Genomic DNA, 57671 nt, shown 5'->3' on the forward strand with positions numbered 1-57671 from the left:
CGACCCGGTGGCGGTCGCCACCGCGGTCGGCGTTGCGCCGGTGCTCCCCGCCGGGGTGACGGTGGGCTACAACGACGGGTCGCGCCAGAGCGGGATCGCGGTCACCTGGGCCACCATCGATCCGGCGAAATATTCCGCCGCGGGCACGTTCGACGTGGCCGGAACCGTTGCCGGCACGGACAAGCCGGCCACCGCGACCGTCACGGTCGGGGCCGGCGGGCCCTCGGACAGCTCGCCACCGGTCGCCGCGGTGACTCTGGATCCCGATCCGGCCAGTGGCTGGGCCCGCACCGACGTGAAGGTTTCGGTCAGCGCCACCGACAACCGCGACGACAGCCCGAAGCTGGAGGTTTCCGTCGGCACCGGGGACTGGCAGAACTACACCGCGCCGGTCACCGTGACGACGGAAGGTTCCACCACGGTCAAGGGGCGGGCCACCGATGACGCCGGCAACGTCTCGGCGGTCACCGACCGTACCGTCAGAATTGATCGGACCGCGCCCACCGCGAACGCCGCGCTGAACGCCGCGACCCGGACCGTCACCATCACCGGGACCGACGCGCTCTCCGGCATCGGCGCCGCCCAGTACCGGCTGACCGTCGGCGGCGTCGTCACCCAGGACTGGACCGCCGCGAGCGGCGGCGTGCCGATCGGCTCGGCGGCGACCACGGTCGGCTACCGGACGGTCGACCTGGCCGGCAACGTCTCCACCGAGGGCAGTCTGGACGTGGCGGCCGGGCAGGCGCCGGTGAACGTGGCCCGGACCGGCACGGCGTCCGCGTCCTACACGCCGGGCTGGCTCACCGCCGACAACCTCGCCGACGGCGTCCAGCCGACCGGCGCGACCGGGCCGAACACCGACGTCTGGAACACCTGGCCGCAGGTCGGTGAGCAGTGGATCCAGCTCGACTGGGGGTCGCCGGTGACCGTCGACCACAGCCGGATCTGGTTCACCCAGGACCTCGACGACTCGGGCGCCGGGGTCGCGCCACCCCAGTCGTGGAAGCTGCAGTACTGGGCGGCCGACGGCACCTGGCAGGACGTGGCGGAACCTTCCGCCTACGGCACGTCGGCCACGGCGTGGAACACGGTGAATTTTTCCGCCGTCACCACGACCAAGCTGCGGGCGCTGCTGACGGCCAGCGGGACCGAGGAGGGCAAGGGCGCTCCGGGGGTGCAGGAGTGGGAGGTCTACGACGTCCCGGGCATGCCGCAGCCGCAGTTCAAGGTGAACGTCGAGGCGAAGACGCAGTGCCTGGCCGGTAAGGCGTATGTCGCGGTCAACGCCGTGAACGCGGACGACAAGTCGCTGGAGATAGGCCTGAGCACGTCCTACGGCTCGCGGAAGGCGGCGGCGATCGCCCCGGGCAAGGCCGCCTACCAGTCGTTCAACAGCCGCACGGCCGTCATCCAGGCGGGCGCGGCGACGGTGACGGTCACGAGCGGCTCGACCACGGAGACACTGACGGCCCCATACGGCGCCATCAGCTGTTCCTGATCAGGTGGCGGCGTCCTCGACCCCCTCGGGGCGCCGCCACCGCTCACCTCCCCGTCCGCGTTCACCACCAGCTGCGATGCGGTTGCCGACAACCGTTTGTTGCCGAGCGTCAGTCGCCCAGCGGGACCGCCCGGTGGCAGCGCTGACCTGCAGTTACTCGTGACCGACCCTTGCCGACCAGCGATCCGGCCGCGCCGTCGGCCACCGACTGCTCGCACCGCTCATCGCCGGGCGACCCAGCCACTGCCATCGCCTTCTGACCCCGTCCGGCTGCGTCCGGTGCCGCGCACGTCGCGTCGCCCGGCGCGCTTCGTGCCAGCCCCATCCGAACTCGTTCCTACGGCTGTCCGTCGCGTCCCACCCCGCTGGGCGCCGCTTCTGTCCCCGAGGAGATCAGCACGATGAGAGCCATTCGCAGCGCGGTTGTCGCCGTGCTGGTCGCGGCGGGAATTTTCGCCGTGCCGGCCGGGGCGGCGCTTGCTGCTGATTCCATCACCTTCACGCACCAGGGCAATCCGATCCTGGCCGACGGCAGCTACTACTCGGCCGACCCGGCGCCGCTCGTGGCCGGGAGCCAGCTGTACATCTACACCGGGCACGACGAGGCCGGACCCGCGGTCAACGACTTCGTCATGAACGAGTGGGGCGCGTTCCGTACCGGAAATGTCGCCGCAGGCGAATGGTCGCATTTTCCTTCGCTCATGCGTCCGGAGAATGTCTTCGCCTGGGCCTCGACCGGGCGCGCCTACGCCGGCCAGGTCGTCCAAGGACCTGACGGAAAGTTCTACTGGTACGTCCCGGTCAGCGAGAAGGAAAGCACCGCCGCCGACAAGTTCGCCATCGGCGTCGCCGTCTCGAGCACCCCGACCGGGCCGTGGACCGACTACCTCGGCGGCCCGCTGATCTCGCAGCGGGTGCCGACCGCCAACACGATCCAGAACATCGACCCGACGATCCTGGTCGAGGGTCAGCGGGTCTTCCTCTACTGGGGGACATTCGGGCAGCTCAGATACCTGGAACTGCAGGCCGACATGAGGACCCCGGTCGGCACCCAGACGTCGATCACCGGCTTGCCCGGCTACTTCGAGGCGCCGTGGATCTTCAAGCGGGGGAGCACGTACTACCTGGCCTACGCCGGTAACAACGCCGGACCGGCCTCGGCGTGCACGCCGGCGAACTACCACGCCTGCATCGCCTACGCGACCGCCCCGGCGCCGCAGGGCCCGTGGACCTACCGCGGCACCGTGCTCACGCCGGTCTCGTCGACCACCAGCCATCCGGGAATCGTCGAGTTCGACGGGCAGTGGTACCTCACCTACCACACCGCGGACGCCGTCGGCGGTGGACATTTCCGCCGCTCGGTCGCGATCGACAAGGTCGAGTGGGACGACACCCAGTCGCCGCCGCGGATGAAACAGGTCGTGCAGACACCGGTCAAGCAGCGCGATCGCACCCCGCGGCCCAACATCGCCCAGGAGGCGGCGGTAACGGTTTCCAACGACCCGGTGCCGACGCAGTACTGGGTGAAAGCGCTCAACGACGAGATCGTGCGCGCCAACCCGCTGCCGCCGGACATGTGGGGGACCTGGACCGGCAGCAACCCGGCGCAGCAGTGGGTCCAGTACACCTGGGACCAGCCGATGCGGATCGGCGGCTCGCAGATCGACTTCTGGAACGATCAGCCGCAGGGCAGCGGGGTAGGTGTGGCCGCGCCGACGAAGTGGCGCATCCAGTACTGGGACCCCACCGCCGCGAAGTGGGCGGACGTCGCCAACGCGTCCGGCTATCCGACCGGCACCCAGGGCCTGCAGAGCACCACCTTCGATCCGGTGACGACCACGCAGGTCCGGGCGGTCTTCGACGCGTCGACCAACGGGAGTACGTACTCGGCGGTCGCGGTCGAGGAATGGAAGGTTCTTTCCGCCCAACCGTCGTCGATCAGCTCGCCGGCGGTCACCGTCGAGGTCGGGGAGACGGAGCTGCCCGCCACGGTGGCGGTTTCCTACGACGGCGACATTCTTCAGGTGCCGGTCTACTGGGACCCGGTCACCGCCGCCGATGTGGCCGCACCCGGGCACCTCACCGTCCGGGGCACTGTGCTCGGCTACGCCGCCGCCCAGATCTCCGCGCAGGTCACGGTCATCTCGCCGGAGGACACCGAGGGCGACAGCACCGCGCCGGCACTGACCCTCACGCCCAGCGGCAGCGCCGGCACCGCCGGTTGGTTCCGCTCCGCGGTGAAGGTCCGGGCGGCTGCCACCGACGACCGCGGCGGCCGGATGAAACTTTCCACCAAGGTGGACGGCGGCGAGCCGGTCGTCGCGAACCCGGTCCGCTACACGGACGTGACCGTCTCCGGGGACGGCAGGCACACCGTCACCGCTACCGCGACCGACCGCGCCGGCAACGTCTCGACAGCCGCGAACCTGCCGGTCGACATCGACACCACCGCGCCGACCACCAGCGCCGCCGTCGGTGACGACCGCGCGGTGACGGTCACCGGGACCGATGCGACCTCCGGGCTGTCCGGGATCGAGTACGCCATCGACACCGGCGCCTGGCAGACCTACGCCGGCCCGGTCACGGCACCGGATGCGGCCAGGCACACGGTGTCCTACCGGGCCACCGACCGGGCCGGCAACGTCGCCACCAGTAAGAGCGTCACTGTCCCGGCTGACCTGTCCGCGCCGCTGACCGGCAACGTCGGGCCGATCGGGACGGCCACCGCGTCGTACACCGCGGGCTGGAACAGCGTGGCCGCGCTCAACGACGACGCCGACCCGGCGAACCCGGCGCAGGCGCAGATCTGGGGCACCTGGTCCGGCACGCGCCCGGCCACGCAGTGGATCCAGTACGACTGGGCGCGTCCGATCAGGATCACCAGCGCCGAGCTCAAGTTCTGGCGCGACTCGGACCGGGGCACCGGCGACGGGGTCGCCGAGCCGGACGGCTGGAAGCTGCAGTACTGGGACGGCACGGCGTGGCAGGACGTCAGCGGCGCCTCCGCGTACGGCACCAGCAGCACCGCCTTCAACCAGGTCACGTTCGACCCGGTCACGACGTCCCGGCTGCGGGCGACGATCAGCGCCAACGGGAACGGGAGCACCTACTCCGCGGTCGCTGTCACCGAATGGCGGGTTCTCGCCGACGAGGCATCGGCCCCGGTGACCGTCACCGCCCAGGCCAGGTGCATCGCCGGGAAGGCGTATGTCGCGGTCCAGGCCGGCAACGAGGGGAGCTCGGCGCTCGACGTCACGTTGCTGACGCCGTACGGAAGCAGAAATTTTCCTTCGGTTGCCCCCGGCGCGAATGCTTACCAGTCCTTTCCGGTCCGCGCCGGGTCGGTCCCGGCCGGCACCGCCACCGCACGGTCCGGATCCAGTTCCGTGACCGCCGCCTATCCCGCCCTCACCTGCTAGGAGCTGATATGAGACCCCGCATCCAACCTCGCATCGACCGGCCGGGCGGTGGAATGTTCCGCCCCGCGGCCGTGGCGCTGACCGCGACCGTGGCCGTCGCGGTGGGCCTGCCGGCCGCGGCGCTCGCCGATCCCGGTGACACCGCCGGCGTCCAGGTGACCGTGGACATCACCGAGATCAAGGAGCCCGGCGTGCTCGCACTGACCGTCGCCGGCAACGCCGTCAGTCTGAAGGAGAACGGCTCCGACCTGCTGGTCCGGCAGTTCACCGGCACGCTGCCGACGGTGACCGTCACCGACACCCGGACCGCGGCGGAAATTCCCGCCGGCTCGAGCTGGGCGGTGCTCGGCAGCTCCAGCGACTTCACCGGCGACGCCGGCCAGGCACCGATCTCGGCCGGCAACCTCGGCTGGAAACCGCGCCTGATCAACGGCGGCAGCACCGGTGAGGTGACCGAGGGGGAGGAGGTCGTGACCGTTCTTGACGATCCGACCCAGCCCGGGAACAACGTCGGCCTCACCGACCAGGAGTTGCTGGTCTCCACATACGACTCCGCGACGGTGACCGGCGGCGCCTACTCGGTCGACGCGAACCTGTTCCTGCGGGCTCCGGCCGCTGTCGCCGCCGGTTCCTACCATTCCACCCTGACCCTCTCGCTGTTCGAATGAAACGGCTGCTCCTCGCGGTTGTCGTCGCGGCGCTCGGCATCGGTGCCGAGCCCACGGCGGCGACCGCCGCACCCGCTTCCCTCACCAGGGCGGTCGAGCCGGCCGTCGCCGCTGCACCTGCCCCGTATGCCTGGGCGGCCGAGCCGGTTACTGCTGCCACACCTGCCACGCGTGCCCGAGCCGTCGCTGCCGTGGCCGCCTCGCGTGCCCGGGCCGTCGCTTCCGTCGCCGCCTTCCCTGCCTGGCGGGTCGAGTCGACCGTGGCTGCCGCGCCTGCCTCCCTCACCTGGACCGTGCAGCCGGCCACTGCTGCCGGCCCGGACGGGCGTCGCTGGATCGAGCGCACCCTCGACCCGGGCCAGCAGGTCACCGAGTACCTGGCCGTGCGGAACTTCAGCGACGTCGCCGGGACGTTCGCGCTGAAGGCTGCCGACGGCTACCTGACCGAAAATGGTCGCTTCAACATGCTTCCGTCGAGCACTCCGTCGAAGGACGGCGGAACCTGGATCAAGGTGCCGGCGAAAATTTCCGTCGCCGCGAAGGCGACAGCGTTGGTGCCTTTCACCATCACCGTGCCCCAGGGCGCTGCGCCGGGTGATCACCCGGCCGGGATCGCCGCCACGGTTCTCAGTAACAGCGGCACGGTCCAGGTCGAGAGCCGCGTCGGCTTCCGGGTACTCCTACGAGCCAGCGGCGCCGTTCGAAGGGAACTTTCCGCCACTTCCGTCAGCGTGCACTACAAGCGCTCCTGGAATCCGCTGCGCCCTGGCCGGATGGAGATTTCCTACACAACGATCAACAGCGGAAACATCCAAGTGGACGGCCAAGCCCGGGTGAAAGTTTCCACCCCGTTCGGCAGCACGGCCACCGAAACGAACCTCGGCCCGATGTTGCCTGGCAACACCCGCACCATCCAGGCCGAGATCACCAAGGTTTGGGCAGTCGGTCGTGTCCGCACAACGCTGAGCCTCGTCCCGGCCACTGCGGCCGCAGCCACCACTACAGCCGATGGCGCAGCCACCGCTGCATCCGCTGACGCAGCCAACACCACAGCTGCTGACGCAACCGCGCTCGCCGGCGCAGCCGCGACCGTCACGACCTGGGTCATGCCGTGGCCGCAGTTGCTGCTGTTGGGAGCAGCGATCGGCCTGCTCCTGCTGCTGCGCCGGGTTATCCGTCAACGTCGAGCGCGCCTTCACCGCCTGCTCGAACAGGCCCGGCTCGAAGGGCGCCGCTCAGCCACTGACCCCGCCTGAGACGCCGACGGATCGATCGGCCTACCGCGAACGACCGCGCCGATGGTATTCGCGGGCTGGGTCGGTCGATGGGCTGAAGGCTGAACGGATTGATCCTGCGGCGAGGGGGATCGAAGGATGAAACGGGGAGGGCCGAGGCGAGGCGGGGCGAGGCGGGGCGAGGCGGGGCGAGGCGGGGCGAGGCGGGGCGAGGCGGGGCGAGGCGGGGCGAGGCGAGGGCTGGGGTGAGGCGGGTCCACGGGCGTGGCGGTGTGAGGTGTGGCGGTGTGAGGCGAGGCGGTACGAGGTGTGGGCCGGTTGGTAGGACAAATCGGTAGGGCTGCCGGAGGTGGGCCGAAACGGCGGCCGGGCTCAGCCCGGGGACGGATCTTCCGATAGGGCGACCGGAGTCCCGAAAACGGAAGGAGCTCAGCGATGGCATCGTTGCCTGCTGCCGAGCCGCGTCGTCCCGGCGTTCTGAGCTTCTTCAGCGACCTCCGGGTCGGGGTGAAGATAACTTTCGCCGTTGCCGTGGCGCTGCTCGCCGGGGTCGCGGTGGCGGTCGCCGGGCTGGTCGGGCTGAGCGCCGCGGACCACCATGCCCGGGCGATCTACGAGGAGAACCTGCAGCCGTCGCAGACGCTCGCCGCCGCCCAGGGTGCGTTCGACGATGAGCTGCTCGACCTGGCCCGGATGAACATCGCGGTCGCCGACGCCGATACCGAGCGGTTCCGGCAGGCGGCCCTCGCGGCGCACGACCTCGCCGCGCAGGGTGTCCAGTCGTACGCCGGGCTCGGCCTGGCCGACGCGCAGCAGAGCGCCGTCGGCCAGATCACCGACGGGCTCACGCAACTTGTCGACGTCCGGGACAAGCAGCTGGTCGCCGCCGCGCGGGCGAGCAACAACGCGGTGTACGCGGCGGCCTACAACACGAGCGCCGAGCCGATCGTCGGCCGGATCAACGCCGGGTTCGACGCGTTGAGCGACTACGAGGCGACCAGTGCCGGCGCGGCCGCCCGGGCCAACACGGACTCCTACCATCACAGCCGTACCCTCATGTTTCTGATCTTGATCGTGGGTTTTCTGATCGCGGCGCTGCTCGGGTGGGCTACGGTGCGCCGGATCACCCGCCCGCTCGCCGCGGTCAACGACACCCTCGCCCAGGTCGCCGGCGGGGATCTGACCGGGATCGTCGTGGTCCGGTCGCGGGACGAGGTCGGCGCCATGGGCAGTGCGCTGAACCGGGCCACCGCCAACATGCGCGGCACCGTCGAGGCGCTCGGCACCGCCTCGCAGTCGCTGGCCGCCGCGGCCGAGCAGCTCTCGGTCACCAGCGGCCAGATCGCCGAGAACGCCGGGCAGGCGAACGCGCAGGCCGGCACGGTCGCCTCCGCTGCCGAGGACGTGCGCCGCAACGTCGACACCGTCTCGGCGGGCTCGGAGGAGATGGGCGCCTCGATCCGGGAGATCTCGCAGAACGCCAACCAGGCCGCGGCGGTGGCGGGCGAGGCCGTGTCGATGGCGGAAAGCACCAACCGGACCGTCACACAGCTCGGTGTCTCCTCCGCCGAGATCGGCGACGTGATCAAGTTGATCACCAGCATCGCCGAGCAGACCAACCTGCTGGCGCTGAACGCCACCATCGAAGCGGCACGCGCCGGCGACCTGGGGAAAGGTTTCGCCGTCGTCGCCAGCGAGGTGAAAGATCTCGCCCAGGAGACCGCGAAGGCGACCGAGGACATCGGCTCCCGGGTCGCCGCGATCCAGGCCGACACCGGCACGGCGATCACCGCGATCGGGGAGATCGGCGAGATCATCGCGCGGATCAGCGACTACCAGACCACGATCGCGGCCGCGGTCGAGGAGCAGACGGCGACCACCGGCGAGATGAACCGCGGCGTCAGCGAGGCCGCCGGCGGGGTCCGCGAGATCGCCGACGGGATCGAGGCCCTGGCCACGGCCACCCGCCTCACCAACGAGAACGTCGCCGACGCCCAGCGCGCGGCGGCCGAGCTGGCGCAGATGTCCGGCGACCTGCGCACCCTGGTCGGCACTTTCCGCGTCTGACGCCGGCCAGCCGGAGCGAACGCCGGCCCGCCGGAGCGACCGTCGAACGGCCGCCCGCCGGAGCGACCGTCTGACGGCGGCCGGCCGGAGCGAGGGTCCGGCGGCAGTCCGCCAGAGCGCCGATTTGACGGTGGCAGGCCAGAGCGACCGCCGGGCGGCGGCCTGCCTGGACGGCGGAAATTTCCTTCAAGGCCGCTGATCGCCGATTCGGCTTTCGAGAGGACGAGCGGGACCGCGACGAGCAGGAGTGCTCTCGCCCCGCCAGCGCAGGATCTCCAGAGCCGCCGCCACGGCCAGCAGGTTCTCGGCGAGAGGCCGGGGGAGCAGCCGGTCGGCGCGAGCCAGGCGGCGGACCACGGTGTTGCGATGCGTGAAGAGCCGCTCCGCCGTACGCAGGGTGTTGCACTGCTCGCCGACATAGACCGCCACCGTCTCGCGAGTCTCCGCGTCCGCGTGCAGCAGCTCGCCAAGGGTCTCGGCAAGGAACTCCTCGCTCTGCGCCGGGTCGGCGGTGAGCAGCGCGGCCAACTGGATGTCCCGGTAGTGGGCGATCCGCTGCGCCGACGTGAGCCGGGTCAGCATGCGTTGAGTGGCCAGCGCGTCCAGGTGGCTGCCGCGGAAACCGGCGATGTCGCTGCCCGGCCGGCCGATCGCGACCCGTACCTCCGGATCGATCCCGTCGGCGGCGGGCGTCCTGGTGAGAGTGGCGGGCAACCAGAGCCACAATGCGGTCGGGCCGGCGAGAACCGTCAGGCGACGGGTGGCGCCGGCGATCCGCGTCAGGGTCTCGGCGGCGGCTTCCAGGGGCGCGGACGCGGACGTCGTCCAGACGATCGCCGCGGTGTGCGGGCCGGTCAGCCGGTAACCCAGCTGCGCCTCCGCCCGTGCCCGGCTGATCGGCGCGCCCTCCAGCAACAAGGTCACCGCCGCTCGCCGCTCCGCGTGGGCGCCACGGGTCAGCTCGGCGTGCTCGACCTCCATCCGCGCGGACACCGCCGCGATGGTGTCCTCGATGAACGCCGAGATCGACAGCAACGAGACGTCGAGCAGTGCCCGCAGTTCGCCCGGCGTCGCGCCGAGGTCGAAACAAATCTCCATCCAGCGCCGCCAGGCGACGGTCTGCCCGGTCCGGTACGAGTCGAGCGCCCGCTGATCGAGCCCGCGCCGCACCATGTCGCGCGCGGTTTCGAGAACTTCCGGCCCGAGGTTCGCCGGCACCCGCCGGCCCGGATGCCGGACGTTGGCCTCGGCCCATTGCCGCAGGTTGGCCAGGTTGCTGCGGCGGACCGCCGCGGCCAGCACCGGGTCGTCGGCGACCGGGCGCATCCGTTCGCCGCTGAGCGACGCCGCGTGCAGGCCCTCGATCCAGTCGGCCGGCGGGTCGAGCGCGGCCCGCGCGCCGAGCCGGAAGAGTTCCGCGATCCGCGGCGGGACGGCCGGCCAGGCGGCGACATTCTGCACCATGAATCCGATGATGATGGTGCGTTTCGCGCTAGCGCAACCGGACCCGGGGACGGATCCTTGACGGCGTGGAGCACATGGACGTCCTGATCGTCGGTGCCGGGATCTCCGGCATCGGCGCCGCGCGGTACTTGAAGACCGAGCTTCCGGCGAAAACTTTCGCCATCCTGGAGGCCCGGGCCGCCTCCGGCGGCACCTGGGACCTGTTCCGCTATCCGGGCATCCGCTCCGACTCCGACCTGCACACCTTCGGGTACGAGTTCAAGCCCTGGCGCGACGAGCAGTCGATCGCCGACGCGCCGCGCATCCTGGAGTACCTGCGCGAGACCGTGACCGAGAATGATCTGGATCGGCACATCCGTTTCCACCACCGGGTGCTCGCCGCGTCGTGGTCGAGCGGCGACGCCCGCTGGACCGTCGAGGTGCAGCGGGCCGACACCGGCGAGCGGATCACGCTGACCTGCGGCTGGATCTTCTGTGCCAGTGGCTACTACCGCTACGACGAGGGCTTCACGCCGGAGTTCCCCGGTCGTGAGCTGTTCGGCGGCACGATTGTGCATCCGCAGCACTGGCCGGACGATCTCGATCACCGCGGCAAGCGGGTCGTGGTGATCGGCAGCGGCGCGACCGCGGTCACCATCGTCCCGGCGATGGCCGGCGACGCGGCGCACGTGACGATGCTGCAGCGCACCCCGACCTACATCATGCCGGTCGGCCGGAAGGACCCGGTCGCGAACGCGCTCAAGAAGTACCTCGGCCCGGAGCGCGGCTACGCCTGGACCCGGCGCAAGAACATCGCCCAGCAGAAGGCGGTCTGGACGTTCTGCCGGCGCTGGCCGTCGGCCGCGCGAAAGATCATCCGGTGGGTCAATGCCCGGCAGCTACCCGCCGGCTTCCCGGTGGACGAGCACTTCCATCCCCCGTACGACCCGTGGGACCAGCGGTTGTGTGCCGTCCCCGACGGCGACCTGTTCAAGGCGATTCGTCGCGGCCAGGCGTCGGTGGTTACCGCCAGGATCGCCGGCTTCACCGAAAAAGGAATCCAACTGGAGTCCGGCGAGCATCTCGACGCGGACATCATCGTCACCGCCACCGGCCTGAACGTGCAGGCGTTCGGCGGTGTGCCGGTCACCGTCGACGGTGCCGAGGTCAAGCTGCCCGAGACGGTCTCCTACAAGGGCATGATGCTCTCCGGCGTGCCGAACTTCGCCTACGCCATCGGATACACCAACTCGTCCTGGACGTTGAAGATCGGCCTGCTCTGCGAGCACTTCTGCCGACTGCTCAAACACATGCAGGACCAGGGGTACGACATCTGCCGTCCCGAGGTGGCCGATCCGTCGATGCCGACCCGGCCGTTCCTGGACTTCGGCGCCGGCTACATCCGGCGGGCCGTCGGCCAACTGCCCCGCCAGGGCGACCGCATGCCGTGGCTGACCTCGATGAACTACCAGTCGGACGTGAAGCTGCTGCGCGCCGACGACGTGACCGATCCGGAACTGCACTTCGCATGATCTCTATGTGATGAAATAAGGCGATATGCCCGCGCGGCTCGCGGCCGCTGCTCCTCGAAGTTTCGACACTTGACCTGTTCAGGCAGGGTCGACGAGGAGAGTGCATGCGAGAACGACCAGGCGAGACGATCTCGTGGTGGCAGGCCGTCCGCGCCCCGGTGGGTCTGATGGGGCTGGCCTGCGCGATGGCCTTCGGCGGCTACCTGCTGACCGGTCCGGCCCAGGTGCGGGCGGAGCCGGCCGCGGCCGGCATCGCCGAGGCGGAGCAGATCGGCCGGGCGCTGACCGCGACCCGCCCGCCGCTGCCGGCCGGGATGCCGACCGGGCGCCCGGCACGGCTCGGCAAGCCGTTCGACGCGCTGACGGCCGGCGAGATCGGCTACGCCCGGTGGCTCGCGGTGCGGCACCAGCGGAACCCGGGCCGGCGGGTGGACGGCTCGCCCGGCTACGAGTTCCTGTCCGCCACGCTCCCCGCCGACCAGGCCGGGCGCCGGGTCGCCGTCACCTCCTACGACTACGCCGCGAACGCCCAGGTCCTGCAGGTCGTCGACCTCGCCGCCGGCACGGTCACCGAGCGCAGCGCCCGCGGCGTGCAGGCGCCACCGTCGGAGACCGAGAAGATCCACGCGCTGCACCTGCTGATCGGCTCGCCGGCCGCGGCGCCGATCCGCGGCGCCTACCGCACGGCGACCGGACGTGAGCTGACCAGCCCGGCGCAGCTCGACGTGAACGCGGGCGCCCTGCTCAACCCGCCGGCGACCGGGGACGGCGCGGCGTGCGCGATCGACCGGTGCGTCACGTTCCAGGGCCGGGCCCGCGACGGCGTCTGGCTCTACTTCGGAAACCTCGCCGTGGACCTGACCGCCAGGACCGTCCGGACGTTGTCGTGAGGCGGAAACTTGCCGCCGTGGCCGCTGCGCTGCTGGTCACGCTGGGCCCGGCCGGGCGGCCGGCGTCCGCCGAGGCGGTCTCCACCTACTGCTCCGGTGATTCCCTGGTCAGCAGGAAACTTTCCGCCGGCACCACGTGGCAGTTGTGCTGGCACATCGACGACTTCAAGGGCCTGGTCCTGGACAAAATTTCCTTCCAGGGTACGAAGGACGCGGTGCCCGTGCCGGTGCTCAACTCGATCGCCCCGGTGCAGATGCAGGTCCCCTACGACATCGGCACCGCCGAGTTCGAGGACCTGATCGGGTTCGGCTTCGGCCGGCACGCCAGCGACATGACCAAGGCGGAGTGCCCCGGCGGCCGGATCGTGAGCACCCACCGCGCGTACACCGACATGGAGGGGCGCTGGGTGGAGAAGGACCAGCCGGTGCTGTGCGTGCGGGAGATGAGCAAGGGCCTGGCCTACCGCTCGATGTGGCACACCGGCGAAGGCCGGCCGCTGGTCACCGCGCAGGGCACGGTCCTGGCGGTCAGCTTCATCGCGGCGGTCGGCAACTACGAGTACGAGACGAACTACCAGTTCGCCGACAACGGGCAGATCGACGTGGCGATGGGCGCGACCGGCGAGGTCAACCCGAGCATGTGGGCCGACGGCGGGACGGACGCGCAGGCGCGCGACTACGGCTGGCCGATCGGCGAGGGCGACCGGGACTACTCCGCCTCGCACTACCACAGCGCGGTGTGGCGGGTGGATTTCGGCATCGGCGGCCGGTCCGACCTCAAGGTCGAGCAGAGCGACACCGCCTGGACCGGCAAGCGCGGCGGCCAGTCCGCGGTGCTGGTGACCAAACGCCGGACGATCGGCACCGAGTCACTGGTGAACATCGCCGACCGGCGCGAGTGGCGGGTCTACAGCCCGTCCAGCCGCAACAGCGACGGGCATCCGCGCGGCTACGACATCGTCTTCGGCAAGAACGACGTGTATCCGGCGCATCCGAGCCTGCGCAACGCGCTCGCCTTCACCCGGCGCAAGCCCTGTGAGCAGCTGCCGATGTACAACAACGACGTCTCGTGCGCCAACGAGACGGTGATGGACTACGCCGACGGGGAGAAACTTGTCGACCCGATCGCGTGGGTCAACGTCGGTTTCCACCACATCGTCCGCGACGAGGACCAGAGCCCGATGCCGGTGCACTGGCAGGGCTTCACGCTGTACCCGCACGACTTCTCCGCGCAGTCACCGATCACGCCGCCGAACCGGGCCACCCGCAACGGCTTCGTCGCCGCCGAGAACGAGCAGGCGCGCGGCGTCACCCGCAGCCAGGGCTCGACGACCACGCTGCGGCTGGCCGAGTCCGCGGTCGTCGCCGGCCGGCGGGCGACGATCACGGTCCGGGTGACGCCGAAGGATCCCGGGCAGATCGCCGCCGGGGTGCTGACCGTCCGGGACGGGCGCCGGACGCTGGTCGTCTCCGACATCCGCAAGACCGACCACGGGAGCAGGGCGATCACGTTGCCCGCGCTGCCGGCCGGGCAGCACGCGCTGACTGTGGCCTACGGCGGATCGGCGCAGGTCGACACCAGCACGTCGGCGGCGGCGATCCTGACGGTCGGCAAGCCGTGACCGCGGCCGGTGCGCTGCGGGCGGTCATCGGCGTGGTGACGGTGCTGGCGCTGGCGGCGTGCGACCCGCCTGCGCCGCCGGCCGGCACGCCGATGACCAGGCCGCCGGTTTCCGTGCCGATCGCCCCGGACGCCGATGAGCTCGCCTACCTGGCTCACATGATCGAACATCATCGACAGGCACTGCGGATGGCGGCGATGCTTTGCGGAGACGGCCAGGTGCCGTACCGGATAAAAAATATCGCCGACCACATGGCGGCGACGCAGGCCGCCGAGATCACGGACATGACGGAGTTCCTGAATGCGTGGGCCAAGCCGGTGCGCGTGCACCCGGGCGGCATGCTGACCGAGGCGCAGCTGAGTTCGTTGAAAGTTTCCTCCGGTCCGGCCGCCGGCCGGCGCTTCCTCGAACTCATGATCATTCACCATGAGGACGCCGCCGAGATGTCCGTGGCGATGCTGCCGCAAGCGCGCAACCCGTGGGTGATCAGCCTGGCCCGGCACGTCATCGCCGATCAGCGGCCCGAGATCGCCACCATGCGCCGAGTCCTGACCGCCGGCGGCGGCGCGGCTCCCGCTCCGGGAAAGGTGGTCCGACCAGGTGTCGCGTGAGGCCCAGGGCCATTGCCAGCTGCTTCATAGGGCGAATGTAGAAATTCGCTGGTCCATCGATATAGTCCAGTTGTATGCCGGATCAATGGGCCAGTAGCGGTCTGGATCTTCATCTCGTCGTCGATCGGGCGCACGGTCTTCGGGCCGGCCTGGAGCGGGCCCTTCGCGAGGCGATCCGCGAGGGCCGGCTCACGCCCGGCGACGCGCTGCCCTCCTCCCGCGCGCTGGCGCACCAGCTCGGCGTGGCCCGCGGCACGGTCACCCAGGTGTTCGAGCAGCTCACCGCGGAGGGTCACCTGGTGTCGCGGCCGCGTTCCGGGGTACGGGTCGCGCCGCGGACCCCGGCTGCGGCGGCGCCGGTCCTGGCGCCGGCGCCGGCGTTCCGGCCGGCGACGGACGGCTTCGACCTTCGTCCCGGCCTGCCGGACCTGTCGATGTTTCCGCGCCGCCAGTGGCTTGCGGCCACCCGCCACGTCCTGCAGAAAATTCCCAACACCGCTTTGGCGTACGGGGATCCGACCGGCGACCTGGCGCTGCGCACCGCACTGGCCGACTACCTCGGCCGGTCCCGCGGCGTGATCACCACCCCGGAGCACCTCGTCGTCTGCGCCGGATACACCCACGCCCTGCGCATCATCTGCCAGGCGCTGCAGGGCACGATCGCGTTCGAGGACCCGACCCTGCAGGACTATCCGGCGCTCGCCGCGCGGCTGGGCCTGCGGGTCAGCCGGATCCCGGTCGACGGCGACGGCCTGGTCGCCGGCCAGCTCACCGACGAGGCGGCCGCCGTGATCACCCCGGCCCACCAGTTCCCGATGGGCGTCACGCTCAGCCCGCAGCGGCGCCGTGAGCTGCTGGACTGGGCGCGGCGCACCGGCGCGGTGGTCATCGAGGACGACTACGACGGCGAGTTCCGCTACGACCGCCAGCCGGTCGGCGTGCTGCAGGGACTGGGACCCGAGCAGGTCGTCTACACCGGGACGGTCAGCAAGACGATCGCCCCGGCGCTGCGGATCGCGTGGATCGCCGCGCCCACCCGGCTCGTCCCGATGCTGCGCTCGGCGCTGGCCTTCGACGAGGCCTACGTCAACGTCATCGACCAGTTGGTGCTCGCCCACCTGATCCGCCACGGCGAGCTCGACCGGCACCTGCGCCGCTGCCGGAGCCGGTACCGGCAGCGGCGCGACCGGCTCGGCCGGGCCGTGGCCGAGCATCTGCCGGGCGCCCGGCTCTCCGGCATCGCGGCGGGCCTGCACGCGGTGCTGCACGTCCCCGGCGCCACCGAGGCGGACCTGCTCGGCCGGCTGGCCGCGCGCGGCGTGGCGGTGGACGGTCTCAGCCGCTTCTATCAGGATCCGCGGGCGGCGCCGCCCGGTGTCGTCGTCGGTTACGCCACGCCGGCGCAGCACGCCTTCGACGGCGCGATCGGCGAACTGGTCGCCGCGCTGGTCTGACCTGCGCTTACTCGGCCGTCTGCGGGGTGTTGGAAAGTTTCTGCCGCGACGCCGGGTGCGCCTGCTCTCGGCGGCGGAAGGTTTCTGTCGCGACGACGGCGGGCCTGCTCTGCACGGCGGAAAGTTTCTGCTCTGCGCGGCGGAATGTTTCTGCCGCACCGCACTCCGTCCGGGACGGCTGACCGTTACACCTGGCGGGCGGCTTTGCGGGCGCGGTACTCCCGGGCCTTGACCCGGTTGCCGCACTCGGCCATGCCGCACCAGGACCGGGTGCCGGCCCGGGAACGATCGACGAAGACGCGGGTGCACTCGGGGCGTTCACATTCCCGTACCCGAAGCGGGGTTGGTTTTCGCATTTCGTCGAGGAAGGAAATTGCCGACCGGGCCACTTCGGCGGTCACCGCGTCCAGGGTGCCGGCGCGGTGGGCGCCGTGCGCGGTCAGGGTCAGCGCGGGCAGCGGCCGGTTCGCCGCGGCGTTGAGTATGCCCAGGTCAGAACCAGGACCATCGGCTCCGGTCCGGGCCGCTTCGACCAGACGATAAATCGCTTCCCGTACGGCGATGAGCCGCGCGAAATCGTCCGCGTCCCCGGGCGGCGCCTGACTGAGCAGGCCGGCGTCGACCGCCCACCGCCCCGCCTCGGCCGGTGTGAGCAGGCCTTCCTCGGGGCGGGTGCGGCGCCACTTGAGGGTGCCGAGCAGGTCCAGGGCGAGGTTGCCGCTGACGAAGACGAACTCCACGTCACCACCTTGACAGGTGACGGGGTGATTCGGCAAGGTCCACCACGTCACCTGCTGAGGGGGTGACGGAATGGAGGATGTGGACGTGATCGCCAAGGACGACTACCTGTACTTCGCGCAGCGGGCGCTCGACGAGATGGCCGGCATCGTGGCCGGGCTCGGCGACGAGCTGGCCAACACGCGGCCCGCACTGCCCGGGGCGAACTCGCCGTTCGCGCTGCTCACCCACTGTGTGGGCGTGATCGACTACTGGTCCGGCACGCTTGTCGCCGGGCGGCGGAGCGACCGGGACCGGGCGGCCGAGTTCGTCGCGGCCGGGCCGATCGCGCCGCTGCTGGACGAGGTGGCGGCGGTCCGCGCGCGGCTCGCGGACGACGTGCGCGAGGCGTCCGGCGACGCGCCGCTGCGGGCCGAGCCGGACCGGTCGTTTCAAGGGCCGGGCCGTGGTCTGACCTGCGGCGGGGCGCTGCTGCACGTCTACGAGGAACTGGCCCAGCACCACGGTCAGATGCAGATCCTGCGCGACGTGATCCGGGCCGGGTCCACCAAAGTTCGGGCCGAGCCCGGGGCGGCGTCGTGACCGCGGCTTTCGACTCGCGGGTCGATATCGGGCGGTTGCGCTCCGGGCACGGCGTGAAGTGGGGCGCGCTGCCGCCCGGCACGCTCGGCGCCTGGGTGGCCGACATGGACTTCCCGGTCGCGCCGGCGATCCTGGCCCGGCTGCGAGCGGTGACCGATTTCGGGTATCCGCACTGGCCGGGCGGCGATCCGGTGGTGGCCGCGTTCGAGGAGCGGATGGCGCACCGGCACGGCTGGTCGCCGGAACCCGGGCGGACCAGGGTGTTCACCGATCTGATCCAGGTGTTGCAGGTGATGATCGAGACGGCCACCGCGCCCGGCGACGGCATCGCCGTGCACGTGCCGAACTATCCGCCGTTTCTGGCCAGCATCGTCCGGGCCGGGCGCCGGATCGTGCCGCTGGACCCGGACGCCTTCGACCCGGGTGCGCTGCGTGACTGCACGATGCTGGTGCTGGTCAATCCGCACAACCCGACCGGCCGGGTGTTCCGCCCGGAGGAACTTTCCGCCATGGCCGAGGCCGCGCGCGAGCACGACGTGACGGTGCTTTCCGACGAGATCCACGCCGACCTGGTCTACGCCGGGCACCGGCACATCCCGTTCGCCTCGCTCGGCCCGGACGCGGCGGCGCGCACCGTCACCACCACGTCGGCGACGAAAAGTTTCAACATCGCCGGGCTGCGCTGCGCGGTGGCGCACATCGGCCCGGATCGGATCCGGGCGGCGCTGGACCGGCAGCCGCTGGACATCTTCGGCCAGCCGGGCACGCCGGGCCGGGTCGCCACGGTCGCCGCCTGGCGCGAGGCCGACGACTGGCTCGACGGACTGCTCGGCACCCTGGCCGCGAACCGCGACCGGGTGACGCGGTGGGTGGCCACGCTGCCCTGGGACAGCGGGTTCCGCGCGCCGGAGGGCACCTATCTGGCCTGGCTGGACTGCGCGGGCGGGCCGTTCGGCCCGGATCCGGCCGCATTCCTGGAGAAGGCCGCCGGCGTACGGCTCGGGCGCGGCGCCGAGTTCGCCGAGCACACCGCGTCGTACGTCCGGATCAACTTCGCCACCAGCCCGCAGGTGCTCACCGAGATCCTGGAGCGAATCACCGGTGCATTGACATGATTCTCTGCCTGGCCGGATAGTGGGAGCGCTCCCACTATCCCCGTCCTCGTGGAGACCCCCATGTATGTCTCGCTCACCCGGCGAGCCGTCGCGAGCACCGTCCTGCTCGCGCTGGTCACCGCCGTCGCCGGCACCCCACCGGCCGCCCAGGCGGCCGCGGCCGCCACCGATGTCCGCGTCGACGTCGACGCCCGCGCCGGCCTGGCCACCGTCGGGTCCACCGCCCTCGGTGTCAACCACGCCATCTGGGACTCCCAGCTGGGCACCCCCGCCGTCACCGGCCTGCTGAAGGACGCCGGGGTGCAGATGGTCCGCTACCCCGGCGGCTCCTACGCCGACATCTACCACTGGAAGGACCACACCGCGCCCGGCGGCTACGTCGCGCCCAACACCGACTTCGACACGTTCATGGCCGGCGCCCAGCGGACGGGGGCGTCGCCGATGATCATCGCGAACTACGGCACCGGGACCGCGCAGGAAGCCGCCGACTGGGTGCGCTACGCCAACGTCACCAAGGGCTACGGCGCCAAGTACTGGACCATCGGCAACGAGAACTACGGCAACGGGCACTACGGCTCCGCATGGGAGGCCGACGACCACGCGGACAAGAGCCCGAAGGAATATTCCGACAACGTGATCGCCTACGCCAAGGCGATGAAGGCCGTGGACCCGAGCGTCAAGATCGGCGCGGTGCTGACCATGCCCGGGAACTGGCCGGACGGCATCGTCGCGGCCGGCGACTCCGGCACCTGGAACCAGGAGGTGCTCACCCGGGCCGGGTCGGCCATCGACTTCGTCGATGTTCACTGGTACCCCGGCGGCGCCGGCCCGGCCGAGACCCTCGGCAAGACCGCGCAGCTGCAGGATGCGGCCTACTTGCTGCGGCGGCAGATTTCGACGTACGGCGGGGACAGCGCCGGCCGGATCGGCATCAGCATGACCGAGACGAACGTCGACGCCGGACGCAACACCCAGCCGGGCGCGCTGTTCCTCGCCGACGCCTACAGCGGCCTGCTCGCCCAGGGCGTGTTCACCGTGCAGTGGTGGAACGTGCACAACGGGCCGGACAAGGCGAGCACCGTGGCCGGGCAGACCGACTACAACGACTTCGGGCTGCTCTCGAGCGGGACCTGCACCGCCGACGGCAGCGCCTGCGAGCCGCCGTTGAACACGCCGTTCGCGCCGTACCACGCGTTGTCGCTGATGGGCGACTTCGCGCGGACCGGGGATCAGTTCGTCGGGACCGGCAGTGACAACGCGCTGGTCGGCGCGCACGCCGTGCGCCGGGCCGACGGCGACCTGGCGGTCCTGCTGATCAACAAGGACCCGGACGCGGCGCACACGGTCGCGCTCAACTACCAGGGCTTCACGGCGGGAACGGCGGTTCCGGTCGTCGAGACGTTCACCAACGGGGCTGCCGGGCTGGTCACGGCGCCGGGCGGGACCGCGGCGGCGCAGACGCTCGCGCCGTACTCGATCGCGCTGGTCACGCTGCATCCCGACCATGTCGTGGCGGGCGCGCCGAAAGCGCCCGGTCAGCCCACCGCGACGGTGACCGACCGGACGGCGAAGATCTCCTGGCCGTCCGCCGGGGCCGGGCTCAAGTACGAGGTGTACCGGCAGAACGGCGGGATCAGCGAGCAGCTCGGCGAGACCACCGGTACCTCGCTGACCGTCGGAAACCTTCTGCCGGGGCAGCGGTACACGGTCAATGTGCTCGCGCGCGACGGCGCCGGGCGGGTCTCCAGCGCGTCGCCGCCGTTGACGTTCACCACCGGGACGCCGGCGAGCTCATCGTGCACGGTCACGTTGCGGGACACCAACGACTGGGGCAGCGGGTACGTCGGGTCGATCGACATCACCAACAACGGTGCCGGGGCGATCGGCGGATGGACGCTGGCCTTCACCTGGCCGACCGGGTGGCAGAGCCTGGGCAGCGGGTGGGGCGCCACCTGGGAGCAGAGCGGGCGCACGGTTCGGGTCACCAGTGACACCGCGCTGGCCGCCGGGGCGTCGACGAACGTCGGGTTCGTCGGCAACTACAGCGGGCCCAACGTGCTGCCGGCGGTGTTCACGCTGAACGGCACGGTCTGCACGAGCGCGTAGCCGGGCTCGCGTCGCGGCCGCCTGCTCGGCCGGCGTCAGCCCGCCGAGACGTCGGCCGGGGCGGGACAAGCGGCCTGGTAGCGCCCACCGCGCGGTTCGTGCGGTGGGCGCCCCGCGCCGGGCCCGGACTTTGTCGCGCCCGGCCTTGGATCTGTCGGGCCGGCCTCGGGTCTTTTGGGGTAACCGTGCCCACCCGCGGACATCGCCCTTGTGGGATTCGCGTTCTGGGCGCCCCGGCGCCCTTGCGAAGCCCGCAAGGGTCCCCGCGGGAGCGGCGGTCTGTACCCCGGCGGACGTCGGACATCGATTTCTGGAATTTGATGTTGATCTTCCGGATTCGCCCGTTCGGTGCCGATGTGCGGCATCGCGGGGGATGGCGGCGTCGATGGCCGGCTCGTAGTCTGCGCGGCGTGCGGGGATTCGGGGCGGTGCTGGCGGTAACTTTCCTGCTGGTGGCGGGATGTGGTGCCGGGCCGCGGGCGCACGCCGCCGCGGTGGGGGGTGGACCGCGGGTGCTCAGCCGCGTCGTGCAGTTGGCGCGAGCGAAGGACCGTCCGATTCCGACCACGGTCTGGTTTCTCAGTGGGCCGGCCGGCACCGGCATGGCGGCCGGGCGGCACCCGATCGTGCTGTTCAGCCATGGGCTCGGCGGGCTGCCCGAGCAGTTCACGCCGCTGGCGACCGGCTGGGCGGAGGCGGGCTACGTCGTCGCGGCGCCCACCTATCCGCGCACGAACGGGCACGTGAAGCAACCCGACGCCGGCGACATCCACAACCAGCCCGCGGACGCGGCATATGTGCTGCGCAAACTCGTCGGCGGCACGCTGGCGCCGCATTTGGACGGTGAGCACGTCGCGGTCGTCGGATTCTCGGCCGGCGCCACCACCACGCTCGGAATGTTCCGCAAGGGGCACTCGCCGTCGCTGCGAGCGGCCGTCTCGATCGCCGGGCGCCGGCCGTCCACCGGCTTCGGCGGGCCGGCGGCGCCGATGCTCTTCCTGCACGGCGACGAGGATCCGGTCGTGCCGATCGAGGCCGGCCGCGCCGCCTACGATGCCGTCCCGTGGCCGAAAACGTTCATCCCGGTGCACGGCGCGGGCCACGGCCAGTACCTGAACCCGGGCCACCCGGACTACCCGGCGACCTCCGCCCGGATCCTGGACTTCCTCGAGGCGAACGTGCCCGTGCCTCGGTGAGTGCTCAGTGCCAGGGGTGGTAGTTCGGGTTGTCCCGGCAGTCGCTCATGATCTCGGTCTTGGTGGTCTTGTCGACCGGGCAGACGCCGATGACGTATTCGCGCCGGATCCCGCCGGGGAATGCGACCTCCAACTGGTCGGCGTATTTGTGCTTGCTGCCGATCGTCTTGTTGACGTCCACGCCGCCGGGCGCGTCGATGTAGTAGTTGAATCCGGACTTGTACCAGGATTTGTAGAGGTCGTGGTCGTAGGTGGTGGAGACGTAGGGGGAGGGCTGGTTGACCAGGACGTACTGGGCGACGTCGTATTGGCCGTGGTCGACGTCCTTGGCGCTGAACCCTTGCTCGAAAATGGTCTCCGGCCCGCGGCTGTCGCTGCGGTAAAGGGTGCCGCAGCTCTTGCGCCAGACCGGCTTCGGCGTGATCCGGTCGAGGTGCACGTCGTGGTCGGTGGCTGCCTGCACCCGGTCCTTGACCAGCGGACACGCCGGCGCGGCGGCGGTCGCGGTGGTCGGCGTGGAGGCCGAGGTCGCGAGGGCGGCGCCGAGGGTGAGCACGGCGGCAGCGAGTCGCTTAGTGATCATGGCCAGAACGATGGCGGGCGGCCCGCGAGCCGCGCTGAATCCTCACTCCATCAGTGGCGTGTCCTGCGGTTTCTCGGTCGGGGTGACCGTTGGTGTGGCAGCGGGCGAACTCAGAGAGGGACGGGCGGGAGTCGGCGGAGGAATATTTCCGCCGCCTGCGCCGCCCGTCCGCCGAGACCACGCCGTGCCGTCAGGCGCAGCACCGTCTGAAGAAAACTTTCCCACCGTCCGCAGGCACCCCGGCGCGGCTCGGCGCCTCAGTCGGCCTGGTGGTCCAGCAGGCGTAGCGCCTGATGGACGTGGCCATCGGTTTCGGCCAAGGCGTGCCCGGCCGCCTGCACCGTCGCTCCGGAGATCAGCGTGACCAGCGCGACCTTGGCGTCCCCGCCGGTGGCCAGCAGCACCTGCCGGCACTGCGCCGGATCCGCCCCGGTCGCCTCGGACAGGATCCGCAGCTGCCGGTCGCGCAACTTGGCGTTGCTGGCCAGCATGTCGGTCATCAGGTTGGAGTAGGTCCGGCCCAGGCGCACCATCGTCGCCGTCGAGAAGGCGTTGAGCACCAGCTTCTGCGCCGTGCCCGCCTTCATCCGGGTGGACCCGGTGACCACCTCGGGCCCGGTGTCCGGTGCGACGTGCACGTCCACCCCGGACGCGATCGGCGAGGCCGGGTTCGCCGAGACCAGGACCGTGTGGGCGCCGCGGGCCCGGGCGGTGACCAGGGCGGCGCGCACATACGGCGTACGCCCGCTGGCGGTGACCCCGACCGCGACGTCGCCGGCGGCCACGTCGCCGGCCGCCGCCGCACCGGCGGTCTCGTCGTCCTCCGCGTCCTCCGACGGGTTGGTCAGCGACCGCGACCCACCGGCGATGTGCGCGACCACCCGCCCCGGTTCCAGGCCGAACGTCGGGATCAGCTCGGCCGCGTCGAGCACCGCGATCCGCCCGGAGGTCCCGGCGCCGAAGTAGTGCACGCGGCACCCGGCGGAAAGCGCCGCCACCGCCAGGTCGACCGCGACGGAAAGTTCCGGCAGCACGTCCGCGACCGCGTCCGGAACCTGCCGGTCCTCGGTGTTGATCAGGCGGAGCAGGTCCAGCGTGGGCATCCGGTCGATCGCGGCGCTGCGCGGGTTGCGCTGCTCGGTGCGCGAGAGCGGCGCCTCGTCCACGGGCCTCACCCGCGCCGCCGGGCGGTGCTGCTGCTGCTGCTGGTGGTCGTCGGCGAAGACTTTCTTCGGGCGGGCGGCGCCACGCGGCGCCCACGGACCGCCTCGTAGGTCGCGTCCAGCGCCGTCCGGGTCTCCTGATAGGTGCGCTGGGCGACGCCGACGAACACGCAGTCGATCACGGTGAGCTGGGCGAGCCGGCTGGCCATCGCGCCGGACCGGAACGTCGTCTCCCGCGCGGCGGTGGTCAGCACCAGGTCGGCGACCTTGGCGATCGGCGACTTCGGGAAGTTGGTCAGCGCGACGGTGACCGCGCCGTGCCGCTTGGCCTCGGTGAACGCCTCGATGGTGTCGGTGGTCGTGCCGGTGTGCGAGATGCCGAACGCCACGTCGCGTTTGTCGAGCAGGGCGGCGCTGGTCAGGGCCCGGTGCATGTCGCTCCACGCGTACGAGATCCGGCCGATGCGGTGCAGTTTCTGCTGGAAGTCGTCGGCGACGAAGGCACTGGCGCCCACGCCGTAGATGTCCACCCGCCGGGAGTCGGCCACCACCTCGACGACGTGCTCGAGGACCGCGATGTCGATCTGTGCGGCGGTGTCCTCGACCGCGCGGGCGTCGGCGAAGGCAATTTTCTTCACCACCTGGGCGAGGTCGTCGCCCGGGCTGATGTCGCTGCCCACCGGCGTGTCGTCGGCGCCGGCCTCGGCGGCCCGCCCGGCCTCGGCGGCGAGGGTCAGGCGCAGCTGGGGGTAGCCGGTGAAGCCCATCGCCCGGCAGAATCTGATTACCGTGGTCTCGCTGGACGCGGCCCGTTCGGCCAGCTCGGTGATGGTGAGCCGGGCCGCGGTGGCGGCCTGGTCGATGATCACCTGGGCCACCCGCCGCTCGGCGGGCGACAGCGCCGGCAGCAGGCCCCGCGCCCGGACCACCGTCTCGGCCAGTGGCGGGCCGGCCGGTGGCGGCGGGGGTGGGGTGGTGCGTTTGCGGCTCGTCATGAAGAGAGCCTCCGGCCAGTCATGGAGAAAAGTTTCCTTTGCTTGCTGCGGACGGTCAATATTCTTCACCCATGGGTGCAGCCATGGTGATCGGCGTCGACGCGGGGGCGACGACCACGCGGTGTGTGCTCGCCACCCTCGGCGGAGTGGTGGTGGGCCGGGGTACGGCCGGCGGAGCGAACCGTAACAGCAGTGCGGGCAAGGTCGCCGAGACCCTGTGGACAGCGCTCACCGAGGCCCTGGGGAAAACCGACCGGGCCGCGGTGGGCTTGGGAATGCTGGGCGGCGCGGGTTCGTCCGGGGCCGGGCGAGAGGCTTTCCGTACGGCGGCGCAGCGCGCCTGGCAGGACGCCGGACTGCGCGGCGAGGTGGTGACCGTGACCGATCTCGAGGTCGCGTACGCGGCCGGCACCGCCGCCCCGGACGGTGTCCTGCTGCTGTCCGGCACCGGTGCTCTCGCCGCCCGTTTCAGCGGCGGTGAGCTGCGAAAACGCTGCGACGGATACGGGTGGCTGCTGGGCGACGAGGGCTCCGCGGTGTGGATCGGGGTGCGGGCGCTCCGTGCGGTCCTGGCCGCTCTCGACGGTCGCGGCGAGCCGACGAGCCTGGTCGAGGCGGCCCGCCGGCATTTCCACGTGGCCGCGTCGCTGCCGGCCGAGGACACGGCGCAGGCTCTGCTGGCGGCCGCGTTCGCCGTCGCACCGGCGGAACTGGGGCGGCTGGCGCCCACGATAAGCGCCGCCGCCGACGAGGAGAAAGACCCGATCGCCGTACGGATTTGTGCCGCGGCCGCCGACCGCCTGCTGCATACGTTCGACAGCGTCCAGCCGCCGCCGGGCGCGGTGCCGGTGTTGGCCGGCTCGGTACTGCTCAACGATGGACCGGTCAGCCGGGCGGTGCGCGCCGGTCTCCTGGCACGCACCGGCACCGAGCCACGCCCGGCACGCGACGGCGCCGCCGGCGCTGCCGCGTTGGCCATAGCCCGGGTCACCGGCGCCCCCGTGTCGCCGGTGGTGCACTCCCGGCTGACCGGCAGTCTTGTTCCAACCTCCGCCGAAACCCCCACCCCGCCACCTGGGATCGGCTAGCCCGCCGACCTCATCCGGCGCCGGCCGGCCCTGATCCGGGACCCGACGGCGCCGCGTCCCCGGATTGTCCCCACGCTTCCTGCACGAAGCGGCAATCCTCGCCGGGCGGTTACCGGCAGCGCGGTGCTGCCGGCATTCGCCGGATGGGTCGGCGGTCGTGCGGTGGCGGCTGGTGGCGTCCCTGCTCTGCCTGCGGTCGTAGGGTGTCTCGGTGGTCTTGCCGCGGCGATCGCCGGCGCCCCCTCGCCGCCGGCGATCGCCGCGTAGATCGGCCGTCACGGTGTGGCTCCGGCTACCGTTTCGGCGGGGATTGCCGCATCGGCCTGACTTGTCGTGCCGGGCGCAATCGCCGTGCCGATGGCGCCCGTGCGGCTGGTCGGCGGCCCGCTCCGGGAGCACCGCCGACGACGGTTCGACCGCCGTGACCCGGGGACAGGCACGGCGGGCGCGGATGGTCGGGGCTCTCATGCGCCGGGCCGCGGGTAGAGCAGGTAGGGCCGCCGCCGCTGCTCGAAGGCGGCGAGCTCCGCGGACCACGCTCCGACGACCTCGGCGGCCGAGGCGCCGGCGTCGACCATTGTGCGGAGCCGGGCCGAGCCGGTGAGCAGGTCGATCCAGTAGCGGGCACCGTCCAGCCGCCAGGCGAAGGACGTTTCCTTCCGGGCCTCGACCAGCATCGACACCGCGGTGCTGATCGGGTCGTAGCGGCTCTGGTCGGAAACTTTCACCTCGATCCCGGCACACGGCCGGCCGGCGAACTTGTTGAACGTCGGCGTGAAGTACGCCTCGCGGAACTGCGCACCCGGCAGCTTCAGCGCCGCCATCCGGTCGCACCAGTGGTAGTCGAGGCCCGGTCCGCCGATCAGCTCGAACGGGCGGGTGGTGCCGCGCCCCTCGGACAGCGACGACACACCCTCGAACAGGCCGGTGCCGGGATAGACGACCGCGGTGTCCGGGGTGGGCATGTTCGGGCTCGGCAGCACCCAGGGAAGGTCGGTGTCGCCGGCGAACAGGTGCCCGTGCCATCCGCTGCAGGAAATTACCTTCAGGTCGGCCTTGCGTCCCGCGTCGGTGGGTAGGAATTCTCCGTTGTAGAAGCGCGCCAGTTCGCCGACCGTCATACCGTGCTGCTGGACGATCTTCAGGCGGCCCACGCCGGAGGTGTAGCCGTCGGTCATCATCGGTCCGTACGCGCGCCCGCCGATCGGGTTCGGCCGGTCCAGGACCAGGTAGCGCAGGCCGAGCCGGGCGGCCGCGGCCATCGAGTCGTAGAGCGTGTAGATGTAGGTGTAGAACCGGGCGCCGACGTCCTGAATGTCGAACACGACGGTCTGCACGCCGGCAGCGGTGAAGATTTGCTTCCACCTGTCCTGGGTCGCGCCGTAGGCGTCGTAGACGGTCAGCCCGGTGCGCGCGTCGATGCCGGTGCCCTCGCTGCCGCCGGCCTGCGCGGAACCACGGAAGCCGTGCTCGGGGCCGAAGACGCCACCGATGGTGACCCCGGCGGCGTGCATCCGGTCGACCAGGTGCCGGTACTCCCGGTCCACCCCGGTCGGGTTGGAGACCACGCCGATGCGCTCACCCTTGATCGCGTCCCAGCCGCTGGCGGCGAGCTTGTCCATCCCGGTCCGGATCGGGATGCGGGGGAGCAGGCCGGGCTTTCCGGCTGCGGGTACGGCACCGGCTGCCCCGGCGGCCGGTCCTCGGGCACCGCCGGCCACGTCCGCTGCGCGCGACGCGGGCGAGCTCAGCCCGGCGCCGGTCATCCCGGCCGCGCCGGCCACACCCGCTGCGAGCAGAGCGCGCCGGTTCATGGGACCCGCCAGGTGAGACCGTAGCCGTACGGGTAGTGGCCGGGAATTTCCACCGGAAGCTTGCCGCGCGGTGGTACGGCGCCCAGCAGCACCTTGGCCAGCGACTTCATGGACACTTCCGTGTAGCTGTAGGTGGCCAGATAGGTGGTGACCCCGGGAAGGCTCGCGAGGTCGTACGGATCGCGAACCGCCACCACTACCACCGGTCTACCCGTTGCGATCAGTGCTTTCACGAGAGCTTGCTGCCGGCCACCCGGATCGGTGACAGTGGTGTCCCACGCTTTGCTGGTCAGCACCACGGTGAGGTCGACTGCCGAGGCCGCGGTCACCGCCTCGGCGATCTTCTTGTCGTCCGGCAGATTGGTGATCAGCGAGGTGGCGCCGAGCTCCCTGGCCAGCACCGGAACCGTGTTGTAGGCGCTGGAGTTCCAGCCGGTGACGAAAATCTTCTTTCCCGCCGCGGCGTAGGGCAGCAGACCGGTGTCGTTGCGGATCGCGGTGACGGTGCGGTCGGTGACCGACTGGGCCACTCGCAGGTGCTCGGCCGATCCGACGGAAAGCTCCGCCGCCGCCGGATCCACCGGGGTCCAGCTCAGCAGTCCGCGCTTCTGCTTGAGCGCGAGAACGCGCCGGACCGACTCGTCGATGCGCGCCTCGGTGAGCTCGCCGGAGGCGACCGCGCCGAGCACCGCGTCGAACGCGACCTGCGGATCCGGCGGCATCAGCAGCATGTCGACCCCGGCCTTGAGCGCCAGCACCGGCACCCGGTCGTCGCCGTATTTCTGCCGAACCCCCGCCATTTCGAGGGAATCGCTGACGATCACCCCGCGGTAGCCGAGCTCGCCGCGCAACAGTCCAGTGATGATCGGCTTGGACAGGGTGGCCGGGTCGCCGGCCGGATCGAGCGCCGGCACCACGATGTGCGCGCTCATGATGGCGTCGACCCCGGCCGCGATCGCGGCCTTGAACGGGGGTGCGTCGATGCGCTGCCACTGCTCGCGGGTGTGCGTGATGACCGGCAGACCGGTGTGACTGTCCGTGGCGGTGTCGCCGTGGCCGGGGAAGTGCTTGGCGGCGGCCGACGTGTTGGCGCCGAGCTGGAAGCCGAGCACCTGACTGGCCGTCAGCGAGGCGACCAGACCGGGGTCGCTGCCGAACGAGCGCACTCCGATGACTGGATTCGCCGGGTTCACATTGACGTCGGCGTCCGGCGCCCAGGCCTGGGTGATGCCGACCGCGCGCAGTTCGGCGCCGGTGACCTGCCCGGTGCGGTAGGCATCGGCCGGGTTGCGCCCGGCGCCGAGCGCCATGCCGCCGGGGAACTGGGTGGCCGGCGCCGGCATCCGGGAGACCACGCCGTGTTCCTGGTCGGTGGAGATTTCCAACGGGACGCCGGTGGCGGCGGTGGCGGCGGCCTGAAGCCCGTTGCTGAGCGCCGCGATCTGCCGCGGGTTCTGCAGGCTGTTCGTCCAGGTGAAGTAGATGACGCCGCCGAGGTGGTACTTCGCGACGACCTCGGCCGGGGTGTCGACGCCGTACAGCCGGCGGTTGTCGGCCGAAGCCGTGGTCGCGTCGCTGCCGTAGACGTAGCCGGTGAACAACTGGCCGACCTTCTCCGGCAGCGTCATCCGCCGCAGGATCTTGTCGACCGGCGATGCGGCGGCGGCCGGCGCGGCGAACAGGGTGCCACCCAGCGCGGCGAGAGCGAGAAGAGCGACGGAACGCGTTCGCATGGTGCCCGAAGGTAGCCGGGTCGCCGAGTCATGGCAATAACCTTCGCTCCCCTTGCGAGTCGCGAAGGAAACATTCATCCTCTACCAATCGACGTATGGAGAGGCGTTGATGATCAGTCTGCTGTTTTACGTGGTCGCGGGCCTGGCTGTCCTGCCGGTGGCCGTTCCGGGGCGCGCCGGGTCACCGACACCGGACCCTGGGATCGGTGATCTGTCAGCGGGCGTTTCGCGCTTCGAGGCCTTTCCCGTGGTCACGCCGACCGACATCGTGTTCCGACAGGACGTGCTGCGCCCGGGCACCGCGCGCCAGGCCGGCCTGGTCCCGAAAGATATTTCCGCCCTGCCCGGCATCGCCGCGTCCTACCTGCGGCCCACGCCGGATCATCCCGGACATCCGGCGTACGCCGGTGCCACCGTGCTGGCCGCACACCACGGGATCGTGGTGTCGCGGTTCGCGGTCGGCGACGCGGTCCGCTACACCGCCGGCGCCACCGGAATCGTCGAGCTGCCCCCGGAGCAGCGCATTCCGGCCCGCACCGACACCCTGTGGGATCTCGCCTCGATCTCGAAGCTGTTCACCACGATCGTGGTGCTGCAGCAGGTCGAGGCCGGCCGGGTCGCTCTGGACGCGCCGGTCGCCACCTACGTGCCGGAGTTCGCCGCGGGCGGCAAGGCTTCGGTGACGGTCCGGAACCTGCTCACCCACACCTCCGGGCTGCCGGCGTTCCTGCCGCTGTACTCCACCTATCCGACCCCGCAGCAGCGGCTCGCGGCGGCCCTGAGCACGCCGGTCGTCGCCGGGAGCACACCGGGCGGGCAGTACGTCTACTCCGACATCGGGCTGATCGCGCTCGGCGTGCTGATCCAGCGGGTCACCGGAAAGCCGCTCGCCGACGCCGTGCGCGACGCGGTGACCGGCCCGCTCGGCATGCGCGACACCGGCTACAACCCGGCGCCGTCACTGCGCAGCCGGACCGCCGCGACCGAGTACGAACCGTACGTGAACCGGGGGATGGTCTGGGGCTCGGTGCACGACGAGAACTCCTGGGCCCTGGGCGGCGCCGCCGGGCACGCGGGCGTCTTCTCCACCGCGGATGACCTGGCGATTCTCTGCCAGACGCTGCTCAACGGGGGCAGGTACCGCCACCACCGGATCCTGTCCGAAGACATGGTTCGCCAGGCGCTGGTCAACTACAACGCGGAGCTGCTGCCGGCGTTCCCGGACAGCGCCCGCGGACTCGGCTTCGAGCTGGCCAGGTACCGGTACATGGACGCGATGACCTCACCGGTCACCTTCGGGCACACCGGCTTCACCGGTACGTCGGTTGTGATCGACCCACTGGGCCAGTCGTTCCTGATCCTGCTCAGCAACCGGGTCCACCCGGATCGCGCCTGGGGCACCAACGACGTCGCTCGCAACGCTCTGGCCCGGACATTCGCGGCCGCCCACCCCATCGGCATCCCGCCGGGCAGCGGAGAAGTGTGGCGCACCGAGCTGCGCGACAGCGCCGTGATGAGCCTGATCGCCCCGCTGGCTCGCCCGGTCGGCGAGAAGGCGAAAGGTTCCTTCCGCATCTGGTACGACACCGAGCCGCTGCACGACACGCTGCGCCTGGAGTCCTCCTCGGACGGCCAGACCTGGATCCCGGTGCCGATGACACTGCGCCCTGCCAAGGACACGTCCTCGAACGAGGCGCCGGGCGGCGCCGGGCCGGACCGCGGCGATCCGGGCGCGTATGTCGTGCAAGCGGGCGACGGCGTGCTCACCGGATTCGGTGGGCGTCGGTGGTGGTCGGCCGGTGTGAACCTGCCGACCGGTACGACGCGGCTGCGCTTCACCTATCGGACCGACGGCGCCGCGCAGGGGCGGGGTGTCCTGCTCGGCCGCCTGCGGGTGGCCGACGCCGGCGGGACTCTCGTCGACGGCAGCACGGCCTTGGCCACCGACGGCTGGAATCCCTACGAGAACACATAAAACGGGAGCGGATCATGCATAGATTGAGCCGGCGCGGATTACTCCAAGGCGCGGCGGGCGTCGCCGCCACGGGGGCGCTCGGCGGCTGCGCCATGGGTGGTGACGACGCCAAGGGCGACAGTGCCAAGGGCGCGACCAGCGCGAACAATCCGCTCGGCGTCAAGGAGGACGCGCCGCTCGAGGTGGTCATCTTCAACGGTGGCTTCGGCGAGGAGTACGCCAAGGCCCACGAGGCGCTGTACCAGCAGCGCTACCCGAAGGCCGAGATCAAGCACTCGGCGACCCAGCAGATCGCCGAGACCCTGCAGCCCCGGTTCGTCGCCGGCGACCCGCCGGACGTGATCGACAACTCGGGCGGCAGCCAGATCGACTTCAACGGCCTGGTCTCCCAGGGCGCGCTGACCGACCTCGGTGAGCTGCTCGACGCGCCCAGCCTCGACGACCCGAACAAGAAGGTCCGCGACACGCTGCTGCCGGGAATCGTCGACGTAGGCACGTACGACGGAAAGTTTCTGACCTTGAACTACGCCTACTCGGCGTACGGCATCTGGTACTCGAAGAAACTTTTCGACGCGAAGGGCTGGCAGTACCCGAAGACCTGGGACGAGATGATCGCCCTCTGCAAGACGATCAAAGCGGCCGGGATCTCGCCGTGGACCTACACCGGCGTGCACGCCCGCTACATGAGCTGGCCGATCCTGGCCGCGGCCGCCAAGCTCGGCGGCCTCGACGTGATCAAGGCGATCGACAATCTGGAGCCGAACGCCTGGAAGCACGACGCGGTCAAGGCCGCCGCCGAGGCCTACTACCAGCTCGCCGTCGACGGATATCTGCAACCGGGCGCCGAGGGCATGGACCACATCCAGGCGCAGACCGAATGGTGTCGCGGCCACGCCGCATTCGTCTCCTGCGGGTCGTGGCTGGAGAACGAGCAGAAGTCGGTCACCCCGCCCGGCTTCGACATGGCCGTGGCGCCCACGCCCAGCCTCACCACCAGCGACAAGATGCCGTTCGAGGCGTTTCGCGGCACCGGCAGTGAACCGTTCATCGTCCCGGCCAAAGGCCAGAATGTCCGGGGTGGAATGGAATACCTTCGGGTCATGCTCTCCACGAAGGCCGCCGCCGACTTCACCACGAAGGTCAGCAGCCTCACCGCCGTGACCGGCGCGGCCGCGGGGCTCGCACTCGGCCCCGGGCTGACCTCGGTGACCAAGCTGATCGACGCGTCCCAGGGCGCCGCGTTCACGTGGCTGTACTCGACCTACTACCGCAAGCTGGAACGCGAGCGGGTGAACGCGGCCTCGTTGGAGCTTTTCACCAAGCGGATCAACGCCGCACAGTGGTGCGACAAGGTGCAGAAGTCCGCCGACGAGTTCGCCAAGGATCCCGCGATCAAGAAGTACAAGCGGGCCTGACGTGTGGGGAAAACGGCTGTTCATCGCGGTCTTCCTGCTCCCACCGCTGCTGCTGTACGGGATCTTCGTCGTCTCGCCGTACGCGCAGGCGTTCCAGATCTCCGGCACCAACTGGAGCGGGTTGTCCCCGACGTTCGAGTTCGTCGGTTTGGACAACTTCCGCCGGCTGCTCGGCGACGGCTACTTCTGGACCGCGATCAGGCACAACGGCCTGCTCCTGCTGCTGCTCCCGGTGGCGACGATCGGGTTGGGACTGTTCTTCGCCTCGATGATCAGTGTGGGCGGCCGCGCGGACCGGGCCGGTGTGCACGGCGTACGCGGAGCAGGTTTTTATCGGGTGGTTTATTTCTTTCCTCAGGTGTTGTCGGTGGCGATCATCGGCGTGCTGTGGAAGCAGATGTACGCCCCGCACACCGGCATGATCAACGGGTTCCTGCGGGGCATCGGGCTGGACGCGCTGGCGGTGGCCTGGCTCGGCGACCCGCGCTTCTCGTTCTGGTGCGTGCTGGCCGTGCTCATCTGGATGAACGTCGGCTTCTACGTCGTGCTCTTCGGCGCGGCCATGCAGTCGATCCCGCGTGACCTGTACGAGGCGGCGCTGCTCGACGGCGCCAGCCGGGTCACCACGCTGGTCCGGATCACCGTGCCGCTGCTCTGGGACACCATCCAGGTGGCCTGGGTGTATCTGGCGATCGTCGCGATCGACGGGTTCGCGATCGTGCAGATCATCACCGACGGCGGGCCGAGCTCGTCGTCGGACGTGGTCGGGCTACGGCTGTACAAGACCGCGTTCGCCGACGGGCAGTTCGGCTACGCGTCGGCGATCGGCGTGGCGATGTTCTTCCTGACGCTCACCGTGGCGGCCATGTTCCTGCGAGTGACCCGTCGCGACCGGGTGGAGCTGTGATGGCGCTTCTCACCGAAACCCGCCCGGAGTCACCGCCGGAAACTTTCCCCCAAAAGGCCCAGCGCACGGTGCCGGTGATTTCCCACGTGTTCCTGGTCGGCTGGGCGCTGCTCACCACGCTCCCGCTGGTCTGGGCGGTGCTGAGCTCGTTCAAGAGCGACAACGAGATCCTCACCGACCCGTGGAGCCTGCCGTCGAGACTGCGCTGGGAGAACTGGGCCCGCGCCTGGGGCCAGGCGCACATCGGGCGCTACTTCCTCAACAGCGCGATCGTGGTCACCGGCGCGCTGGCCATCACCATGCTGTTCGGGGCGATGGCCGCCTACGTCCTGGCCCGCTACAAGTTCCGCGGCAGCCGGATCATCTACTTCGCCTTCACCGGCGGCATGATGTTTCCGGTCTTCCTCGCGCTCGTGCCGCTTTTCTTCGTGGTCCGCAATCTCGGCCTGCTCGGCACACTGCCCGGCCTGACCCTGGTCTACGCGGCGTATTCGCTGCCGTTCACGGTGTTCTTCCTGACCGCGTTCTTCCGCACGCTGCCGACCTCGGTCGCCGAGGCCGCGATGGTCGACGGCTGCGGCCATTTCCGGCTGTTCTTCCGCGTCATGCTGCCGATGGCCCGCCCCGGTCTGGTCAGCGTCGCCATCTTCAATTTCCTGTTCCAGTGGAATCAGTACGTCCTGCCGATCGTGCTGATGCAGGGTGAGGGCGCCGAGCGCAGATGGGTGCTGGCCCAGGGGCTGACGGCGCTCGCGGTCAACGAGGGCTACCGCGGGGACTTCAGCGGCCTGTTCGCCGGCATGACCATCGCCATGCTGCCGGTGCTCGCCGCCTACCTGCTGTTCCACCGCCAATTCCAGAGTGGCCTGGCCGCCGGCCAACTCCGGTAGCTCGCCGATGATGCGGGATCGGATCGTGGCCGGGCTCGGTGCCGGAACCGCTATCGTCGCGAGATGACCGCCGAGTGCCCGCTGTCGCGGGAATACGTGGGCATCATCTGGATCGGAGACCGGCCCGGCATCCGTTTCTGCATTCTTGCGGCCTCCTTCGGGGACGCGAAAGCCTTGCTGGCCGAGGAGTACGGCGAAGGGCACGTCATCTCCATGTGGAACGAGAAAGCCGCCTCGCGGCCACGCGAATGACACGCACCCTGATCACCGGAATGTCGGGGGCCGGCAAGAGCACGCTGCTCGCCGAGTTGGCGCGGCGCGGGCACGACGTCGTCGACACCGACTACGACGGCTGGACGCTGCCGGACGGGGATTGGGACGAGCCCCGCATGGCGGCACTGCTGGCGCAGATGAAGGAACTTTTTGTCTCGGGGACGGTGGCGAACCAGGGCCTCTTCTACGACCGGTTCGATCACGTCGTGCTGCTCAGCGCGCCCCTCGGCGTACTTCTCGAACGGGTGGCCAAGCGTTGCGGCAATCCGTACGGAAACAGCGAACGTGACCGAGCCGAGATCGAGCGGTACCTGCGCGAGGTCGAACCGCTGCTGCGGCGCGGCGCCACCCTCGAACTCGACGGGCGCCGGTCGCTGACCGACCTGGCCGACGTCGTCGAGCGGCTGCATCGCCGGTGACGGCAATGGCCGGCGCCGTGCCGGGCTCAGGAATGTGTGATCGGGGTCCGCGTCTGCGGTTCCAGGGGCAGGGTGGCCCGCACCTCGAACACCTCGCCGGAGCGCAGGCCGGCCGAGAACCGCCCGCCGGCCGACTCGGCCCGTTCCCGCATTCCGATCATGCCGTGGCCGGTGCCCGGACCGCGGTGCCCGGCTCGCGCGGCGTTGGTGACCACGATCTCCAGGACGTCGCCGAGGTAGGAAAGTTCCAGGTCCGCGCGGCGCTCGACGCCGTGCTTTCCCGCGTTGGTGAGCGCCTCCTGCACGATCCGGTAGGCGGCCAGCCCGGCCGCCGCCACCAGCGGCCGGGCCGCACCTGCGCCGCTGACCTGGACGTCGAATCCGCTCTGGCGGAAAGTTTCCACCAACTCGTCGAGTTGCTCGAAGGCCGGCGTCGGTTGCCGGCTCTCCGGCTCGTCGTCGGAGCGCAGCAGCCCCACGGTGGCGCGTAGTTCGTCCAGGGCGGTGCGGCTGGTCTCCTGGATACCGGCGAGCGCCTGGTACGCCCGGTCCGGGTCGGTGCGCATCAGATGGTGCGCGACTCCGGCTTGGGCGTTGACCAGGGTGATGTGGTGGGCGACGACGTCGTGCAGGTCCCGGGCGATGCGGATGCGCTCCTCGCGCACCTGCCGGCGGGCCTCCGCCTCCCGGCTCTGCTCGGCCTCGACCGCGCGCTGCCGCTGCTCGTGCAGCATGGCCCGCTGATTGCGGATTGAGGAGCCGACGGCGACCGCCGCGGCGACATAGTTGATCGGCACGACCACGTGGATGTCACCGAAGTGGTCCGGCAGCCAGATCGCGGAACTGGCGGTGAGCAGCACCGCCGCGACGGTGGCGAGGATCGTCGCGGTGCGCCGGTCGGTGTGGCGGGCCACGGTATAGAGCGCGACCATGGTGGCGACGTCCGGGATGATCAGGTGCGGCGCGGCGGCGGGAAAGGCGGCTCCGCACACCATGGCGGCGACCGCGGACGTACGCGGAAATCGCCGCCGCCAGAACAACGCGCCCGCCCCGGCCACCAGGAAGATCAACTGCCAGGTGGTGGGGGCGTGCAGGCCCGTGCCCTGTCCCCAGGCCACCTCGGCCATGAAGACAAGCACCACCAACAGCGGCACCATGTCAGGTGCCCGAGCGTGGCGCGACGAGACCGGTCTCGTAGGCGAAAACCACCAACTGCGCGCGGTCGCGGGAGCCGGTCTTCATCATCGCCCGGTTGATATGGGTCTTCGCGGTGGCGGTGCTGATCGTGAGCCGGTCCGCGATCTCCTGGTTGGACAGCCCGGCACCGGCCAGCACGGTGATCTCCCGTTCCCGCGTGGTGAGGTCGGCCAGCGCCCGGGCGTACTGCGGGGCGCCGACGAGGGGCCGGGCCGGCGCGGGCTGCGCGAGGAAGCGCCCGATCAGCGCGGTCGTCGCGGCGGGCGACAGAAGGGAATCTCCGGCGGCCACCGTCCGTACGGCGGAAATGAGCTCCTCGGGGTTGACGCCCTTGCCGAGGAAACCGCTGGCGCCGGCGCGCAGCGCGGAGACGACGAACTCGTCGGTCTCGAACGTGGTCAGAATCAGCACCCGGACCCCGGCCAGGGCCTCGTCGCCGCTGATCCGTCGGGTCGCCTCGATGCCGTCCATGTCCGGCATGCGGATGTCCATCAGGATCACGTCGGCGCGCAGCTCGCGGGCCAGGGTCACGGCCTCGGCGCCGGTGGCGGCCTCCCCGACGACCTCGATGCCGGGCTGGGCGTCGAGCAGCAGGCGGAAGGTCGCGCGCAGCAGCGCCTGGTCGTCGGCGAGCAGCAGTCGGATGGTCACCGGATCATTCTCCGCATTCGAAAGTGGCCCGCGTGGCGACCGAACACTTTCGGTCACCGCAGGTTGTCGGGCGAGGGCCGCCGGCCCGGAGCAACGATGCGAAGGTGGCCACCGACGGAACTTTTCGGCGTGGTGGGATCCAGGGTGCCGTGACTGTGGGATCCACGTCGTCAACCCGGTGCCGCATCCATAGGTACCGCGGATGCGTTACGGCTGCGGCCGCGACGCCGGGCATACCGCGATCACGGTACGGCGGGTGTGCGCGGGCGGGGATGCGGTCTGCGCGGGCGGGGGTGCGGGTCTGCGTGGGCGCGTCGGTCGACTCCGCCCCGCGACGGGCGGTGGGCTCGTGGCCGGCCGATGTCGCCGGGACGGCTCTGCTGCCCGGGCGCCGGCTCGGCGCCAGCCGCTGTGGGCGCGACGGATCTGCTGTTCGGGCGTTGTGACGCTCGCGCTGTTTGCGCAGGTCCGGACTCACCAGCCGAAGCTCGTGGCGGCGTTGCCGACCAGCGGCACCGCCTCTCCCGGCCGGGTGATCGGTGCCACCAGCATCCCGGCCGCCGCGTCGCAAAGGAAATTTCCGACGGCGGCCCACTCCGGATCCCGCCCGTCGCGTTCCGCGCGAGCCTCCACCTCCGCGGCCGTGCTCACCGCCATCCTCGTGATCAGCGCGGCCCGCGCGGTCACCACGTCGTGGTCCAGGTGCGCGAGGCGCCCGGCCAGCGACCGCAGGATCCGCGTCGTGGTCGGCGCCAGGTCCGCGTTCACCGACATCAGCGCCCGCGTGGCGGGATCGTGCAGCGCCTGCCCGAGGAACCGGGCCCGCCAGGTCGGCTGGGGGAGCGCTGCCAGCACCGTCGTCGTCGGCACCACCAGGCTGCGGATGTCGTCGAGCACCGAGCCGGAACTTTCCGACATCGCCCGACGTGGCTCCTCGACCGCGGCCGCGTGCCGCGCGATCAGGGCCCGCAGCAGGCCTTCCCGGCCACCGAAGTAGTAGCGCACCGCGGAATGGTTGGTGTTGCCGGCGGCCTCGGCGACCCGGCGGTCGGAGACCTGGGCGATGCCGGCCTCGGCGAAGAGCCGCTCGGCCGCGTCGAGCAGGGCGTCGGTCATCGGCGGGGTTCCCCTTCTAAGGCACGTGACTTACGATCCTAAGCCACGTGACTTACGTGAGTGCGGCAGGATCGAGGAACCGATGAGATCAGTGATCGTGACCGGCCCGGGGCAGACCGCCGTCGTCGAGGTGGCGAAACCTTCCGCCGGCCCGGCCGACGTGCTCGTCCGGATGCGGGCCTGCGGCATCTGCGGCTCCGACGGCATGTACATCGCGGTCGGCGGCATTCCGCCGCGGCAGGGCGCGACGCCGCTCGGGCACGAGCCGGCCGGCGAGATCGTCGAGGTCGGCGCGGAGGTGACCGGGCTCGCCGTCGGTGACCACGTGGTGCTGAACCCGATGGCCTCCGCCGACGGCATCATCGGCAGCGGCGGCGCCCAGGGCGGGCTCTCCGAGTTCGTCGTCATCCGCGACGCGGTGGTCGGCGTCCACCTGGTCACCGTCCCGAAGCACATCCCGTTCGAGGTGATGGCGCTTAACGAGCCGATGGCGGTCGCCACTCACGCCGTCAACCGGCTCGAGCCGAAACCCGGCCAGACGGCGGTAATTTTCGGCGCCGGCCCGATCGGGCTGGGCGCGGCGATCGGGCTGAAGCTGCGCGGTGCCGCGCACGTGGTCGTCGTCGACGTCGTTGCCAACCGGCTGGAGAAGGCCCTGCGGATCGGCGCCGACGCGGTGATCAACTCGGCGCAGGAGGATGTCGCCGCTCGGCTGCGCGAGCTGCACGGTGAGGCGCCGCGCTACTTCGGCCGCGCCGGCAAGCCCGCGACCGAGCTGTACCTCGACGCCGCCGGCGCTCCCGCGGTGATCGACACCGTCCTCGCCTCGGCCCGGCACGGCGCCCGTCTGAGCATCGTCGCCGTGCACAAGAAACCGGTCAGCGTCGACTTCGGCGCCCTGCTGACCAGCGAGATCACGATCGCGCTCGCGATGGGCTACCCGACGGAAATTTTCGACGTCACCAAGGATCTGGTCGAGCACTGGGAGAAGTACGCCCTGATCGTCAGTGACGTCGTCCCGTACGCCGAGGTCGACCGGGCACTCACTCTCGCGGCCACTCCGGGTGCGGCGGAGAAAGTTGTCGTCACCCTGCCCTGAGCCGCCGTCGGGTCATTTCCTACGGGAACACAAAACCGTTCGCCGTACGGCGGGAGTCACCTGCCTGCGGTAAGTCGTTGCGCGGTGCGTTGCGGGGTCGGCACGGATGTGGCCATGGTGGGTGCGCGGGTGAGGCTGCAGGCGCGCCATCGCTTCGAGGAGCAGGAGCAGCATGAACGAGACGGCCCAGCGACCCGGATTGTGAGGCCGTGCGGCGGATCGACGGCTGGGCGGCCGGCTTGCTGGGCTCGTTCGCCCGTCCGCCCGTCCGCCCGTCCGCCCGCCGGCCCGGTTCGCGAGGCCGTGTGGTGAATTGATGGCTCGGCGTTCGGCTACCTGGGCTCGTTCGCTCACCGGTTCGATTCGCGAGGCTGTGCGGTGATACGACGGGCGGTCTTCTGCTTGCCGGGTCATTGCGAGGTGGGCCGGGCGCCGCGGCGCCCGGCGATCAGCCTGCGAACTCCGGGTGTGCCAGGAAGAAGTCGTTGATGGTGCGGCTGTCCTCGGGCGTGAATGCCGCCCGCGGAATCACGAAAGCCAATGCGCCGAATTCGCCTTTGACGGACCAGGCATGCCGGCCCCGGTGCACGCGCGCGACGTTCGCCCATTCGACCCGTTTGGTGCCGGTCGACGAGTGCACCGCCGCGCCCTCGTTCGTCACCTCGTAGCGGACCGGCTCGGCGTATTGGCGGCGCTGCAGGCGCCAGGTCAACGCGAGAAGTCCCTCCTGAAGGCCGATGATGCCGGCGCCGAAGAGGACCGCGTAGACCGAATTGATGGTGAATGCGCCGTTCAGCGCCCACCACACGCCGGATCCGGCGATGAACAGGGCGAAGAGGCGGCCGACGATGAGCCGGATGAGAGGCCGGGGCTCGTTGAGCTCCATGCGGCGGTATGTGGCGTAGTCGATGAGCAGTTCCCCGTGCATGCGCGGCATTCTGCCACGGCGATCAACGGCGGTCGATCTTGGTGGTACGGCATCGTGTGGGACGCGTTCCCGGCGTCGCGTCCTCCGTATCGGGGTGCGATTACCAGTTGGTCTGCTCGTCGCTCTGGTGCGGGCGGGCGACGGTCGGCGGGTGCAGGACGTAGCAGATGCCGCGGCTGGTCGACAGCCAGGAGTGTTCGAAATCGGACCTCGGGACGGTGCGGCGAACGTCGGCGTCGGCGTTCGCGGCGGGGTCGTTGAGGACCGGATCGCCGCCGGTGGTGAAGCCGGCCAGGACGACCACGTGACCGTTGGAGGACAGGATCAGGGGCACTCCGGCGGCGATGAACTTCTCCGCCTCGGTGAGCGAACCCAGTCGGGTGACGAAGGCGATCAGGCCGCGGCGGGCGGCGTGGGCGACGTTGAAGGACCAGTTCCCGAATCCGTACGCGGGGTCGTGCACGTGCGCGGCGGCGTGATCCACCTGTGGGTCGGGGTGGTCGGCCGGCAGGTCGAGCAGTTCCTCGGGGCCGGGGCCGACGCCCCAGAAGTCCAGCACCATCGCGATCGACGTCGGACTGCACCAGCCGCGGCCGCCGTGGTCGGCGTGCAGGTACTGGGCGTAGGCGGGGACGTCCAGCACGACGCCGTGCGCCCGTCCGGAGTCGTCGGCGGAAGATTCCTGCGCCACGGCTCCGGAATGCGGTGCCTCGGACAGCGTCCTGGAAAACGATGCTCCGGGAAGCGGCACCCTCGTCGGCGGGGACGCGGAGTTCGACGCTCGGGACATCAGCAGGCCCGCCCGATGCAGGACGGGAATTTCCTTCGAGCCGTGCGGCCGCAGCAGAGTGATTCGCATCTGCACGGACTGCCACCCGTCGCCGGCCGCGATCAGCGTGTCGGTGTCGACTCGTCCGTCCTGGTCACCTTGGCCGGTGATCGAGGTTCGCTCGTGCTCGGACCAGTGCCCGAGGTTGTACCACCGGGTGAGCGTGCCGCCCGTGGCTACCCCGCGCGCCTCGACCCGGAGTCGGCTCGAGCCGGGCGTATGGGCCGCCCATGACGGCACCAGCTCGCCCACGGCGAACCCCGGGCTGATCAGCGCTGAGGTCCAGTGAAGAAAATCTTCGCCGTCCTCAACGCCGTCCGGGGCGTCCAGGCGTACGCCGTAGCCGTCGCCGCTGCTCAGCTCTGCCGCGGTCCACTCCCGATAGGAGGCAGTGGGACCGGTCCTGGTGGAAACTTTCACCCGTGCTCCTTCGAGATTGCGAAGGAAAGTTTCGATCAGAGTGGCCCAACCGTGGAACATTTTCAATACCGACGCGCCGTCCACGCTGTCGCGCCGATGCCGGGCCGGCCCCGCCGCTCGTGCTGCCGGTTCCGCCTGCGGGCTGCGCGGGGCGGCCCCGCGGTCCGCTCGCTGTCTGTGCAGTGCGCGGCGCCACCCGCACCGTCCGCGCACTGCACGCGCCGTGCCCGCGATCCGTGTGTTGCCACCGCCGTCAAGGTGGCGCGCGGCCGGTGCGTTGTGTGGGCCGGTGGCCGGGCCGCTCGCGGCCGGCGCGCTGTGCGGGTCGCTGGGCGGGGTCGCCCGCGGCCGTGCCCTGTCGCGTCGGTGGGCTGTGCGGGTCGCTGGGCGGGGTCGCCCGCGGCCGTGCCCTGTCGCGTCGGTGGGCTGTGCGGGTCGCTGGGCGGGGTCGCCCGCGGCCGTGCCCTGTCGCGTCGGTGGGCTGTGCGGGTCGCTGGGCGGGGTCGCCCGCGGCCGTGCCCTGTTCGCGTCGCTGGGCCGGGTCGCTCGCGGCGGTGCGCTGTGTGGGTTGGTGGGCTGTGCGGGTCGGTGGGCGGGTTGCTCGTGGTCGGTGCGCTGCCGGTGCGCTCGCGGCATGCGAGCCGTTTGCCGAGTCGTCGGTCTTTGGAGCGGCCTGCCTGCCGGCCTGCCGGGCGCATGGTGGTCCTTAGGGTGCCGACGACAGTCGTTTGTGGATTATCGTTTCCTGCGTGGACGAGATCGACCCGACTGTCGCGCATCCCGCCCGGCGCTACAACTACTGGCTGGGCGGTACCGACAACTTCGCCGCGGACCGGGCCTCCGGGGACGAATTGGAGAAACTTTTTCCCAAGGTGCGTCTCGGGGCGCTTGCCAACCGGGCGCTCCTGGGCCGGGCCACGCGGTTCCTGGCCGCCGACGCCGGGATTCGGCAGTTTCTCGACATCGGGACCGGGCTGCCGACCGTGGACAACACGCACGAGGTGGCGCAGCGACACGCCCCGTCGAGCCGGGTGGTGTACGTCGACAACGACCCGCTGGTCGCGGTCCACGCGCAGTCCTTGCTGAACAGCAGTTCGGCGGGGCGAACGTCGTACATCGAATCGGATTTGAATGATCCTGAAGCGATCCTCGGTCACCCGGCGCTGCAGGCGACGCTCGATCTGACGCAGCCGGTCGGGCTGATGCTGATCGCGGTGCTGCACTTCATCCACGGCGACGGGGCCGCCAAGCCGATCGTCGAGCACCTGCTCGACGCGCTGCCCGCGGGCAGCTATCTGGTCGCCACGCACGCCACCTCGGACTTCGGCACGCCGCAGCAGCAGGCCCTCTACCGTCAGTTGGTCGAGCAGGGCCGCTCGGACGTGTGGACCCGGCCTCGGGACGAGTTCGCCGGCCTCTTCGACGGCCTGGAACTGGTCGATCCCGGTGTGGTTCCGGCGAGCGAGTGGCGCCCGGAGCCCGGCACGGACATTCCCGATCGTTCCGACATCAACGTGTGGACCGCCGTGGGCCGCAAGCCCTGACAAGCGGTCGGGTTCGAGCCTTTTCGATCGTGCCGTGTGACATTCAATTGCAATTTCTGTGACCGACCTCCTCGTTACTTCCGGACAAGGCGGAGCGTGCTTTATCCAGCTATCGGCTGGGGGTACAATGGGCGAGGTGAAGACGTTCCTGATTCTTTTACGCGGCATCAATGTCGGCGGCAAGAACAAGGTTCCGATGGCTGACCTGAGAAATTTCCTGGAAGGGCTCGGGTTTCTCGACGTCTCAACCTATATCGCCAGTGGCAACGTGGTCTTGACGTCGGACCTGAAGGCTGACCAGGTGGCGGACCGGATCGAAGCGACCCTGCCCGGGGCTTTCAAGCTTGACAGCGAACTGATCAAAGTCCTGGTCCTCACGCGTGATCAACTCCAGGCCGTCGTGGACGACAGGCCGAAGGGCTTCGGCGACCAGCCGGACAAGTACCACAGCGACGCGATTTTTCTGATGGGCATCAAGTCCGCCGAGGCGATGCCCATATTCAATCCACGCGAAGGCGTCGACAGGGTCTGGCCGGGTAATGGTGTCGTCTATTCGGAGCGTCTCAGCGCGCAGCGAACAAAGAGCCGGCTGAGCTCGATGATGGCGTCGCCGCTCTACAAGTCGATGACTGTTCGCAACTGGAACACCACGGTCAAATTGCTGGAGATGCTCAATGCCAGAGGTGCGCAGGAGGGGAATTAGCGCAGCCCTTCACCCATTGCAGGATCCCGGATCTGCCGGAGACGAGTGCCCGAGCTCTGGGCCGGTCCGAAGGAGAATTCCTTCGGCAGTCCCGGGCGCTGTTGGTGGACGTCAGCCGATGAGGCGGTTGCGGCCGGCGAGGTAGCCGAAGGCGATCAGGATCGCCTCCAGGGCGATGATGGTGATCAGGGCCGGAGTCCAGGAGCCGGTGGCGTCGTGGAGGGCGCCGACGGCGATCGGGCCGGCGGCCGCGACCAGGTAGCCGATCGACTGGGCCATTCCGGACAGCGCCGCGGCCTGGGTGTGGTGGGCGGTGCGCAGGCCGAAGAACGACAGGGCCAGCACGATGGCGGCGCCGCCGGCGATGCCCGCCAGGCTGGTCCAGATCGCCGCCTGGTGCGGTGCGGCGAGGATGCCGGCGGTCGCGATCAGGAACATCGCCGGCGCGAGGATGCCCAGCAGGCGCTGGTCGCGGAACCGGGGGATCAGCCTGGAGCAGGCGAGGCTGCCGGCGATGCCGAAACCGTTGAGCAGTAGTTGATGCACGCCCGCGGCGGTCTCGCTGATGCCCGCCGAGTTCTCGATCGACGGCAGCCAGGTGATGAAGACGTAGTAGCCGGTGGACTGCAGGGCCATGAAGGCGGTGACCTGCCAGCCCAGCGCGGTGCGCCACGGGCTGCGCCCGGGCGCGACGACGGCCGGCTCCGGGGTGCGGTCGTCGTGGGTGGGTGGCAGCTCCGTGCGCCGCCGCAACTGCGGGGCGAGCACACCCAGCCCGATCAGGGCCAGGCCGGCCCACATGCCCATCGGCACCCGCCAACCGGCCGCGGTCAGCCCGGCGATCGGCACGGCCAGGCCGGCGGCGATCGCGGCGAAGACCGCCTGCACGGCCGAATACGTCCCGGTGACCTGGCCGATCCGGGTCGGGAAGTCCCGCTTGACCAGCGCCGGGAGCACCACGTTCACCACCGCGACGGCGACGCCGAGCAGCACGGTGCCGATCCACAGCAGCGGCTGCCCGGGCAGCGACCGGACGACCAGCCCGATCGCGAGCACCGCGAGGCCCGAGCCCAGCGCGCGTTCCAGGCCGATGCGCCGGGCCAGGCCGGGCGCGATCGGGGAGACCACGGCGAACGCGATCAGCGGCAGGCTGATCAGGGCGGACGCGGTCAGTGCGGACAGGCCCAGGTCGTGGCGCAACTGTTCGAGGACCGGGCCGACGGTGGTGATGCCGGCCCGCAGGTTCGCCGCGACCAGCAGCAGGCCGGTCAGGACCAGGGCGGGGCTCAGCGTGCGGGTCCGGTGCTCAGTGATGATCATTTTCGTCTTCCTGTACGAGCTGGACCATGTGTTCGGCGGCGGAGGCGGCGGCGCCCGGATCGCGGGCCGCGATCGCCGCCACGATCGCGGCGTGCGCGGCGTCGACGTCGCGCAGCCCAGGCCGGGCGGCCGCGAAGTCGACGCCGGGCGCGTGGAAGTGCAGCAGCGCCTGCTCGTTGCCGCCGGAGCCCCGGTACAGCTCGGCGAGCAGGGCGTTGCCGGAGGCCTCGAGCAGCAGCCGGTGGAACGCGATGTCGGCACTGGCGTAACCCGGGCCGTCGGTCGCGGCCAGGCGCGCGGCCAGCGCCGCGCGCAGGTCCTCGATCTGCTGCTCGGTGGCGCGCGTGGCGGCCAGCCGGGCGCCCTCGCGCTCCAGCAGCAGGCGCACCTCCGCGACGTCGGCGCGGCGGTCCTGCTCCATCCGGCGGGCCAGGGTCGGGGCGAGATCGCTGGTGGCGGTCACGAACGTGCCGTAGCCGGCCTTCGCGCCCAGCAGGCCGGCGTGCACGAGCGCGCGCAGACCCTCCCGGACGCTGTTGCGGCTGACGCCGAGCTCCTGGGTCAGCTCCATCTCGGTGGGCAGCAGGGCGCCGACCGGGAACTCGCCGTCGGCGATGCGGCGGCGCAGTTGGTCGGCGACCTGCTGCGCCAGGGAGGTGCTGCGATTCAGGCTCGGCATGCCCTCACCCTGCCATTGAGCCAAATGTAGGACAAGCGGTTGTGGCCGGGCTCGCAGACGGTGGCGCGTTTGCCGGGCGGCCTATGCGGAGGCGGCGGGGAAGTCGACCTCCACGCGCAGGCCGTCGCGGCCGGTGGACGTCGCCGCGATCGTGCCGTCGTGTGCCCGGGTGATCGAGCGGGCGATCGCCAGCCCCAGGCCCGCTCCGCCGCTGTGGTCGATGCGGGCGGCCGAGCGCCGGCGGAACGGCTCGAAGAGGGCGGAAATTTCCTCCGGCGGGATGTCGTCGCCGGTGTTGACGATGGTCAGCGCGGGGGCCGCTCCGACCCGTACGTCGATGGTTCCTTCTGTTCTGTTGTATTTGACGGAATTTTGCACCAGGTTCGTGACCAGGCGTTCCAGCAGGACCTGCTCGCCGAGAACCACCCGGGGCAGCAACGTCGTGGTGATGGTGAGGCCCGCCTCGGCGGCGCGTTTCCGATGCGCGTCGACGACCGCCTCGGTGATCCGGTCGAGCCGCAGCGGCGTCCGCGACATCAGGCCGCGGTCGCTCTCGCTGAGCACGAGCAGGCCCTCGATCAGGCGTTCGTTGCGCTCGTTGGTCTCCAGCAGCTGCGCGGTCAGCAGCGCCATCTGCTCGGCGGTCAGGGTGTGCGCCATGCTGACCTCGATCAGCGTGCGCTGCACGGCCAGGGGCGTGCGCAGCTCGTGCGAGGCGTCCGCGGCGAACCGGCGCTGCGCCTCGTAGCCGACCGCGATCCGGTCCATCATCTCGTCGATGGCGCGGCCGAGCCGGGCCACGTCGTCGCCGTCGGCGCCGGGCCGCAGGCGGTGCCCGAGATTCTGCGGGCCGACATCGGCGATCAGCGGCACCAGGTCGCGCACCGGCCGCAGGCACCAGCGGATCAGCGGGACGCAGCAGGCCACCAGCCCGGCGAGCAACAACAGGCGCACCAGCGTGGTCGGGATGCTCGGATGCCGGAAGAACTGCGTGCACAGGTACGACGAGTCGGCGCCGGGCGAGCCGTTCACCGGCAGGGCACACGGCGACGGGATGAACGTCGACGCCAGCCTGAGCACCCGCTCCGCGACCCACGGCAGGATCTGCGCCGCCGTCAGAAGGAAAATTCCGACGAGCAGCATCCGCCGGGCCGGCGAGCCGATGTTCACGAGCCGAGCCGGTAGCCGACGCGGGGAACGGTGTGGATCAGCGGCGGGTCGCCGAGCTTGCGGCGCAACGTCATGATCGTTACCCGGACGGTGTTGGTGAACGGGTCGGCGTGTTCGTCCCAGGCCTGTTCGAGCAGGTCCTCGGCGCTGACGAGCCGGCCCTCGGCGCGCAGCAGCACGTGCAGGACGGCAAATTCCTTCGGGGACAGTGCCAGCACCAGCCCGTCGCGGGTGGCGGTGTGCCGGGTGACGTCGAGCACCACGCCGTCCTGCTCCAGCACCGGCGGCAGCGCGGTGACCGAGCGTCGCGACAACGCCTGCAGGCGGGCGACCAGCTCGGCGAAGGCGAAAGGTTTCGTCAGGTAGTCGTCGGCGCCCAGCCCCAGGCCCTCGACGCGGTCGCGGATGCCGACGGCGGCGGTCAGCATCAGCACCCGGGTGCCGGTGCCCGAGCCGGCGATCATCCGGCAGACGTCGTCGCCGCTGCGCCCGGGCAGGTCGCGGTCGAGGACGGCGACGTCATAACGGTTGACGCCGAGCCGTTCGGCGGCGCTGTCACCGTCGTAGACGACGTCGACGGCCATCGAGAACCGGCGCAGCCCTTCGGCGACCGTGTCGGCCAGAATCCGCTCGTCCTCGGCGACCAGTACCCGCACGCCGTGCCCCCTCTACGGTCAGTCTGCGTGCCGCAGAAGAAACCCGGCCGCTGGAGGTCTTCGCCGCTCGGCAGCCGACGAGCCCTCCCGACCGACAGCGTCTCAGATCAGCTCCACCGGACAGCCTCGCAGCGCACGAATAAAACTTTCATAAGCACGCCGATGACAGCCGTTGAACAGCCACTTTCGGAGCATGGGCAGGTCCCGTCCCTGCGCAAGCTTTCGGTGGTGCCGCTGTGCCCCGTCTTTTGGCGACCCTGCTCATAACCGCGCTGATCGTGCTGACCGGTGCCGAGCCGGCCTCGGCGATCGCCTACGGCGAGAACGTCAGCGACGGCGCCTACGCGTTCTCGGCCCGGCTGACCATGACCGGCATCCCGACCGACGACCACGGCAGCCGCGACAGCTGGTGCTCGGGTGCGCTGATCGCCCCCACGTGGGTGATCACCGCCGGGCACTGTTTCCGGGACGCCGGTGGCAAGCGGGTGAGCCGCACCGTCGCGGTGCGCACGACCGTGACCGTCGGGCGGACGGTGCTCGGGAAATCCGGCGGCCACGAGGTCGGCGTCGTCGCGGTCCGCCAATCGGAGAGCGCCGACGTCGCGCTGGTAAAACTTTCCGCCGCCATCACCGACATCGAGCCGCTCCGGGTCGGCGACACGCCGCCGGCGCCGGGGGAGAAGGTCCGGCTGACCGGGTACGGCCTGGCGGACACCGGATCCACCACCCCTGATCGTCTGCAGACCGGGCGGTTCGCCGTCGACCGGGTCGGCGACGCCGTCCTGGAGATCTCCGGCCGGGCGCCGCAGCGAGCCACCAGCGCCTGCCCGCACGACTCCGGTGGCCCGTACTTCCGGGAGAACCCGCCGGTGCTGGTGGCCGTGGTGAGCAGCGGTCCCACCTGCCCGCACGAGGGGCCGGATCTGAGCGCGCGGACCGACAACCTGGCCGGCTGGATCACCGGGACGACCACCGCCGAACCGGGTTTCTTCGACAACATGGTGGTCCGCCTCGCCGGCGTCGCGCTGCTGATCGTCATCGCAGCCGTGCTGCTTGTCCGGTCACGGCGGGCGGGCGTGCGTGACGGGCGACGGCGGCACCGCGCTCCGGCCGGAGTCTGATCCATCGGCAGCGGGCCTGCGGTCGTGCCGTCATAGAGATGCGCGGCATCTCGCTACGCGCCGTGCTGCTGGTCGAACGCCCGGTCGCACGGCGCGCCCGTCGGGCCGCGGCCGAGCTGGGCCGCGACCCGTGCCCGGCGTCAACCCTCGTCGGTGCCGAAGATGTCGAGCTCCAGCGCGTCCGCGTGCAACGCCACCTGGTAACAATGTGCGGCCAGCTGCTGACTGGTGGCACCGGCCAGCGGCGTGAACGACTGGGTGACAATTTTCGGCACGCCGGTCTCCCCGGTGACCAGGGCGACCCGGCCGTACCCGGGCCGCGCGATGCCGGCCAGCAACTTCTCCGGGGTGATCAGCGCGGATGTCGGCCCGACCTCGGCCTCCATCCCGCACAGCGCGACCCCCTCGCTGAACGGGTCGGCGCCGTCGACGGTGAACACCCGCACCACGTGACTGCGCCCGCCGGGCAGCGGGACGGTGACGGCGTAGTGGTGATCATCCTTTGCGAACGCGGCGCCGAGGTGTGCCGCGAAAGTTTCCACCGGCCGCTTGAGCCGCCGGATCCGCCCACCCGTCACGGCGGCCGGCGCGAGGCCCCGCACGGTCGGCGGCGGTGGGATCGGCGTGTCGGTCAGCAGCCAGCGCTCGATCAGGTCGTCCAGGCCGACGTCGGGCCGCTCGCCGTCCTCGAGGAAGTCGACGGCCCGCTCCAGCGTGACCGGCCGTCCCCAGCCCGCCACCAGGGGATGTCCGCCGAGAGCCGCCCGCCAGGCCGGCGCCCAGGCACCGGTGTAACAGGCGCCGAGCACCGCCAGGCGCAGGCCGGGCGTCACGGTCGCCGGGTCCAGGTCGGCCGGCGAGACCAGATCGCCGTCGCAGCACTGGAGCCGGCCGTCCTCGGCGCCGTGCGAGCTCCAGTAGAAGCCCGCGGTGCCCTCGGCGGCCACCGCTTCCAGCAGGTCCTGCCGGGTGGCCTGCCGGTCGACGACGACCGTGTAACCGGCGCCGCGCAGCACCGCGACGTCGTCGTCGATGTGCGCGAGCTCCTGGGCCAGCATCGACCGGTCCTTCTCGCTGGCGGTCTTGTAGCCGAAGAGGAAGTGAAAGAACTTTCCTTCACCCGGGCCCGTGCCGGTCGGCTCGTGCACCTCCCGCGCGCCCGGGTCGTCGCCGCGCCCGTCCGCGGACCAGTGCTTCGGGCCGGGCGTGGCGTTCGCCCAGTCCGCGGGGAGGAACACCGCTTCGGTCATCAGTACGCGTCCTTGGCGGTGTGCTCGTCCTCGAAACGGTCCGCGATCAGCGCGATCGCCTGCAGCGGCAGCGCGAATTCCTGCTGGTCCAGAGTGGCGATCGCCGCACGATGGATCAGCGAATAGTCCCCGTCCTTGTCGAGGGCGAGCGCACCGATGTTGAGCGAGTCGTTCTTGCGCAACGCCACCCGAGGGCTCATCTCGCTCTCGGCACAGAGATAACTGCGAAATTCAACCCATTCTTGCTCGTACGCCTCGTAGCGGCTGACCACGATGCGCTGCGTGCGGCCCTCGGCGTTCAGCGACCACAGCACGCTGAACCAGTCGTCCTCCATCTTGTCCACCTGGTACTGCGTGCGCGCGTGCTCACGAAGCTCGTGCCAACTCGGCATGGGCGGTTCCGTTCTGCTGTCGGTGCGGTGTCCTCATTCATGACGGTCACGGGGTCCCCGGGGTTCGATCCGATGCGGGACCTCTGACGTCGTACCGGAGAATAGGTTTTGTGGATAAACGCTGGATCGTCGGGAGGATGCGGGGCGGCGTCGATGCGCTCAAGCACCTCGGCGGCGGTCTGGGCACCTCGTTGCTGGCGCTCGCGACGCTGATCGGGCTGGTCCCGGTGGCGCTCGGCTGCCTGCTCGGACTGGGGCGGCTGCTGGTGCCGCGCGCGCTGCCGGCGGTGCGCTTCGTGGCTGATCGGGAACGGACACGACTGACCCGCTGGGGACCGGCGATCATCGGGGCGCCGCCACTGCCGGCGACCGCCCGTGAGGCGTTGCGCGACAGCACTGTGCGGCGCGAGGTCGCGTGGCTGGCCGTCCACGGCACGCTGGGGTTTCTGCTCGGCGTGGCGGGGATCTCGCTGCCGGTCTACGTGATCGAGGACGTGACGTTTCCGTTGTGGTACCGGGCGATCGATGCGTCGGTGGGCGGGCCCGGGATGATCTGGTGGCGGATCGGCGGGCTTGCCGACGCGCTCGGGGTGCTGCTGGTCGGCGTGGTGTGCGCGGTGCTCGCCGTGACGCTGGGGCCGAGCCTCGCGCGGCTGCAGGCGGCACCGGGCCGGCGACTGCTCCCGCCGACCGGGGACGTCGACCTGGCGCTGCGGGTCGCCGAGCTCACTGCCACCCGCGCCGGGGCCCTCGACGCGCACGCCGCCGAGCTGCGCCGCATCGAGCGGTCCCTGCACGACGGTACGCAGAATCGCCTGGTCGCGCTGAATGTGCTGGTCGGCGCGGCCCGCCGGGCGCTGGACCGCAACCCGGACGCGGCCGCGGACATTCTCGACCGGGCGCAGGACGCCGCCGAGCTCGCGCTGTCCGAACTGCGGGCGGTGGTGCGGGCGATCCTGCCGCCGGTGCTCGACGACCGGGGCCTGGCCGGCGCGCTCGACGGCCTCGCCGGGACGTGCGCGGTGCCGTGCCGGCTCGAGGTCGACGTGCCCGGCCGATGTGCGGTTTCGGTCGAGGCGACGGCGTACTTCGTGGTTGCCGAGGCGCTGACCAACGTGGTCAAACACAGCGGCGCGGCGGAAGTTTCCGTCACCGTGCGGCGCGACGGCGATCGGCTGCGCGTGCGGATCGTCGACGACGGGCGCGGCGGCGCGGCCGAGGCCGACGGCACCGGGCTCGCCGGGATCCGGCGGCGCGTCGAGGCCTACGATGGCGACTTCCGGCTGATCAGCCCGGCGGGCGGGCCGACGACGATGGACGTGGAGCTGCCGTGCGGATCGTGATCGCCGAGGACGACGCCCTGCTGCGCGAGGGTTTGGCGCTGCTGCTGCGGGCCGAGGGCCTCACGGTCGTCGCGACCGCGGAGAACCCGGGTGCGTTTCTTTCCGCCATCGACGAGCATCGCCCGGATGTCGCCATCGTCGACGTGCGGATGCCGCCGACCCATACCGACGAGGGGATCGTCGCGGCGGTCGAGGCCCGCCGCCGGCTTCCGGAGCTGGCGGTGCTGGTGCTTTCCGCGTACGTCGAGCCGGCGTTCGCCACGGATCTGCTGGCGCAGGGCTCGGCGAAGGTCGGCTACCTGCTGAAGGAACGGGTCGGGCGGGTCGGGGAGTTCCTGGACGCGCTGCACCGGGTGGTGTCCGGTGGGACGGCGGTCGATCCGGAGGTGATCGGGCAGTTGCTGGCGCGGTCCCGGCCGGACGGATCGCTGGCGCGGCTCAGTCCGCGGGAGCGGGACGTGCTCGCGTTGATGGCCGAAGGGCTGGGGAATACTGCGATCGCGGAGAAGCTCGTGATTACCGAGGGTGCGGTTCACAAACACATTCGCAGTATTTTCTCGAAGTTGGGGCTGGCTCCGGACGATCGCGCTGATCGGCGGGTGACCGCGGTTCTGCGGTTTTTGGACGCTGCACGCTGAATGGGGGGCGCGGTTTCCGGCGGTGCGCTGATTCTCCGGATGTGGCCTGCCGGCCGTGTTCACTCGGTCTGCTGAACGCTGCTGCTGGACGTGCTCGTTCCGGTCTGCTGAACGCTGCCGCTTCGTTCGGTTTTTTCGAACGCTGCCGCCGCGCTCGGTTTTCTGAACGCTGCCGGCCTCTCTCTGGGCGGCGTTTCCTCTCGGGTGCGGTACAGCCTGCTGTACCTGGGTTGGGCAGGTGGCTTCATTTTCCCCGGCGGTCGAAACCAGAAGACTTCTCAGTGCGCGCAAATGACCACAGCTTGCACATGGAGAGGCAACGGCATGTCCGCGGTTCGCGTTCAGGGGCTCACTCGTATCTATCCGTCCGACGGTGAACCGGTGACGGCGCTCGCCGGTGTCGACGCGGCATTCGAGCGCGGGACGTTCACCGCGGTGATGGGGCCGTCCGGGTCCGGCAAGAGCACGTTGTTGCAGGCCGCGGCCGGGCTCGACCGGCCCTCGTCGGGCAGCGTGTGGATCGGGGGCACCGAGCTGTCGAAACTTTCCGAGACGAAGCTGACCGAGCTTCGGCGGGGGCGGATCGGGTTCATCTTTCAGGCGTTCAACCTGATCGGGGCGCTCACTGTTGAAGAAAATATTCTTCTGCCGCTCAAGCTTTCCGGCACGCGGCCCGATCGTGCCTGGATCAGCCAGGTCGTCGACCGGGTCGGTCTCGGGGCGCGTCTCAAGCACCGGCCGTCGGCGCTTTCCGGCGGTCAGCAGCAGCGGGTGGCGATTGCTCGGGCGCTTGCCTCGCAGCCGGAGGTAATTTTCTGCGACGAGCCGACCGGGGCGCTCGACACCAACACGGCCGCGGAGGTCCTGGATCTCTTGCGCGGGGTCGTCGACGAGCACGGCCAGACCGTCATCATGGTCACCCACGATCCGGTGGCCGCGTCCTATGCCGACCGGGTGATCGTGCTCGCCGACGGCCGGATCGTCCATGACATGCCGCAGCCGGGAGCCGAGCGCATCGCGGAACATCTGGCCGCCCTGGGTCGTCGCCCCACCGGCCGGTCCGCGAGCCGAGGTCAGGGCGTGGCCAGTTCGGCAACGAGCTGGGCTGACACGACTGACGGCGTTGCGAGCCACGGCCCGCTGAACGAGGGAGTCGTCCGATGACCTCGCTGGCCGCCCGCATGCTCCGGCACCGCCCCGGGGCCTCGTTCGCCACGCTGCTGGCCCTGGCGCTCGGCGCCCTGATCCTCACGGCGATGGGCATCCTGGTCGAATCCGGTCTGGTGTATCACCCCGCGCCGGGCCGCTATGCCGCCGCTGACCTGGTCGTCGCTCGCCCGGACACCACGTTCGTGACCAAGGACTTCACCGGCGAGGTCATCCGGAGCACGGTCGCCCTTCCCGAGGGCGGCACCGTCTCCGCCGATCTGGCCGCGAAGATCCGGGGCTTGCCCGGTGTTGCCGCCGTCGCGACGGACGAGAACATCGCCGTGGCTGTGACCGGCGAGAACGTCCCGGCCGGGCCGCAGCTGAGTGGCCGGGGCTGGTCGAGCGCCGTGCTGACGCCGTATCACCTGACCGCGGGCAAGGCTCCGGCCGCCGACGACCAGGTCGTGCTCGACGAGTCGGTGGCTGGCGGGGCCAAGCCGGGCGACACGGTGCGGCTGCTCGTCGGTGGCGCGCTCCGCCCGTACCAGATCAGCGGTCTTGCGAAGGGAAGCGCAACGGCGGCAATTTTCTTCACCGATGCCCACGCCGCGGCCCGTGCCCCGCATCCCGGCGCGGTGAGCGCCGTCGGCGTCCTGGCGGCGCCGGGCACCGACCTGGCCCAGCTTCAGACCCGGATCGCCGAGCTCGCCGGCGGGGCGAAAGTTTTCACCCATGCCGACAGCGGTCTGGCGGAAGGTTCCGCCGACAAGGGCGCCGCCACCCTGTTGATCCAGGTGGGGGCATCTTTCGGCGGCTACGTCGTGCTGTTGATTGTCTTCGTCGTTGCCGCCACCATCGGCCTCTCGGTGCGGCACCGCCGCCGCGACCTCGCTCTGATCCGTGCCGTGGCCGCCACCCCGGGCCAGGTCCGCCGCATGATCATGGCCGAATCGGGCCTGCTCGGCCTGGTCGCCGCGGCGATCGGCGTGCCGTCCGGCCTGGCCGCCGCCCACTGGCTGACCGCCGAACTCACCCACCGCGGCTTCCTGCCGGAGGGCTTCCCGATGGCGCCCGGCGCGCTCGCCGGCCCGGCTGCCGCAGGAATTGTCCTGCTGTCCGCGGTACTCGCCGGTCTCGTTGCCGCCCGGCGCGTCACCGGCATCAAACCCGCCGAGGCGCTCGGTGAGGCCGCCGCCGAACCCACCACCGCAGGAAAGTTCCGCCGCATCAGTGGCCTGATCGCGCTGGCCTCGGCGTTCGCGTCGGCCTTCGCCGCGGTCGCGGCCAGCGGGCAGACCGCGCTCGGCGCGGCACTCGGCATGCTCTACCTGTTCGTCCTCGCGGTCGCCCTGCTGGCGCCGTGGATCAACAACGCGGCGGCTCGTCTGCTCGCGCCGGCGCTGCGCACGATCTTCGGCACCAGCGGCTACCTCGCCGCCGCCAACCTGCGCGCCAATGCCCGCGGCACCGCGACCGTGCTGACCTCGCTGGTGCTCGCGGTCGGTTTCGGCGGTTCGGTGTGGTTCCTGCAGAACAACCTGGAGCGCCAGGCGGTCGCCCAGAGCCGCGCCGGCCTGACGGCCGAGCGGGCGCTGGTCGCTCCGGCGGGCCTGTCCAAGTCCGCGGTGGCCGAGGTCAGAGCGATTTCCGGGGTACGGGCGGTGACGCCCGTGCGGCACACCACGGTGGTGGCAGCGCTGATGGGTGACGGCGAGTCGATCGGCGCCCGCGCCGTCGACCCGGCCAGCCTGACCGACACTATCGACCTCGGCGTGCGCGACGGCAGCCTGGCCGATCTGACCGACGGCACGGTCGCCGTCTCCGGCACGCAGGCGTCCACGTTCAGCTGGAAACTCGGCGCGACCGTGGACCTGCGCCTCGGCGACGGCACCGCGGTGAAACCCAAGGTCGTTGCCATCTACCAGCGCGGACTCGGTTTCGGCGACATTATCCTTCCGCTGTCGACGGTCGCCGGGCACACCACGACGAACCTCGACGACGAGCTGCTGATCAGTGCCCCGGCCTCGGCCGATGCCGCACTGCGCGGCGTCGCGGCCGCGCACCCGGGCAGCGCCCTGGTCGACACCGCCACGCTGACCGGCGGCCTCGCGAAGGATCTCGCGCTCAGTGCCTGGCTGAACCGTCTGCTGATCGCCGTGATGGTCGGCTACACCGTGGTCGCGGCCGCCAACACGATGGTGATGGCCGCGCTTGCCCGCCGTCGTGAGCTGGCCCTGCTGCGGCTGACCGGGGTGACCCGGCGGCAGGTCAGGCGGATGGTCAACGCGGAGCAACTCGGTCTGCTCGGCACCGCGGTGATCCTCGGCGGGGCGATCGCGGCGCTGACGTTGAGCAGTGTGGTCCGGGCGCTGACCGGCAGCCTGGTGCCCTACGTGCCGCCGCTGGGCGGGGCGATCGTCCTCGGGGGCACGGCGGTGCTGGCCCTGGCCACGACGGTGCTGCCGATCGCCCGGCTGCTGCGGGTGCCGCCGGTCGAGCACATCGGCATCAAGGAGTGATCCGCGAGTCGGTGCGCGCCTCTGCATCGGCGCGCATCGACTGCCGGCGGTGGGCTCGTCGGAAAGTTTCGTGTTTCGCCGCGGATGACCCACCGGCGGTCATGGCGAGCGCGTGGCAGTGTTGGGGAAATGATCAAAGATGTCGGTGCGGAGCTGACCGAGGCGGCGTTCATGTACGACTACGTGACCGGCACGCCGGAGCCCGCCCGCACACACCTCGGCGCGGCGTCAGCACGGATCGGTGGGGCTGTGGTGCTGGCCTTGCCGGGCAGCGCCTCGATGTACTGGAACAAGGCGCTCGGATTCGGTGTCGCCGAACCGTTCACCCTGGGCATGCTGGACGAGGTCGTCGATTTCTACCGTGCGCAGGGCGTCGAGCAGGCGGTGCTGCAGATCGTTCCGGAGGTGCTGCCGGAAGGTTTTACCGGGGCGGCTGCTCGGTTGGGTCTCGAGCGTGGCAATCCGTGGGTCAAGCTGAGCGGTGACCCCGACGAGATGGCTGCGGGGAAGACCGAACTTCGGGTCGGGCCGGTGGCCGCCGAGCAGGCTGGGGCATGGGCCGATCTGGTGTTGGAGACTTTCGGCATGCCGCGCGGGGATTTGACCGCGATGCTCGCCTCCACCGTGGGGCGTCCCGGTTGGCATCCGTTCGCCGCGTGGGACGGGGCCGAGATCGTGGCCGGTGGCAATGTGTATGTGAGTGGTGAGAACGCTGCGCTGAACGCCGCTGCCACTCGGCCTACGCACCGTGGTCGTGGGGCGCAGTCGGCTTTGATCGCGGCCCGGGCCGCTGCGGCTGCCGAGGCCGGGGCGCGGCGGGTGTACGCGGAGACCGGGAAGCCGGCCGTCGGCGCACACAATCCGTCGCTGGCCAACATGGTTCGTGCGGGCCTTACCCCTCGATACGAGCGTGACAACTGGGTGTGGCGGCCCTGATCGGTCGGTTGTCTCCCCGACGGGTCCGCCTGGCCTGTCGCCGGATCCGTCGGGCGCGCCACAGGAGGTGTCACTACTGACGGCCTGCGTGCAGGGAGGCACGATCCTACGAGAGTTCCCGGATCGAGATTTCGCGCATCTCCACCTTGCGGACCTTTCCGGTGATCGTCATCGGGAAGTCGTCGACGATGCGGACGTAGCGCGGAATCTTGTAGTGCGCGAGCTTGCCGGCGCAGAACGCGCGCAGGCTTTCCGCGTCCAGCGGGATCGTGGCCGGCTTCATCCGGATCCAGGCCATGACCTCCTCGCCGTACTTCTCGTCCGGTACGCCGATCACCTGGACGTCGAGCACGTCGCCGTGGGTGAGAAGGAATTCTTCGACCTCGCGTGGCGAGATGTTTTCGCCACCACGGATGACCAGGTCCTTGATCCGGCCGGTGATCTTCAGATACCCGTCGCTGTCCATCACCGCGAGGTCGCCGGTGTGCATCCATCCTTCGGCATCGACGGCTTCGGCGGTTTTTTCCGCCTGCTCCCAGTACCCGAGCATCACCGAGTACCCGCGGGTGCACAGTTCGCC

General features: G+C 70.7%; 49 protein-coding genes (2 of these 49 running past the window's edge). 30 read left to right on the top strand and 19 right to left on the bottom strand.

Going from position 1 to position 57671, the window contains the following annotated elements; all coding sequences use genetic code 11:
• The 5 genes from L3i22_RS17855 to L3i22_RS17875 form a co-directional block, all read left to right on the top strand.
• On the top strand, positions 1-1498 hold the 3' end of the coding sequence (locus tag L3i22_RS17855) for a discoidin domain-containing protein (RefSeq protein ID WP_255658348.1). The gene continues 3974 nt to the left of window position 1, outside the view; 1498 of the gene's 5472 nt are visible here — the last part of the coding sequence; its start codon lies off the left edge, out of view; it ends in the stop codon at positions 1496-1498.
• 401 nt (positions 1499-1899) lie between these two features.
• Positions 1900-4917, top strand: a complete 3018-nt coding sequence (locus L3i22_RS17860) for a family 43 glycosylhydrolase (protein WP_221328095.1) — start codon at positions 1900-1902, stop codon at positions 4915-4917.
• Positions 4918-4925: 8 nt separating this feature from the next.
• Complete coding sequence (locus L3i22_RS17865; RefSeq protein ID WP_370644476.1) at positions 4926-5585, top strand: hypothetical protein; 660 nt, start codon at positions 4926-4928, stop codon at positions 5583-5585.
• The gene (locus L3i22_RS17870) at positions 5582-6841 is read left to right on the top strand and encodes a DUF916 domain-containing protein (protein WP_255658349.1); all 1260 of its coding nucleotides are present in this window, start codon (positions 5582-5584) and stop codon (positions 6839-6841) included. Before L3i22_RS17865 ends, L3i22_RS17870 begins: the two co-directional genes overlap by 4 nt.
• Positions 6842-7255: 414 nt before the next feature.
• Positions 7256-8887: a methyl-accepting chemotaxis protein gene (locus L3i22_RS17875; RefSeq protein WP_221328096.1), complete on the top strand. Its 1632-nt coding sequence runs from the start codon at positions 7256-7258 to the stop codon at positions 8885-8887.
• A gap of 186 nt (positions 8888-9073) precedes the next feature.
• Here the strand turns inward: L3i22_RS17875 and L3i22_RS17880 are convergent, their stop codons facing one another.
• The gene (locus tag L3i22_RS17880; protein WP_255658351.1) at positions 9074-10351 is read right to left on the bottom strand and encodes a CdaR family transcriptional regulator; all 1278 of its coding nucleotides are present in this window, start codon (positions 10349-10351) and stop codon (positions 9074-9076) included.
• A 74-nt stretch (positions 10352-10425) separates the two neighbouring features.
• On the opposite strand from L3i22_RS17880, the gene L3i22_RS17885 reads away from it, so the two are divergent.
• The 5 genes from L3i22_RS17885 to L3i22_RS17905 all read left to right on the top strand — a co-directional run bounded on the left by L3i22_RS17885 (position 10426) and on the right by L3i22_RS17905 (position 16439).
• A complete protein-coding gene (locus L3i22_RS17885) occupies positions 10426-11862 on the top strand; it encodes an NAD(P)/FAD-dependent oxidoreductase (RefSeq protein WP_221330020.1) in 1437 nt (478 codons plus the stop codon).
• 104 nt (positions 11863-11966) lie between these two features.
• Positions 11967-12752, top strand: a complete 786-nt coding sequence (locus L3i22_RS17890; RefSeq protein WP_221328097.1) for a hypothetical protein — start codon at positions 11967-11969, stop codon at positions 12750-12752.
• A gap of 17 nt (positions 12753-12769) precedes the next feature.
• Positions 12770-14374, top strand: coding sequence for an Ig-like domain repeat protein (locus L3i22_RS17895; protein WP_221328098.1), 1605 nt, complete (start codon positions 12770-12772; stop codon positions 14372-14374).
• Positions 14371-14985 (top strand): DUF305 domain-containing protein, encoded by a 615-nt coding sequence (locus L3i22_RS17900; RefSeq protein ID WP_221328099.1) that lies wholly within the window; start codon positions 14371-14373, stop codon positions 14983-14985. Before L3i22_RS17895 ends, L3i22_RS17900 begins: the two co-directional genes overlap by 4 nt.
• A gap of 74 nt (positions 14986-15059) precedes the next feature.
• A complete protein-coding gene (locus L3i22_RS17905; RefSeq protein ID WP_221328100.1) occupies positions 15060-16439 on the top strand; it encodes a PLP-dependent aminotransferase family protein in 1380 nt (459 codons plus the stop codon).
• 185 nt (positions 16440-16624) lie between these two features.
• Here L3i22_RS17905 and L3i22_RS17910 read toward each other — a convergent pair whose 3' ends face one another.
• Positions 16625-17179 (bottom strand): ABATE domain-containing protein, encoded by a 555-nt coding sequence (locus L3i22_RS17910; RefSeq protein ID WP_221328101.1) that lies wholly within the window; start codon positions 17177-17179, stop codon positions 16625-16627.
• A 70-nt stretch (positions 17180-17249) separates the two neighbouring features.
• Between L3i22_RS17910 and L3i22_RS17915 the strand changes: the two genes are divergently transcribed.
• The 4 genes from L3i22_RS17915 to L3i22_RS17930 all read left to right on the top strand — a co-directional run bounded on the left by L3i22_RS17915 (position 17250) and on the right by L3i22_RS17930 (position 22176).
• Positions 17250-17759, top strand: a complete 510-nt coding sequence (locus L3i22_RS17915; protein WP_255658352.1) for a DinB family protein — start codon at positions 17250-17252, stop codon at positions 17757-17759.
• Complete coding sequence (locus L3i22_RS17920; protein ID WP_221328102.1) at positions 17756-18874, top strand: MalY/PatB family protein; 1119 nt, start codon at positions 17756-17758, stop codon at positions 18872-18874. The genes L3i22_RS17915 and L3i22_RS17920 overlap by 4 nt, the downstream gene beginning before the upstream one ends.
• Before the next feature lie 60 nt (positions 18875-18934).
• The gene (locus tag L3i22_RS17925) at positions 18935-20980 is read left to right on the top strand and encodes a cellulose binding domain-containing protein (RefSeq protein WP_221330022.1); all 2046 of its coding nucleotides are present in this window, start codon (positions 18935-18937) and stop codon (positions 20978-20980) included.
• A gap of 410 nt (positions 20981-21390) precedes the next feature.
• Entirely contained in the window at positions 21391-22176 is a 786-nt protein-coding gene (locus tag L3i22_RS17930) for a dienelactone hydrolase family protein (protein ID WP_255658353.1), read from the top strand.
• 4 nt (positions 22177-22180) lie between these two features.
• Here the strand turns inward: L3i22_RS17930 and L3i22_RS17935 are convergent, their stop codons facing one another.
• The 3 genes from L3i22_RS17935 to L3i22_RS17945 all read right to left on the bottom strand — a co-directional run bounded on the left by L3i22_RS17935 (position 22181) and on the right by L3i22_RS17945 (position 24917).
• Positions 22181-22759: an ADP-ribosyltransferase gene (locus tag L3i22_RS17935; RefSeq protein WP_304523467.1), complete on the bottom strand. Its 579-nt coding sequence runs from the start codon at positions 22757-22759 to the stop codon at positions 22181-22183.
• Between the two features lie 257 nt (positions 22760-23016).
• The gene (gene murQ / locus L3i22_RS17940; protein ID WP_370644477.1) at positions 23017-23925 is read right to left on the bottom strand and encodes an N-acetylmuramic acid 6-phosphate etherase; all 909 of its coding nucleotides are present in this window, start codon (positions 23923-23925) and stop codon (positions 23017-23019) included.
• Positions 23926-23930: 5 nt separating this feature from the next.
• Positions 23931-24917: a MurR/RpiR family transcriptional regulator gene (locus tag L3i22_RS17945; protein ID WP_221328105.1), complete on the bottom strand. Its 987-nt coding sequence runs from the start codon at positions 24915-24917 to the stop codon at positions 23931-23933.
• Between the two features lie 71 nt (positions 24918-24988).
• Between L3i22_RS17945 and L3i22_RS17950 the strand changes: the two genes are divergently transcribed.
• Positions 24989-26005 carry an N-acetylglucosamine kinase gene (locus L3i22_RS17950; RefSeq protein WP_221328106.1) on the top strand — a complete coding sequence of 339 codons (1017 nt, stop codon included), beginning with the start codon at positions 24989-24991 and terminating at the stop codon, positions 26003-26005.
• Between the two features lie 464 nt (positions 26006-26469).
• On the opposite strand, the gene L3i22_RS17955 is transcribed toward L3i22_RS17950, so the two are convergent.
• Both L3i22_RS17955 and L3i22_RS17960 read right to left on the bottom strand, forming a co-directional pair.
• Positions 26470-27819 (bottom strand): exo-beta-N-acetylmuramidase NamZ domain-containing protein, encoded by a 1350-nt coding sequence (locus L3i22_RS17955; protein ID WP_255658355.1) that lies wholly within the window; start codon positions 27817-27819, stop codon positions 26470-26472.
• Positions 27816-29552 (bottom strand): glycoside hydrolase family 3 protein, encoded by a 1737-nt coding sequence (locus L3i22_RS17960; RefSeq protein WP_221328107.1) that lies wholly within the window; start codon positions 29550-29552, stop codon positions 27816-27818. The genes L3i22_RS17955 and L3i22_RS17960 overlap by 4 nt, the downstream gene beginning before the upstream one ends.
• Positions 29553-29799: 247 nt before the next feature.
• On the opposite strand from L3i22_RS17960, the gene L3i22_RS17965 reads away from it, so the two are divergent.
• The 6 genes from L3i22_RS17965 (at position 29800) to L3i22_RS17990 (ending at position 35431) form a co-directional block, all read left to right on the top strand.
• The gene (locus L3i22_RS17965) at positions 29800-31527 is read left to right on the top strand and encodes a serine hydrolase domain-containing protein (RefSeq protein ID WP_221328108.1); all 1728 of its coding nucleotides are present in this window, start codon (positions 29800-29802) and stop codon (positions 31525-31527) included.
• A gap of 14 nt (positions 31528-31541) precedes the next feature.
• Positions 31542-32942, top strand: a complete 1401-nt coding sequence (gene ngcE / locus L3i22_RS17970; RefSeq protein WP_221328109.1) for an N-acetylglucosamine/diacetylchitobiose ABC transporter substrate-binding protein — start codon at positions 31542-31544, stop codon at positions 32940-32942.
• Between the two features lies 1 nt (position 32943).
• Complete coding sequence (locus L3i22_RS17975; RefSeq protein WP_221328110.1) at positions 32944-33849, top strand: carbohydrate ABC transporter permease; 906 nt, start codon at positions 32944-32946, stop codon at positions 33847-33849.
• Positions 33849-34739 (top strand): carbohydrate ABC transporter permease, encoded by an 891-nt coding sequence (locus L3i22_RS17980; RefSeq protein ID WP_221328111.1) that lies wholly within the window; start codon positions 33849-33851, stop codon positions 34737-34739. Before L3i22_RS17975 ends, L3i22_RS17980 begins: the two co-directional genes overlap by 1 nt.
• A 63-nt stretch (positions 34740-34802) precedes the next feature.
• The gene (locus L3i22_RS17985) at positions 34803-34991 is read left to right on the top strand and encodes a hypothetical protein (protein WP_221328112.1); all 189 of its coding nucleotides are present in this window, start codon (positions 34803-34805) and stop codon (positions 34989-34991) included.
• On the top strand, positions 34988-35431 hold the full coding sequence (locus L3i22_RS17990; protein WP_255658356.1) for an AAA family ATPase: 444 nt from the start codon (positions 34988-34990) through the stop codon (positions 35429-35431). Before L3i22_RS17985 ends, L3i22_RS17990 begins: the two co-directional genes overlap by 4 nt.
• A 26-nt stretch (positions 35432-35457) precedes the next feature.
• Here the strand turns inward: L3i22_RS17990 and L3i22_RS17995 are convergent, their stop codons facing one another.
• The 3 genes from L3i22_RS17995 to L3i22_RS18005 form a co-directional block, all read right to left on the bottom strand.
• Positions 35458-36588, bottom strand: coding sequence for a sensor histidine kinase (locus L3i22_RS17995; RefSeq protein WP_221328113.1), 1131 nt, complete (start codon positions 36586-36588; stop codon positions 35458-35460).
• Between the two features lies 1 nt (position 36589).
• A complete protein-coding gene (locus tag L3i22_RS18000) occupies positions 36590-37279 on the bottom strand; it encodes a response regulator transcription factor (protein WP_221328114.1) in 690 nt (229 codons plus the stop codon).
• Between the two features lie 474 nt (positions 37280-37753).
• Positions 37754-38395 (bottom strand): TetR/AcrR family transcriptional regulator, encoded by a 642-nt coding sequence (locus tag L3i22_RS18005; RefSeq protein WP_221328115.1) that lies wholly within the window; start codon positions 38393-38395, stop codon positions 37754-37756.
• An 82-nt stretch (positions 38396-38477) separates the two neighbouring features.
• Between L3i22_RS18005 and L3i22_RS18010 the strand changes: the two genes are divergently transcribed.
• Positions 38478-39494 (top strand): zinc-binding dehydrogenase, encoded by a 1017-nt coding sequence (locus tag L3i22_RS18010; protein WP_221328116.1) that lies wholly within the window; start codon positions 38478-38480, stop codon positions 39492-39494.
• 448 nt (positions 39495-39942) lie between these two features.
• Here L3i22_RS18010 and L3i22_RS18015 read toward each other — a convergent pair whose 3' ends face one another.
• Positions 39943-40422, bottom strand: coding sequence for a YcxB family protein (locus L3i22_RS18015; RefSeq protein ID WP_221328117.1), 480 nt, complete (start codon positions 40420-40422; stop codon positions 39943-39945).
• Between the two features lie 100 nt (positions 40423-40522).
• On the bottom strand, positions 40523-41671 hold the full coding sequence (locus L3i22_RS18020) for a C39 family peptidase (protein WP_255658357.1): 1149 nt from the start codon (positions 41669-41671) through the stop codon (positions 40523-40525).
• Positions 41672-42420: 749 nt separating this feature from the next.
• Here L3i22_RS18020 and L3i22_RS18025 point away from each other — a divergent pair.
• Positions 42421-43215, top strand: a complete 795-nt coding sequence (locus L3i22_RS18025; RefSeq protein WP_255658358.1) for an SAM-dependent methyltransferase — start codon at positions 42421-42423, stop codon at positions 43213-43215.
• A gap of 127 nt (positions 43216-43342) precedes the next feature.
• A complete protein-coding gene (locus tag L3i22_RS18030) occupies positions 43343-43918 on the top strand; it encodes a DUF1697 domain-containing protein (RefSeq protein ID WP_221328119.1) in 576 nt (191 codons plus the stop codon).
• Between the two features lie 111 nt (positions 43919-44029).
• On the opposite strand, the gene L3i22_RS18035 is transcribed toward L3i22_RS18030, so the two are convergent.
• The 4 genes from L3i22_RS18035 to L3i22_RS18050 all read right to left on the bottom strand — a co-directional run bounded on the left by L3i22_RS18035 (position 44030) and on the right by L3i22_RS18050 (position 47743).
• On the bottom strand, positions 44030-45238 hold the full coding sequence (locus L3i22_RS18035; protein ID WP_221328120.1) for an MFS transporter: 1209 nt from the start codon (positions 45236-45238) through the stop codon (positions 44030-44032).
• The gene (locus tag L3i22_RS18040) at positions 45225-45917 is read right to left on the bottom strand and encodes a FadR/GntR family transcriptional regulator (RefSeq protein ID WP_221328121.1); all 693 of its coding nucleotides are present in this window, start codon (positions 45915-45917) and stop codon (positions 45225-45227) included. Before L3i22_RS18040 ends, L3i22_RS18035 begins: the two co-directional genes overlap by 14 nt.
• A gap of 81 nt (positions 45918-45998) precedes the next feature.
• Positions 45999-47087 carry a HAMP domain-containing sensor histidine kinase gene (locus tag L3i22_RS18045; RefSeq protein ID WP_221328122.1) on the bottom strand — a complete coding sequence of 363 codons (1089 nt, stop codon included), beginning with the start codon at positions 47085-47087 and terminating at the stop codon, positions 45999-46001.
• Positions 47084-47743, bottom strand: coding sequence for a response regulator transcription factor (locus L3i22_RS18050; protein WP_221328123.1), 660 nt, complete (start codon positions 47741-47743; stop codon positions 47084-47086). Before L3i22_RS18050 ends, L3i22_RS18045 begins: the two co-directional genes overlap by 4 nt.
• Positions 47744-47979: 236 nt before the next feature.
• On the opposite strand from L3i22_RS18050, the gene L3i22_RS18055 reads away from it, so the two are divergent.
• A complete protein-coding gene (locus tag L3i22_RS18055; RefSeq protein ID WP_255658359.1) occupies positions 47980-48864 on the top strand; it encodes a trypsin-like serine protease in 885 nt (294 codons plus the stop codon).
• A 140-nt stretch (positions 48865-49004) separates the two neighbouring features.
• Here the strand turns inward: L3i22_RS18055 and L3i22_RS18060 are convergent, their stop codons facing one another.
• Entirely contained in the window at positions 49005-50114 is a 1110-nt protein-coding gene (locus tag L3i22_RS18060; protein WP_221328124.1) for a hypothetical protein, read from the bottom strand.
• Positions 50114-50506 carry a YbjN domain-containing protein gene (locus L3i22_RS18065; protein ID WP_221328125.1) on the bottom strand — a complete coding sequence of 131 codons (393 nt, stop codon included), beginning with the start codon at positions 50504-50506 and terminating at the stop codon, positions 50114-50116. Before L3i22_RS18065 ends, L3i22_RS18060 begins: the two co-directional genes overlap by 1 nt.
• Positions 50507-50616: 110 nt before the next feature.
• Here L3i22_RS18065 and L3i22_RS18070 point away from each other — a divergent pair, with 110 nt between their 5' ends.
• From L3i22_RS18070 to L3i22_RS18090, 5 genes are all read left to right on the top strand, one after another.
• Positions 50617-51849: a sensor domain-containing protein gene (locus L3i22_RS18070; protein WP_255658361.1), complete on the top strand. Its 1233-nt coding sequence runs from the start codon at positions 50617-50619 to the stop codon at positions 51847-51849.
• Positions 51837-52487, top strand: a complete 651-nt coding sequence (locus L3i22_RS18075) for a response regulator transcription factor (protein ID WP_221328126.1) — start codon at positions 51837-51839, stop codon at positions 52485-52487. The genes L3i22_RS18070 and L3i22_RS18075 overlap by 13 nt, the downstream gene beginning before the upstream one ends.
• Positions 52488-52811: 324 nt before the next feature.
• Positions 52812-53651, top strand: a complete 840-nt coding sequence (locus tag L3i22_RS18080) for an ABC transporter ATP-binding protein (protein ID WP_221330029.1) — start codon at positions 52812-52814, stop codon at positions 53649-53651.
• Positions 53648-56155, top strand: coding sequence for an ABC transporter permease (locus L3i22_RS18085; RefSeq protein WP_221328127.1), 2508 nt, complete (start codon positions 53648-53650; stop codon positions 56153-56155). Before L3i22_RS18080 ends, L3i22_RS18085 begins: the two co-directional genes overlap by 4 nt.
• Positions 56156-56284: 129 nt before the next feature.
• Positions 56285-57091: a GNAT family N-acetyltransferase gene (locus tag L3i22_RS18090; protein WP_221328128.1), complete on the top strand. Its 807-nt coding sequence runs from the start codon at positions 56285-56287 to the stop codon at positions 57089-57091.
• Between the two features lie 106 nt (positions 57092-57197).
• Here the strand turns inward: L3i22_RS18090 and L3i22_RS18095 are convergent, their stop codons facing one another.
• Positions 57198-57671 carry the 3' portion of an AMP-binding protein gene (locus L3i22_RS18095; RefSeq protein WP_221330030.1) on the bottom strand. It continues 1191 nt past the right edge of the window, so 474 of the gene's 1665 nt are visible here — the last part of the coding sequence; the start codon falls outside the window, past its right edge; its stop codon occupies positions 57198-57200.

This window comes from Actinoplanes sp. L3-i22 (assembly GCF_019704555.1).
Taxonomy (GTDB): domain Bacteria; phylum Actinomycetota; class Actinomycetes; order Mycobacteriales; family Micromonosporaceae; genus Actinoplanes.

Bases quoted from the DNA above. Each gene is read 5' to 3' on its own strand.
- L3i22_RS17860 (WP_221328095.1), top strand. From the start codon at position 1,900: ATGAGAGCCATTCGCAGCGCGGTTGTCGCCGTGCTGGTCGCGGCGGGA.
- L3i22_RS17865 (WP_370644476.1), top strand. From the start codon at position 4,926: ATGAGACCCCGCATCCAACCTCGCATCGACCGGCCGGGCGGTGGAATG.
- L3i22_RS17870 (WP_255658349.1), top strand. From the start codon at position 5,582: ATGAAACGGCTGCTCCTCGCGGTTGTCGTCGCGGCGCTCGGCATCGGT.
- L3i22_RS17875 (WP_221328096.1), top strand. From the start codon at position 7,256: ATGGCATCGTTGCCTGCTGCCGAGCCGCGTCGTCCCGGCGTTCTGAGC.
- L3i22_RS17880 (WP_255658351.1), bottom strand. From the start codon at position 10,351: ATGGTGCAGAATGTCGCCGCCTGGCCGGCCGTCCCGCCGCGGATCGCG.
- L3i22_RS17885 (WP_221330020.1), top strand. From the start codon at position 10,426: ATGGACGTCCTGATCGTCGGTGCCGGGATCTCCGGCATCGGCGCCGCG.
- L3i22_RS17890 (WP_221328097.1), top strand. From the start codon at position 11,967: ATGCGAGAACGACCAGGCGAGACGATCTCGTGGTGGCAGGCCGTCCGC.
- L3i22_RS17905 (WP_221328100.1), top strand. From the start codon at position 15,060: ATGCCGGATCAATGGGCCAGTAGCGGTCTGGATCTTCATCTCGTCGTC.
- L3i22_RS17915 (WP_255658352.1), top strand. From the start codon at position 17,250: ATGGAGGATGTGGACGTGATCGCCAAGGACGACTACCTGTACTTCGCG.
- L3i22_RS17925 (WP_221330022.1), top strand. From the start codon at position 18,935: ATGTATGTCTCGCTCACCCGGCGAGCCGTCGCGAGCACCGTCCTGCTC.
- L3i22_RS17935 (WP_304523467.1), bottom strand. From the start codon at position 22,759: ATGATCACTAAGCGACTCGCTGCCGCCGTGCTCACCCTCGGCGCCGCC.
- L3i22_RS17945 (WP_221328105.1), bottom strand. From the start codon at position 24,917: ATGACGAGCCGCAAACGCACCACCCCACCCCCGCCGCCACCGGCCGGC.
- L3i22_RS17950 (WP_221328106.1), top strand. From the start codon at position 24,989: ATGGGTGCAGCCATGGTGATCGGCGTCGACGCGGGGGCGACGACCACG.
- L3i22_RS17955 (WP_255658355.1), bottom strand. From the start codon at position 27,819: ATGAACCGGCGCGCTCTGCTCGCAGCGGGTGTGGCCGGCGCGGCCGGG.
- L3i22_RS17960 (WP_221328107.1), bottom strand. From the start codon at position 29,552: ATGCGAACGCGTTCCGTCGCTCTTCTCGCTCTCGCCGCGCTGGGTGGC.
- ngcE (WP_221328109.1), top strand. From the start codon at position 31,542: ATGCATAGATTGAGCCGGCGCGGATTACTCCAAGGCGCGGCGGGCGTC.
- L3i22_RS17980 (WP_221328111.1), top strand. From the start codon at position 33,849: ATGGCGCTTCTCACCGAAACCCGCCCGGAGTCACCGCCGGAAACTTTC.
- L3i22_RS17985 (WP_221328112.1), top strand. From the start codon at position 34,803: ATGACCGCCGAGTGCCCGCTGTCGCGGGAATACGTGGGCATCATCTGG.
- L3i22_RS17990 (WP_255658356.1), top strand. From the start codon at position 34,988: ATGACACGCACCCTGATCACCGGAATGTCGGGGGCCGGCAAGAGCACG.
- L3i22_RS17995 (WP_221328113.1), bottom strand. From the start codon at position 36,588: ATGGTGCCGCTGTTGGTGGTGCTTGTCTTCATGGCCGAGGTGGCCTGG.
- L3i22_RS18005 (WP_221328115.1), bottom strand. From the start codon at position 38,395: ATGACCGACGCCCTGCTCGACGCGGCCGAGCGGCTCTTCGCCGAGGCC.
- L3i22_RS18010 (WP_221328116.1), top strand. From the start codon at position 38,478: ATGAGATCAGTGATCGTGACCGGCCCGGGGCAGACCGCCGTCGTCGAG.
- L3i22_RS18015 (WP_221328117.1), bottom strand. From the start codon at position 40,422: ATGCACGGGGAACTGCTCATCGACTACGCCACATACCGCCGCATGGAG.
- L3i22_RS18030 (WP_221328119.1), top strand. From the start codon at position 43,343: ATGGGCGAGGTGAAGACGTTCCTGATTCTTTTACGCGGCATCAATGTC.
- L3i22_RS18035 (WP_221328120.1), bottom strand. From the start codon at position 45,238: ATGATCATCACTGAGCACCGGACCCGCACGCTGAGCCCCGCCCTGGTC.
- L3i22_RS18040 (WP_221328121.1), bottom strand. From the start codon at position 45,917: ATGCCGAGCCTGAATCGCAGCACCTCCCTGGCGCAGCAGGTCGCCGAC.
- L3i22_RS18060 (WP_221328124.1), bottom strand. From the start codon at position 50,114: ATGACCGAAGCGGTGTTCCTCCCCGCGGACTGGGCGAACGCCACGCCC.
- L3i22_RS18065 (WP_221328125.1), bottom strand. From the start codon at position 50,506: ATGCCGAGTTGGCACGAGCTTCGTGAGCACGCGCGCACGCAGTACCAG.
- L3i22_RS18080 (WP_221330029.1), top strand. From the start codon at position 52,812: ATGTCCGCGGTTCGCGTTCAGGGGCTCACTCGTATCTATCCGTCCGAC.
- L3i22_RS18085 (WP_221328127.1), top strand. From the start codon at position 53,648: ATGACCTCGCTGGCCGCCCGCATGCTCCGGCACCGCCCCGGGGCCTCG.
- L3i22_RS18090 (WP_221328128.1), top strand. From the start codon at position 56,285: ATGATCAAAGATGTCGGTGCGGAGCTGACCGAGGCGGCGTTCATGTAC.